This window comes from Streptomyces sp. XY006 (assembly GCF_002237655.1).
GTDB lineage: Bacteria > Actinomycetota > Actinomycetes > Streptomycetales > Streptomycetaceae > Streptomyces > Streptomyces levis.
In genome coordinates this window covers 114,050-170,876 of record NZ_NOKT01000008.1, presented here as the reverse complement: position 1 = coordinate 170,876, position 56,827 = coordinate 114,050, and the positions used below count along the sequence as shown (strand labels likewise).

The following is a 56,827-nucleotide window of genomic DNA, read 5'->3' as shown; positions in this document are numbered from 1 at the left end:
TGGAGGAGCTCGGCGGGTCCGTCGACGGAACCGTCGTGGTCGTGTGCGGGGACACCCCCCTGCTGACCGGCGCCACCCTGCGGGCCCTCGCCGAGACGCACGCGGCGGACGGCAACGCGGTCACCGTGCTGACCGCCGAGGTGCCGGACGCGACGGGCTACGGCCGGATCGTGCGGGACGAGGCCACCGGTGCCGTCACCGCGATCGTCGAGCACAAGGACGCCACCGACGCCCAGCGGTCGATCCGTGAGATCAACTCGGGTGTGTTCGCGTTCGACGGCCAGCTGCTCGCCGACGCGCTGAAGAAGGTGCGGACGGACAACAGCCAGGGCGAGGAGTACCTGACCGACGTGCTGGGGATCCTGCGGGAGGCCGGGCACCGGGTGGGTGCCTCGGTGGCCGGGGATCACCGGGAGATCGCCGGGATCAACAACCGGGTGCAGTTGTCGCAGGCCCGCCGGATCCTGAACGACCGGCTGCTGAACGCGGCGATGCTCGCCGGTGTGACCGTCGTCGATCCGGCCACGACCTGGGTCGACGTCACCGTGACGTTCGAGCAGGACGCCGTCGTGCACCCGGGTACGCAGCTGCACGGCGCGACGCATCTGGCCGAGGGCGCGGAGGTCGGTCCGAACGCGCGGCTGACGGACACCCGCGTCGGTGCCGGCGCCCGGGTGGACAACACGGTGGCCGACGGTGCCGAGGTGGGTCCGGGGGCGACGGTCGGGCCGTACGCGTATCTGCGTCCGGGGACCCGTCTGGGTGCGAAGGGCAAGATCGGTACGTACGTGGAGACGAAGAACGCCTCCATCGGTGAGGGGACGAAGGTGCCTCACCTGTCGTACGTGGGCGACGCGACGATCGGTGAGTACACGAACATCGGTGCCGCGAGCGTGTTCGTGAACTACGACGGCCAGGAGAAGCACCACACGACGGTCGGGTCGCATTGCCGCACGGGTTCGGACAACATGTTTGTGGCGCCTGTCACGGTCGGGGACGGTGCGTACACCGCCGCCGGGTCCGTGATCACGAAGGACGTGCCGCCCGGTTCGCTGGCCGTGGCCCGTGGTCAGCAGCGGAATATCGAGGGTTGGGTGGCTCGTAAGCGTCCGGGGAGCGCTGCCGCGAAGGCGGCGGAGGCGGCGTCCCGGGAGCCGTCCGGCGAGGGCTGACCGGAAACCGCTGCCTCAAACACGGCGTACGGTGATAAGTGCACACCCGCACCCCACCAGCTGAGACGGCCTCCGGCAAGCCGGCTGCGAGGTCTCTCGACACCCAGCTGCGACACCTCTGAGGAGACAGTGCTGTGACCGGGATCAAGACGACCGGCGAGAAGAAGATGATGTTCTTCTCCGGCCGCGCCCACCCCGAGCTTGCGGAGGAGGTCGCCCAACAGCTGGGTGTCGGGGTCGTCCCGACGAAGGCCTTCGACTTCGCCAACGGTGAGATCTATGTGCGTTATCAGGAGTCGGCGCGGGGTGCCGACTGCTTCCTGATCCAGAGCCACACGGCTCCGATCAACAAGTGGATCATGGAGCAGCTGATCATGATCGACGCGCTGAAGCGTGCGTCGGCCCGCTCCATCACGGTCATCGTGCCGTTCTACGGTTACGCGCGGCAGGACAAGAAGCACCGCGGGCGTGAACCGATCTCGGCGCGTCTGATCGCGGACATGATGAAGACGGCGGGTGCGGACCGGATCCTGACCGTGGATCTGCACACGGACCAGATCCAGGGCTTCTTCGACGGTCCGGTGGACCACCTGTTCGCGCTGCCGCTGCTGGCGGACTACGTGGGCCGGAAGGTGGACCGGGAGAAGCTGACGGTCGTCTCTCCGGACGCGGGCCGGGTGCGGGTCGCGGACCGCTGGTGCGACCGGCTGGGTGCGCCGCTGGCGATCGTGCACAAGCGGCGGGACAAGGACGTCGCGAACCAGGTCACCGTCCACGAGGTCGTGGGTGAGGTGAAGGGTCGCGTGTGTGTCCTGGTGGACGACATGATCGACACGGGTGGGACGATCTGTGCCGCGGCGGACGCGCTGTTCGCGCACGGCGCGGAGGACGTGATCGTGACGGCGACGCACGGTGTGCTGTCGGGTCCGGCGGCGGACCGGCTGAAGAACTCGCGGGTGAGTGAGTTCGTGTTCACGAACACGCTGCCGACGCCGTCGGAGCTGGGCCGGGACCTGGACAAGATCTCGGTGCTGTCGATCGCGCCGACGATCGCGAGTGCGGTGCGTGAGGTGTTCGAGGACGGTTCGGTGACGAGCCTCTTCGACGAGCAGTAGGGATCGCCGCAGGGCTCCTGCAGAGATCGTTTTGGGTGCGGCCTCCGGGTCCGAGTAGACTGCTGCAGTTGCTCGGCGAGGGAGGCCGTTCCCGTTGGTTCAGCGGGATGCGGCGGTCCGTTATCGACGCGCTCTTCGTAGCAGGCCGTTCGTGGCCGGGTGACCACGTCCGTTTCTGACTTCGAGGAGTGACTATGTCCGAGGTGAAGATCTCCGCCGCGACGCGCACCGAGTTCGGCAAGGGTGCCGCGCGCCGTATCCGTCGTGAGGACAAGGTTCCGGGTGTCCTGTACGGGCACGGTTCCGACCCGATCCACCTGACCCTGCCGGGTCATGAGCTGCTGCTGGCGCTGCGTACGCCGAACGTGCTGATCGCGCTGGACATCGACGGCAAGACCAACGAGCTGGCGATTCCGAAGTCGGTGCAGCGTGACCCGCTGAAGGGCTTCCTGGAGCACGTGGACCTGCAGCTGGTCCAGCGTGGCGAGAAGGTCACGGTCGAGATCCCGGTGCAGACCGAGGGTGAGCTGGCTCCCGGCGGCAACCTGCTGGAGCACGTGCTGAACGCGCTGCCGGTCGAGGCCGAGGCGACGCACATCCCCGAGTCGGTGACGGTGTCGGTGGAGGGTCTGGAGGCCGGTGCCTCGATCCTGGCCAAGGACATCACGCTGCCGAAGGGCACGACGCTGGCCGTCGAGGAGGACGCCGTCGTCCTGCAGGTGCTGGCCGCGCAGGCCGAGGAGGCCCCGGAGGGCGAGGAGGCCGCTGAGGACGAGGCCGCCGAGGCCTGATCCTCTTCGTCGTCGTTTCGTCGGCCGCTGTTCCCGTGCGGGGCAGCGGCCGACGCGTATGAAGGAGACATGGACGTGACGACCGATGCCGCCGCTCCCTGGCTGATCGTGGGGCTGGGCAATCCGGGGCCGGAGTACGCGGGCAACCGGCACAACGTGGGCTTCATGGTGGCCGATCTGCTGGCGGAGCGGGTCGGGGGGAGGTTCAAGCGGGCCGGGCGGGCGCAGGCGCAGGTGGTCGAGGGCCGGATCGGGCCGCCGGGGCCGCTGAACCGGCGGGTGATCGTGGCGAAGCCGATGTCGTACATGAACCTGTCGGGCGGGCCGGTGAACGCGCTGCGGGATTTCTACAAGGTGCCGGTGGCTCATGTGGTGGCGGTGCACGACGAGTTGGACATCGACTACGGGACGCTGCGGCTGAAGCTGGGCGGCGGGGACAACGGGCACAACGGTCTGAAGTCGATGACGAAGGCGTTCGGGGCGGATTACCACCGGGTGCGGTTCGGGATCGGGCGGCCTCCGGGGCGGATGCCGGTGGCGGACTTCGTGCTGAAGGACTTCTCGTCGGCGGAGCGCAAGGAGCTGGACTACTTCGTGGACCGGGCGGCGGACGCGGTGGAGTGTCTGGTGATCGAGGGGCTGGAGCGGGCGCAAAGCACGTACAACTCCTGACTTGTCACCCGGCGAGGTTGACGGGCCGTTGAGGCATGGCCAATGATCCCGGCCATGCCCGCCCATGCCCTTTCTTCTCGTCCGGCCTCGGCCGCCGTGCTGCGGTTCGGGCGGTTCGTGGTGATGGGCGCTGTCGCGGTGCTGATCCTGGTCGCGGGGGTGTGGGCGTCGTGGGGTACGGCGCAGCACGTGATGCTGACGAAGGGCCGGGAGCGGGGCACGGTCGATGTGACGCGGTGCGGTGCCGACACGTGCTGGGGCCGGTTCGCGCCGGTGTCGGCGGGGTCGCAGCCGCGGTCGAAGGTGGTGCTGGAGCGGTCGGTCGCGGTGGAGCGGGGCCGGACGTACACGGTGGTGCTGAAGCCGGGCGGTGCCGAGGCGGTGCGTTCGGGTCCGGCGGGTGTGCTGTACGCGTGGGTTCCGCTGGGTGGTGCGTTGTTGCTGGCGTCGGTCGTGGTGGCGGGTGGGCTGCTGCGGACGCGGGCGGCGTGGGTGCTGGGGTTGTCGGGTGTGGCGTTGCTGACGGCCGCTTTCGTGACGGTCTGAGGGGTCGGGGCGTTCTCCGGTTCTGTGGAGGGGCCCGAGTGTTGTGTGTTCGTGATTGACGTGCTGCCGGGCCGGGCTGGAAGCTGAGCCGCCCCCTCCACATCTTCCCGTCACTTCTCGAAGATGGATTACCTCGCGATGCGCATCCTCTCCCCCCTCGGCGCTGTCTGCGCCACCGCCTCCGCGGCCCTCCTGTTCGCTCCCGCCGCGCACGCCACCCCGCCCGGTGACAACGGCACGGTCAAGATCCATGACGCCGCGACGGGCGAGGAGCTGCGTCGCAACGAGCCGCATGTGTGCACCTTCTACCTGGACGCCTTCGGTTTCGACGGTGGTCAGCAGGTCGACTGGCACATCGACGCCATCCCCCCGAGTGAGAACAAGGGGGAGACGGTGAAGTCGGGTGCGCTGACGCTGGACGGCGAGGGTCACGGCCGGAGCGGGGATCTGTCGCTGCCGGACGGGCATTACAAGCTGTTCTGGAACTTCGACGGTGAGAAGGGCGCGGCGAAGCACAAGGTGTTCTGGACGGACTGCGAGGACGAGGCGCCCGGTGGTGGGACGCCGTCCGGGCCGGCGTCCGCGTCGCCGTCGTCCGGGGCGTCCGGGGCTCCGTCGGGCGAGCCGGGTGAGCCGGGTGAGCCCGGCGCGTCGGGGTCTCCGGGGGCGTCGGCCGGCGCGGGTGCGTCGCCGTCGGCGCAGGGCGTCGCGGGCGGTGATCTGGCCGAGACGGGCAGCGGTGCTCCGGTGGGGCTGCTGTCGGGTGTGGGGGCGGTGCTGCTCGCGGCCGGCGGGTTCCTGGTGTTCCGGCGCCGGCAGGCGGGTCGCGGCTGACGTGTGACATGAGCGGTGCCCCCGGGCCTGTGCGGCTCGGGGGCACCGTTCGTGTGCGGGGAGGGGTCAGCCGGTGTTGCGCAGGCCGGCCGCCACGCCGTTGACGGTGAGGAGCAGGGCGCGGGCGAGCAGCGGGTCGGGGGTCTCGCCCGCGGCGGCCGCGTCGCGCTGCCGCTTGAGCAGGGCGACCTGGAGGTAGGAGATGGGGTCGAGGTAGGCGTCGCGGATGGCGAAGGTCTGCTTGAGGACGGGTGCGGCGTCCAGCAGTTCGTTCTCGCCGGTGACGCGGAGGACCTCGGCGACGGTCAGTTCGTGTTCGGCCTTGATGGTGTCGAAGACGTGCTTGAGCTCGTCGGGGACGAGGGTGTCGACGTAGTGCTGGGCGATGCGCAGGTCGGTCTTGGCGAGGGTCATCTCGACGTTGGAGATGAAGTTGCGGAAGAAGTGCCACTGCTCGTGCATCTCGTCCAGGACGGTGTCGAGCCCGGCCTCGCGCAGGGCCTTGAGGCCGGAGCCGACGCCGAACCAGCCGGGGACGATCTGCCGGGACTGGGTCCAGCCGAACACCCAGGGGATGGCGCGCAGGCCGTCGAGCGAGACGCCGGAGCCGGGGCGGCGGGAGGGCCGGGAGCCCAGGTGCAGGTCGGCGAGCTGGTCCACCGGTGTCGACGCGAGGAAGTACGTCGGCAGGTCGGGGTCCTCGACGAGGCGGCGGTAGGCGGCGTGGGCGGCGTCGGAGACGACGTCCATGGCGGCGTCCCAGCGGGCGAGGGCCTCGGTGGACTGGCGGGGCGCGGTGTGCAGGGCGGAGGCCTGGAGGGTGGCCGCCACGGTGAGTTCCAGGTTCTCCCGGGCCAGGGAGGGGATGAGGTACTTGTCGGAGATGACCTCGCCCTGCTCGGTGACCTTGATCTCGCCTTCGAGGGTGCCCCAGGGCTGGGCGAGGATGGCGTCGTGGGTGGGGCCGCCGCCGCGGCCGACGGTGCCGCCGCGGCCGTGGAAGAGGCGCAGGCGGACGCCGTAGCGGTGGGCGACGTCGCGCAGGCGGCGCTGGGCGCGGTGGATCTCCCACTGGCTGGTGGTGATGCCGCCGAACTTGGAGGAGTCGGAGTAGCCGAGCATGACCTCCTGGACGTCTCCGCGCAGCGCGACCAGGCGCCGGTAGGAGGGGTCGGAGAGCATGTCCTCCAGGATGGTGTCGGCGGCCTTGAGCTCGTCGGTGGTCTCCAGCAGGGGGACGATGCCGATCTTGGCCCAGCCGGCGTGCAGGTCGATGAGGCCGGCCTCGCGGGCGAGGACGGCGGCGGCGAAGACGTCGTCGGCGCCCTGGCACATGGAGATGATGTAGGACTCGATGACCTCGGGTCCGAAGACCTCCAGGGCCTTCTTCACGGTCTGGAAGACGCCGAGGGTCTTCTCGCCGGGCGCGTCGACGGGTGCCGGGGTGGGGGCGAGGGGCCGGCGGGACCTGAGTTCCTTGGCGAGGAGCTTGGCGCGGTAGTCGCGGGGCATGTCGGCGTAGCGCCAGGATTCCTCGCCGAGGCGGTCGAAGAGCTGGCCGAGGGCGTGGTGGTGGGCGTCGGCGTGTTCGCGGACGTCCATGGTGGCGAGCTGGAGGCCGAAGGCGGCGAGGGTGCGGATGGTGCGGGCGAGGCGGCCGTCGGCGAAGAGCCCGCCGCGGTGCTCGCGCAGGGAGGCCTGGATGATGCGCAGGTCGGCGAGGAGTTCGCCGGTGCCGAGGTAGTCGCGGCCGTCGACGTGCGGGGTGCCCTCGGCGAGGCGCTTCTTGGTGTTCTCCAGCTTCTGCCGGATGCAGGTGGCCTTGAGCCGGTAGGGCTCCTCGGCGTTGAGGCGCTTGTAGCGGGGGCTGATCTCGGGGAGGTTCTCCAGGTCGGTCTGGAGGGAGGTCAGCAGTTCCTCGGTGGCGCCGGCGTAGCGGATGGAGTTGGACAGGAAGCCGCGGAGTTCGTCGATGGTCTCCAGGGCGTCGTTGATGCCGTGCTCGTGCTGGAGGATGAGGACGTCCCAGGTCACCTGGGGGGTGACGTTGGGGTTGCCGTCGCGGTCGCCGCCGATCCAGGTGCCGAAGGTGAGGGGGCGGGTGTCGTCGGGGAGCTTGACGCCGGCCCGCTCCAGTTCGGCGGTGAGGTCCTCCAGGACGTCGCCGACGGCGCCGGCGTGGAGTTCGTCGAGGTAGTAGATGGCGTTGCGGGCCTCGTCGGCGGGCTCGGGGCGTACGACGCGCAGTTCGTCGGTCTGCCAGACGAGGTCGATGTTCTCGGCCAGCCGGATGTCGAGGCGGCGGCGGTCGGACTCGATGACCGGGGTCTCCAGGAGCGCGGCGATGCGCCGGAGCTTGTTGAGGACCGAGCGGCGTGCGGCCTCGGTGGGGTGGGCCGTGAAGACGGGGCGGACGTTGAGGTTGCGGACCGTCTCGCGCAGGTGTTCGGGGTCGGCGTCCTTGAGGCGGTCGGCCGTGCGGGCGAGGAGTCCGCCCTCGGCGGCGCGGCGGGCGCGCAGCTCGCGGCCGCGGTGGACCTGCTCGGTGACGTTGGCCAGGTGGAAGTAGGTGGAGAAGGCGCGGACCAGCTTGGCCGCGGTGTCGAGTTCGGTGCCGCGCAGCAGCTCGGCGGCGGCCTCGCCGTCCTCTCGGGTGAGGCGGCGGACCTTCTCGACGAGGTCCAGGAGCTCGGGGCCCTCCTGCCGGACGAGGGTCTCTCCGAGGAGGTCGCCCAGGCGGCGGATGTCGGCACGCAGCTCACTGCTCGTCGTCGTGGTCTGGTCGTCGGCACTGCTCACAGGTGCGGCTCCTTGCAGTGTTGAAGCTCGTCTGGGAGGGGAACCCGGACGGCGTCTCGCGCGGCGGGCGCCGCTTACGGGGCCGGACGTCCGGGAAGAAATCAGAGCGGACCGCGCTGTCCGACCGACTCAAGGATAGGTGTCGGCCGGGACGCGCAGGCTGTCGGGCTCTTGCCGCGGAGCGACGCACTGCCATACTTACGATGCCGTAGGTTACGGAACCGTAGGAAGCACTGCACGGATTCCCGTGGCCGGGCTACTCCTTCTCCATCCACATACCCCCCAGGGGACGCGTATGACCAGTAGTTCCGACGTGATCGAGGACGCCCCGCAGGCGCCCGGTCAGCCCATCGACGCCGCGGCGGCCTCCGCCACGCTGGGCGGCGAGAAGAAGCGGTCCATCGAGCAGATCGCCCTCCTCATCTTCATCATCGTCCCGTTCCTCGCGCTGCTGGCGGCCGTGCCGCTGGCGTGGGGATGGGGAGTGAGCTGGCTGGACCTCGGCCTGCTGGTCTTCTTCTACTACCTGGGGTGCCACGGCATCACGATCGGGTTCCACCGCCACTTCACGCACGGGTCCTTCAAGGCGAAGCGGCCCCTGAAGATCGCGCTGGCGATCGCGGGGTCGATGGCGGTGGAGGGGCCGCTGGTGCGCTGGGTGGCCGATCACCGCAAGCACCACAAGTTCTCCGACGCGGAGGGCGACCCGCACTCGCCGTGGCGGTTCGGCGAGACCCTGCCGGCCCTGATGAAGGGCCTGTGGTGGGCGCACATCGGATGGATGTTCGACGAGGAGCAGACGCCGCAGGAGAAGTACGCCCCGGACCTGATCAAGGACAAGACGCTGCGGGCCATCTCCCGCCAGTTCGTGCTGTGGACGGTGGTGTCGCTGGCGCTGCCGCCGCTGATCGGCGGTCTGGTCACGATGTCCTGGTGGGGCGCGTTCACGGGCTTCTTCTGGGGTTCGCTCGTCCGGGTGGCCCTGCTGCACCACGTGACCTGGTCCATCAACTCGATCTGCCACGCGGTGGGCAAGCGCCCCTTCAAGTCGCGTGACCGTTCGGGCAACGTGTGGTGGCTGGCGGTCCTGTCCTGCGGCGAGTCCTGGCACAACCTGCACCATGCCGACCCGACCTCCGCGCGGCACGGTGTGATGCGTGGCCAGCTGGACTCCTCGGCGCGGCTGATCCGCTGGTTCGAGATGGCCGGCTGGGCGTACGACGTGCGCTGGCCGTCACGCTCGCGTATCGATTCGCGGCGTACCACCGGGGAAGGCGGCTCCCGGCGCGGGAAGGAGCCCGTCGAGGCGGCATGATGGTCGCTGTGGCGACCGACTCGAGCAGCACCCCGAGCAATGACAAGCCGCGGCGAGCGCGTCGCACCCGTATGACCGGTGCCGAGCGCCGCCAGCAGCTGCTGGAGATCGGTCGCACGCTCTTCGCCGCCAAGGGGTTCGAGGGCACGTCGGTCGAGGAGATCGCGGCGAAGGCCGGGGTCTCCAAGCCGGTGGTCTACGAGCACTTCGGCGGCAAGGAAGGGCTGTACGCGGTCGTGGTGGACCGCGAGATGCGCCGCCTGCTGGACATGGTGACCGGCTCTCTCACCGCCGGTCACCCGCGCGAACTGTGCGAGCAGGCGGCTTTCGCGCTGCTGGACTACATCGAGGAGTACACGGACGGCTTCCGCATCCTGGTCCGTGACTCGCCCATCCCCCAGTCCACCGGGTCGTTCGCCTCGCTGATCTCGGACATCGCCACCCAGGTGGAGGACATCCTGGGCCGGGAGTTCAAGAGCCGCGGCTTCGACCCCAAGCTGGCGCCGCTGTACGCCCAGGCCCTGGTCGGGATGGTCGCCCTGACCGGCCAGTGGTGGCTGGACGTGCGCAAGCCGAAGAAGGCCGAGGTGGCCGCGCACCTGGTGAACCTGGCGTGGCACGGCCTGGACGGCCTGGAGGCCAGGCCTCATCTGATAGGGCGCCGCAAGGCCTAGCGGCTTCCTCCCGGGAGTCCTCCTCGATCCCCGGGTGCAGGTGCACGGAGCCGTTGCCCGCCGCCGGGCCGGGCGGCGAGGCGGGCGGCGGGGGGCCGGCGGCCGGCCGGACATGCGCGCCCGCCGTGGCGTCAGGCCTCCTTGCGCGCCACGGCGAAGACCCGGCGGAACGGGAACGGCGTGCCGTGCGGTCCGGCCGGATAGGCCTCCCGCAGGGCCTGCCGGTACGCGGCGAGGAAGTCCTCCCGGGCCTCGGGATCGTCGGCGAGCGCGGTGAGCACGGGCCGCAGGCCGGTCCCCTTCACCCAGTCGAGCACGGGGTCCTCGCCCCGCAGGACGTGCAGATACGTCGTCTCCCACACGTCGGCCGCGCAGCCGAGGGCCGCGAGCCGTTCGTGGTAGGCCTCGGGGCCGAGTACGGCGTCGGCGTGGCGCAGGGTGCCGGCGAGCCGGTCGCGCCAGGGCGGTGACTCGGCGAGGGCGCGCATCAGCCGGTGGCTGGGGGCGTCGAAGTTGCCGGGCACCTGGAAGGCGAGGACCCCGCCGGGCCTCAGCCCTTCGACCCAGTCGGCGAAGCGTTCCGCGTGCCCGGGCACCCACTGCAGGGTGGCGTTGCTGACGATCAGGTCGTACGGCTCGCCTGGTGTCCAGGTGCGGGCGTCGGCGGGGGCGAAGTCGAGGCGCCCGCCGCCGGGGGTCGGGCCCTCGTGGTCGGCGCGGGCCCGGGCGAGCATCTCGGGGGCGTTGTCGTAGCCGGTGATCCGGGCGGTGGGCCACCGGTCGGCGATCAGCGCGGTGACGTTGCCGGGGCCGCAGCCGAGGTCGGCGACGCGGGGCGGCTCGCCGGGCAGGCCGGGGACGCGGGCGAGGAGGTCGGCGAAGGGCCGGGCGCGGTGGCCCGCGTGGCGCAGGTACTGGGCGGGGTCCCAGGTGAGGGCGGGCATGGGTCCTCCTGGTGTCCTTCGAGGTGACCGTACGACGGCGCGGACGAGACGCGCACCCAGCGTGACGCCGCAGGTCTCTCGATGTCAAGATAATGGACGTCAAGAGACTCTACGTCGACACAACCACTACACTGATCGTCATGGAGGACGAGGTCGACCGGCTGGTCGCAGCATGGCGCCGGGAGCGCCCGGACCTCGACGTGGAACCGCTCGAGGTGCTCAGCCGCGTGAGCAGACTGGCCCGGCACCTGGACCGGGCCCGCCGCCTGGCCTTCTCGGAGCACGGTCTGGAGCCGTGGGAGTTCGACGTGCTGACGGCCCTGCGCCGCGCGGGCACGCCGTATCAGCTCTCGCCCGGACAGCTCCTCACCCAGACGCTGGTCACCTCGGGCACGATGACGAACCGCATCGACCGCCTGGCGAAGAAGGGCCTGGTGGAGCGCCTGCCCGATCCCAGCGACCGCCGGGGCGTCCTCGTCCGGCTCACGGACGTGGGCCGGGACCGCGCGGACCAGGCCCTGGCGGGCCTGCTGGACCAGGAGCGCGCGATCCTCGCGGAGCTGACCCGGGCCCAGCGCGGCGAACTGGCGGGGCTGCTACGCCAGCTGACCGCCCCGTTCGACAACATCCCCGGCTAGGTCGACGGGCCCCACTCCGGCCCGCCGGGCGAGCGCGACGGCGGCGAGCGTGGAATGCACCCCCAGCTTGCCCAGGACGTTCTGCATATGGGTCCGCACGGTGTGCGGCGACAGATACAGGCGCTCGGCGACGGCCTTGCGCCCCAGCCCCGCCACCATGCACCGCAGCACTTCCCGCTCACGCGGAGTGAGGGACTCCACGAGCCGCTCGCTCTCGGTGCGGTGCTTGCGGGCGGCGGTCAGCTCGCGCAGGACGCCCGTGAGCAGGGCGGGCGGCAGATGCGTCTCGTCGCGCAGCACGCCCCGGATGACGGTGAGCAGCCGGGACAGCGAGCAGTCCTTCGCGACCCACCCGGAGGCGCCGGCCTGCAGGGCGAGCGCGGCCCGCCGCGGGTCGTCCTTCTCGGCGAGCACGACGATCCGTACGTTCGGCTGCGCGGAGCGCACGCCCGTGACCAGGGATATCCCGTCCACGAGCCCGTCCTCGTTGCCCTCCTGCACGGGTACGGCCGGGCGCGCGCCCGGCACCTTGCCGCCCAGATCGGCGTCGACGAGCAGCACGTCGAACCGGCGCCCCTCGGCGACCGCGCGCTCCAGGCTGCGCAGCGCGGCGGGACCGCTGCCGGCGGCGGAGACGTCGACGTCGGGCTCGGCGGCCAGGGCCGCGGCGAGTGACTCGGCGAAGATGCGATGGTCGTCGACGACCAGGACTCGGATGCGAACCACGAAACCCCCTTACCCGAGCTCTTGAAGAGCAGGGGATACCCCATCGTCGGGAGACGACACCGCGGGTACGACCCCGGAGTGTGCGTCCGCTGCGCCTGTCCGTCCTCGCCGCAGCATGACCGGGTCGCCGCAGCCGCACGGCCGCCGCCGTGAAGGAACCGCTACCCCCACTCCGGGTGTCGTACCCGGCTGTCTCGCCCCCTGAGCGGCACCGGCCCCCACCGGTGCTGTTCATCAGGGTACGGGCGGGGGCCCGGAGCGGAAGGTTATTTGCAGAACTGACTGTCCGGCGCGTTTATGGTGTGCCGCATGTTCCGTCTTGAGACAGAAGTCGACAAGGCTCGACGTGATCTGCTCCGTACACGCCTGCGGGAGGCGAACACAGCCGCCTCTCCGGTCCTGCGCGCCCTGCGCGGAACACCGGACGAACGGGACGTCCCGTTGCACGTGTGGGCTGTGAACGACGCCGACGGGAACCTGGCCGGCGGTCTGGTCGGCCACACGTGGGCGACCTGGCTGCACGTGACGTACCTGTGGGTGGACGAACGCCACCGGGGCCGGGGCCTGGGCGCCGGGCTGCTCGCGCGGGCGGAACACATCGCCGTGACGGAACGCGCCTGCCGCATGTCCCGCCTGGAGACCTGGGACTTCCAGGCCCCGCGCTTCTACCGGAAGCACGGGTACGAGGTGGTGTGCGTGGTGCCGGACTATCCGCCGGGGATCACGGAGTACACGCTGGTGAAGAGACTGACGCCGGGACGGCATCCTCGGTGACTGCGCAGGTGGGGGCAGCGATAGCGTGGGTTCGCACCTGTAATTCCCCCCACCGACGGGAGACTTGAGTGAACCGCCCTGCCCGGCTCGTGACAGCCGTGCTCACCGCCTCCGCGGCCCTGCTGCTGACCGCTTGCGGCTCGGGGGGAGGTGACGGGTCGCCGTCGGACAAGATCGCCGGAGCGGATGCCGCTGAAACGCCGTCGGCCTCGCCCTCGGGGTCCACTACGGCGGACGGCATCGACCGGCCGGAGATCGAGCTGCCGTCGGACATGAAGCTGGTCTTCGAGGGACGGCAGACCGGGGACGCTACGAAGGACGCGATCCTGGCGGACAACCAACGGGCTGTCAGCACCGTGTGGCAGGCCGTGGCGTACGGCGACCTGAAGAAGTCGGGCATGGCGTTCTACTACACGGACTCCGCGCTGAGGGGCGTCTACAACTACGCCAAGGACAACAACGCCAGGAAAACCAGTTGGGCGGGCACCCTGCGCTACTTCGACCGCCAGGTGACGGTGTTCGACAAGGCGTCGGGCGCGCTGACGTACTGCGTGGACGAGAGCAAGGCGAACGTCAAGGACTTGAAGACGGACAAGGTGAAGGTGACCGCGACCTCGCCTGACAGCTACGTGTACTACAACGCCGCCGTGAAGAAGGACAAGCAGGGCGTCTGGCAGATCTGGAGTCTGCACGAGGACCGCGGTTCCCAGAGGTGCCAGCCGTGACCCAGCGCTGCGCACTCGCGGCTCTGACAGCTGCCCTTCTTCTCCTCGGCGTAGACACGGCCGTCGCCGGTGGGATCGGCAGCAATGGAGCCCAGACGGAGGAGGCGTCCGGCAATGCCTCGGGGCCCGTGCTTGATTCGCGTGTCAGCTTCCACGTGAAGGGCCAAGCCCCCGTGAAGGACAGCGGTCCGGTCACGTCCGCCGCGGTCGACTGGGAGCCACCGGCTTGCTGGTACGAGCCCTACTGGAAGGCGGAGGACTTCAAGACCTACACCGAGGCCAACTGGTCGATCTACGAATCCATGGGCGGCGCGCCCGCGGGTATCGCGGACGACAAGGCCCGCTACAAGGAGGGCCACCCCTACAAGGACTTCAACGTCGCCAAGAACGACGAGGGCATGTGGTGGGTGGCCGTGAAGAATCCGAAGATGAAAGACGACCCTGACGCGGGCACCTGCGGACGCAAGCCCTTCTGGGTCGACAACGGTCAGAATCCGGACGTTCCCCAGGCCATCGACACCGAGACTCTTGCCGGGCTCGCGCATCAGCGGACCGTCGTGCCGCCGACCAGGATCTCCATGGCGCCGGACGGCAGGTCCACTGTGAACGCCCCCACCTGGATCTGGCTGGACAAGGGCGCCTTCAAGCCCGTGTCCGTGACGGCGAGTCTGCCCGGCACGGGGCTGTGGGCGACGACGACCGCCAAGCCGGTGAGCCTGCACATCGACGCGGGCACGGAGGACGCGGAAACGCTTCCCGCGGCCGGCGAGTGCCGGATCAACGAGGACGGCTCGATCGGAGAGCCGTACGCCAGGGGCAAGGCGGAGCTGACGCCTCCGTGCGGGGTGCGGTACCTGCGGTCGTCCGGGGACGGCACCTACGCCCTCCAGGCGACTCTCACCTGGGAGATCACCTGGGAGGGCGCGGGCGGCTCGGGCGGTGACCTGCCCGACGGGACGTTCGCCACGACCACCGAGGTGCCGGTCCAGGAGATCCAGGCCGTCAATCGCTGACGAGGGGGTCGGTCGTGGTCGGGGGTCAGGTGAGGCGGTGGGCTCCCGGGGACGGGGTTGCTTCGAAGACTCTGGGGGTTGGGAAGTTCGCCGTGGCGAAGGCTTCCGTGATCGCCTTGGTGATCGCGTCCACGTCCGCCTCCTCCGCCAGGACGATCGCCGAGCCGCCGAAGCCGCCGCCGGTCATCCGCGCGCCCAGGGCGCCGGCCGTCAGGGCCGTGTCGACGACCAGGTCCAGCTCCGGGCAGGAGATGCGGAAGTCGTCGCGCAGGGAGGCGTGGCCCTCGACCAGGACCGGACCGATCGCGCGGGTCTGGCCGGATTCGAGGAGGGAGACGACCCGTTCGACGCGTTCGTCCTCCGTGACGACGTGGCGGACCAGGCGGCGGACCTCCTCCTCGTCGCCGAGGCGGGCCAGGGCCTCGTCCAGCCCGGCGTAGGGGATGTCGCGCAGCGCGTCCACGCCGAGCAGGGCCGCGCCCTTCTCGCAGCCCGCGCGGCGCTTGCCGTACTCGCCCTCGCTGTGGGCGTGCTTGACCTGCGTGTCGACGACCAGCAGCCGCATGCCCTCGGCCGCCAGGTCGAAGGGGATCTGCTTCTGGGACAGGTCGCGGGTGTCGAGGAACAGCGCGTGGCCGGCCTCGCAGCACGCCGACGCCGTCTGGTCCATGATGCCGACCGGGGCGCCGACGTAGACGTTCTCCGCGCGCTGGCACAGGCGGGCCAGCTGCCAGCCGCGCAGGCCGAGGGAGAACAGGTCGTTCAGGGCCAGGGCGACCACGATCTCCAGGGCCGCCGAGGACGACAGGCCCGCGCCCGAGGGGACGGTGGAGGCGAGGTGGACGTCCGCGCCCGTCACCGCGTGGCCGGCCTCGCGCAACGCCCAGACCACGCCCGCCGGGTACGCCGTCCAGCCCTTGTCCGACTCGGGGGCGAGGTCGTCGAGGCGGAGTTCGCTCACGCCGCCCTCGACGTCCGCCGAGTGCAGGCGCAGGACGCCGTCCGCGCGGCGGGACACCGCGGCCACCGCCTGGTGGGGCAGGGCGAACGGCATGACGAAGCCGTCGTTGTAGTCGGTGTGCTCGCCGATGAGGTTGACGCGGCCCGGCGCCGCCCACACCCCGTCCGGCTCGGCGCCGTACAGCTCGCTGAACCGGGAGGCGACCGTCTGCGCCACAGCCTCGCTCATGCCTGACCCCTGACCCTTTCCGTACCTTCTAGTTGCCGTGCCGCTGCGCGAAGTCCCACGCGTCCGCGACGATTCCCGCGAGATCCGCGCGGGACGGGTTCCAGCCCAGCTTCTCGCGGGCCGTGGCGGCCGACGCCACCAGGACCGCCGGATCGCCGCCCCGGCGGGGGGCCACGACCTCGGGGATCGGGTGGCCGGTCACGCGGCGGACCGTCTCGATGACCTCGCGGACGGAGAAGCCGTTGCCGTTGCCGAGGTTGCAGATCAGGTGCTCGCCGGGGGTGGCGGCCCGCAGGGCCAGCAGGTGGGCCTCGGCCAGGTCGGCGACGTGGATGTAGTCGCGCACGCAGGTGCCGTCCGGCGTCGGGTAGTCGTCGCCGTAGACGGAGATCGCGTCGCGCCGGCCCTGCGCGACCTGCAGCACCAGCGGGATGAGGTGGGACTCGGGGTCGTGGCGCTCGCCGTGGGCGCCGTAGGCCCCGGCCACGTTGAAGTAACGCAGGGAGACCGCGCCCAGGCCGTGCGCCGCCGCCTCGCCCGTGATCATGTGGTCGACGGCGAGCTTGGAGGCGCCGTAGGGGTTGGTGGGCTTCGTCGGGGCCGACTCGACGATCGGGACCTCTTCCGGTTCGCCGTAGGTGGCCGCCGTGGAGGAGAAGACCAGCCTGCGCACGCCCGCCTCGCGCATCGCGGCCAGCAGGGCCATCGTGCCGCCGACGTTGTTGTCCCAGTACTTCTCCGGCTTCACGACGGACTCGCCGACCTGGGAGAACGCCGCGAAGTGCAGGACGCCGTCGAAGGAGGAGTCCAGCCATTTGGCGGCGTCGCGGATGTCGCCCTCGACGAAGGAGGCACCGGCCGGGACGCCCTCGCGGAAGCCGGTGGAGAGGTTGTCGAGGACGACGACGTCGTGACCGGCCTCCAGCAGATGCTGGGCGACCACACCGCCGACGTATCCCGCGCCGCCCGTCACCAGGTACTTCCCGCTCATGAACTCGCTACCTCTCGCAGTCGCTCGGCCGCGCGCTCCGGCGGCACGTCGTTGATGAACACGTTCATGCCGGACTCGGAACCCGCGAGAAACTTCAGCTTGCCGGAAGTGCGGCGGATGGTGAAAAGCTCGAGGTGGAGCGCGAAGTCCTCGCGCACGACGCCGTCGAACTCCTCCAGCGCGCCGAACGGGGCCTGGTGCCAGGCCGCGATGTAGGGCGTCGGAGGCTCGTTCTCACCGAAGATCCGGTCGAAGCGCCTCAAGAGTTCCAGATAGACCTTGGGGAACTCTGTGCGCGCGGCCTCGTCCAGCCCGAGCAGGTCGGGCACGCGGCGCCTGGGGTACAGGTGGACCTCGTACGGCCAGTGCGCCGCGTACGGCACGAACGCCACCCAGTGCTCGCCCTCCAGGACCACCCGCTCGTCGGCGAGCTCGCGTTCCAGGACGGCGTCGAAGAGGTTCTCACCGCCCGTCATCTCCTTGTGGGCGGCGACGGAGCGGAGCATCAGGGCGGTGCGCGGGGTGGTGAAGGGGTAGGCGTAGATCTGCCCGTGCGGATGCTGGAGGGTCACACCGATCTCGGCGCCCCGGTTCTCGAAGCAGAACACCTGCTCGACGGAGGGGAGATGGGACAGCTCCGCCGTACGGTCCGTCCACGCCTCCAGCACCAGGCCCGCCTGCTCCTCGGAGAGTCGGGCGAAGGACGCGTCGTGGTCGGAGGTGAAGCAGACGACCTCGCAGCGGCCGGAGTCGCCGGCGAGCGAGGGGAAGCGGTTCTCGAAGACCACGACGTCGTAGGAAGAGTCGGGGATCTCGCTCAGCCGGTCGCCCTCGGAGGGGCACAGGGGGCACTCGTCGGCCGGGGGGTGGTAGGTGCGGCCCTGGCGGTGGGAGGCGATCGCGACGCTGTCGCCGAGCAGGGGGTCGCGGCGGATCTCGGAGGTGGTGACAGTCCGGTCCAGGGGACGGCGGTCGGCCGCGCCGCGCACGGTGTCGTCCCGCAGGTCGTAGTAGATGAGCTCGCGACCGTCGGCCAGCCGGGTCGAGGTCTTCTTCACGCCGGACTCCTCATTCTTCAAACATAACCGAACATATCAAAACACCATTCCCCTCAATCGTCAACATCACAATCCAACAAAGAGCATCACCAGAAGTGTTCAATGGCTGAACGCGGACACGTAGATTCCGCGAGGTATCGGTTCGCGCGACAAAGCGAGGGCTCATGCAAACCCCCACATTTCTGGCAGCCGAGCTACGGCTCCCCACCAACTGGCTCGACTACACCCTCCTCGGGATCTACTTCGTCGTCGTCCTCGGCATCGGTTTCGCCGCGAGACGTTCGGTGAAGACCAGCCTCGACTTCTTCCTCTCCGGCCGCTCCCTGCCCGCCTGGGTCACCGGTCTGGCGTTCATCGCCGCCAACCTGGGCGCGACGGAGATCCTGGGCATGGCCGCCAACAGCGCCCAGTACGGCGTCTACACGACGCACTGGTACTGGATCGGCGCCATCCCGGCCATGGTCTTCCTGGGCCTGGTCATGATGCCCTTCTACTACGGCTCCAAGGTCCGCTCGGTCCCCGAGTTCCTGCTGCTGCGCTTCGACAGGGCGGCGCACCTGCTCAGTTCGGTCCTCTTCGCCTTCGCCGCCATCCTCATCGCCGGCGTCAACCTCTACGCGCTGGCCATCGTCGTCGAGGCGCTGCTGGGCTGGCCCGAGTGGGTGGCGATCGTGGTCGCCGGCTTCTTCGTCCTCGCGTACATCACCCTCGGCGGCCTCTCCTCGGCCATCTACAACGAGGTGCTGCAGTTCTTCGTGATCCTCGCCGCGCTCATCCCCATCACGGTGCTCGGCCTGAAGAGCGTCGGCGGCTGGGACGGGCTGTCGGACTCCCTCACCGAGTCCCGGGGCGCCGACTTCATGACCGCCTGGGGCGGCACGGGCATCGGCAGCGACAACCCGCTGGGCGCCAACTGGCTGACCATCGTCCTCGGCCTCGGCTTCGTGCTCTCGTTCGGCTACTGGACGACGAACTTCGCCGAGGTGCAGCGCGCCCTGTCCGCGAAGAACCTCTCGGCGGCCCAGCGCACGCCGCTGATCGCCGCGTTCCCGAAGATCTTCATCGTGTTCCTCGTGATGATCCCGGGTCTGGTCGCCGCCGTCCTGGTGCCGAAGATCGGTACGCCGGAGTCCGACCTCCAGTACAACGACGCGATCCCCTACCTGATGGAACAGCTGCTGCCCAACGGCGTGCTCGGCATCGCCGTCACCGGTCTGCTCGCGGCGTTCATGGCGGGCATGGCGGCCAACGTGTCGTCGTTCAACACGGTGTTCACGACGGACATCTGGGCCAAGTACGTCGTCCGGGACCGCGAGGACGAGTACTACGTGCGCTTCGGCCGGATCATCACCGCGATCGGCGTCCTGGCCTCGATCGGCACGGCGTTCCTGGCGTCGTCCTTCTCGAACATCATGAGCTACCTCCAGACGCTGTTCTCCTTCTTCAACGTGCCGATGTTCGTGGTCTTCATCATCGGCATGTTCTGGAAGCGGGCGTCGATGAAGTCCGGCTTCTGGGGACTGCTCGCGGGCACCACGGCAGCGATGGTCAACTACTTCGTCCTCTACAAGCAGGACATCATCGACATCCCCTCCGACCAGGGGGCCAACTTCGTCTCGGCGATCGCGGGATTCGTCGCGGGCGCGGTCGTCATGGTGGCGGTGTCGCTGTTCACCGCGCCGAAGCCGACGGAGGAGCTGCAGGGGCTGGTCTACGGCACGACCTCGCCCGGTATGGCGGAGCCGCCGGCGCCGGGGGACGAGGCCTGGTACCGCAAGCCGGCGCTGCTCGGCTGGGGCGCCATCGTGCTGGCCGCGGCCTGCTACATCCCGTTCTCGTTCTGACGCAGGGAGGCTGAGGGAACATGTCCGAGTTCTACTCCGAGAAGGACGTGCAGCGGGAAGTCTCCGAGCTGCAGGGCAAGTCGGCGACCGCCGCGCGGCTGTTCGACATCCGGCGGATCATCGGCGGGCTGTTCGTGCTGTACGGCGTGATCGTGACGATCGCGGGGCTGACGGCGTCCGATGCCGACATCGACAAGGCCGAGGGGGTGAACATCAACCTGTGGACCGGTCTGGGCATGCTCGCGCTGGGGGTGTTCTTCCTGGTGTGGCTGAAGCTGAGGCCGACGGCTCCGCCGCCGCCGTCGGTCGAGCCGGAGGGTGACGAGCGGGTGGAGTAGCTCCCCGCGTGTGGCTGCCGGGGCCGGGTGGGTGCGCAACTCGGCGCAACGAGGTACCGCTGCACCCACCCTCCCCCAAGCTCTCGGCTCCGCTCGAGCAGGGGGGACCCCCATCGCCCCAGCGGCACACATGCCCGCAGCCAGGGCGGCCCGCACCCGCGTACGGCGAGAAGGGGACGTGTCGGGGGGTGTCCGCCCGCAGCGGTTGGCGCGTCAACGGACAGCGAGTCGGTTTGCAACCCCATCGCGCCGTTCCGAGGACGGACACCCCCCGGCGCGGCGCCGACCCACCACCCACCGTCAGGCGAAGGCGAGGACGCGCGGCTCACTGCTCCCTGTGTAGTGGGCCCGCCCTGTCCAGCAAGCCCGTCCGGGCCGCCAGGGCCGCTGCCTCCAGGCGGGAGCCGACGCCCAGTTTCATCAGGACCCGCTGGACGTGCGTGCGGGCCGTCGACGGGGCGATGCCCATGCCCGCCGCGATCAGCCGCGTGTCCTCGCCGTCGGCGACGCGGACCAGCACCTCGACCTCCCTCGGCGTGAGCATGGACAGCAGCCGCTGCCCCTCGTCGTCCGGCTGCGCCGCCGGGTTGAGCAGCTCGCCGAACGCCCCCTGCAGCAACTGCGGCGCCACCGCCGCCTCCCCCGCCCGGGCCTTCATGATGGCCCGCTCGACACCCTCTATGCGCTCATCGTGCCGGACATAGCCGGAGGCCCCCGCCGCGAACGCCGCCGCGATGCCCCGCGGACTCGGCACCGGCCCCAGCACCAGCACCGCCACCTGCGGCCGCTCCCGCTTGATCTTCACCACCGGGTCGAAGATCCCCGGCTCGGCCGGCGTGGCCGTCCCCAGCAGGCACACCTCGGGCGCCCGTGTGATCACCAGCTCCGCCGCCCCCGCGGCCGGCGCCGCCGCGGCCAGCACCCGGTGCCCCCGCAGCTTCAGCGCCGAGGCCAGCGCCTCCGCCAGCAGTCGGTGGTCGTCGACCACCATGAGCCGCACTCCCATCGAGCAACCCCCCAGTCACCCCAGCCCCCTGATGGAAGCCCCCCGGCTCCCCCGCCTTCATGCCCCCGGAAGCTACACGCTTGTTCGACGTTGCGCTCCCCCTACCCGCGAGAATCGCCCCGGATCGCCGAAATTCCTCGCATTCGAGGTTGACTGAGCGGAACGCGAACGGCCCCGCCCCTGAGCAGGGACGGGGCCGCATCGGCCATCAGTCGATCAAGGACCGATCACCAGACGATCAACTCGTGCCGAAGCCGACCGCGAGGTACTCCTTGTCCCGCCCGGCGGACCGCTTGCTCGCGTACACCTTGGACATGTAGAGCTGCCCGTCGCCGTAGAGGAACTCGGAGTAGTCCGGCGACATGCTGGTCTCCACGTCCCGCACCTGGTCCGTCGCGGGGTTCTCCAGCAGCGTCGTCTGCTTGAAGCTGCCCCCGTCGATGCTCACGATCTGTCCGCCCTTGTCGTACGGCGGGCGCTTGTAGGCGATGACGTTGCCGCCGTCCATGCGCAGCGGCGAGATCGTGTAGCCGTCACCGGCGTCGGCCCGCTGCCCGGTCTGCTTGCCGGTCGTGAGGTCGAAGGCGACGATCTCGTTGGTCTGGCTGTACTTGCCGGTGCCGTCGTGCTCCTCGGTCGGCAGGTAGAGCCGGTCGTTGCCGACGGCCAGCTGGCTGCAGTACTCGATGCGGGTGATGCCCTCGCAGCGGGCCGCGAACTGCTCGCCCGGCGCGGAGATGCGGGTGCGCAGCTTGCCGGTCTTGTTGTCGATGGAGAAGAAGTCGGAGATGCCGCTGCCGTCGCCCGCGGAGTCGCCGACGTCGGCGGCCACCACCAGCGGGTTGGTCGACACGACGCTCGCGTACTCGATGCCCTCGGCCATCTTGTACTCCGAGATCACCTTCCCGGACTTCGGGTCGATGGTCTGGATGTGCAGCTGGCGCTGCTCGTAGGAGCCGCACTTGCGCACCGCGACCAGCTTCTCGCCTCCGCCGTAGCCGGCGTCGTAGCAGGAGTCGCTCGGCTTCGGGCTCCACAGCAGCTTGCCGGAGACGTCGTAGGCGGCGCCGCCCCGGGTGCTGCCCACGGCGATGGTCTTGCCGCTGATCGTGACGTTGTCGAAGCTGATCGGGTCGCCACCGGCCTCGACCGTCTTCGTCCACAGCTTCTTGCCCGCGTCGAGGTCGACGAGTGCGATCTGGCTGCAGCCGTGCGACGGCTCGGCCTTGGTCGGCATCGCGGGCTGGTGCAGGATCGCCGTCAGGCCGTCGTCGGTGACGTGGCGGCTGGCCTGGCAGACCGGGCCGTCCAGCGGGATCGACCAGAGCTTGGTGCCCTTGGTGCGGTCGTAGCCGAGGAGTTCGGCGATGCCGCTCTTGACGTACGCCTTGTCGGTGAGCCAGGAGCCGTTGACGACGACCGTGCTGTCGTTCTTCACCTCGGGCATCGGGACCTGGAACAGGACCTTGGCGCCGGGGTCGGCGGGCGGCTTCTCCTTGCCGCCGGTCGCGGTGCCGCCCTTGCCGTCGGTCGTGCCGCCGGTGGCGCCGCCGGAGCTGGCCGTGTCGTCCTTCTTGCCGTCGTCCTTGGACGAGGAGTACCAGACGCCGCCGCCGACGATCAGGGCGATCGCCACGACCGCGGCGACGATGATGGCCACCTGGGCGTTGAACTTCCCGCCGCCGCCCGGCTGTCCGGGCTGCGGCTGGAGCGGCACGGTCGCCTGCGGGTAGCCGTAACCGGGCTGCTGCCCGTATCCCGGCTGCCCGTATCCCGGCTGCCCGTATCCCGGCTGCCCGTAGGGCACCGTCGGCGGCTGGCCGTACGGCCCCGGCTGCTGGCCGGGGTGGCCGTAGCCGGGCGGGGCCTGCGGGGGCTGGGCCGGCTGCGGGGCGCCCTGCGGATAGCCGTACCCCGGCTGCGGCGGGGTCGGCGGGGCGGCCGGCGGAGGCGTCTGCGGGGCCTGCGGGTAGCCGTAGCCCGGCTCGGGCGCCTTGCCGAGGTTCGGCCCGCCGGCGGGCGGCGGGGTCTGCGGGGGCTGGGGCTGGTCCTGCGGCGGCCCGAACCCGCCCCCCTGCGGGGGCTGCTGGGGCGGGGGCGGAGGCTGGGTCATGACGTGAGCACCTCGGGGAAGGGGACGGGCGGCGAAGGGCGTGCGGGGAAGGGAAGGATCACTTGCCGTAGGCGAGCATCAACTTCTCCTTCGTGTCGTCGTTCCCGCTCAGCCGGGTCGTGGAGATGTAGAAGCGTCCGTCGACCCAGTCGATGTCCTTGGAGAAGAACCCGTCCTCGATGTCGGCCGCGCCCTGCGGGTTCTGCAGCAGCTTCGCCGGCTTGTGGCTGCCGCCGCCGGTCGGGATGGCGACGACCTGGCCGCCCGCGTCGTACGACGGCTGCACATAGGCGATGAGCTTGCCGCCCTCGGTCTTCATCGGCAGCATCGATTCGTCGGACGGGGACTTCACCCGCCACTTCTCCTTGCCGTTGGCCAGGTTGACCGCGACGATCTCGTTCGCGCCGGTGGTCGCCTCGGTCGGCAGGTAGAGCGTGTCGCCGTCGACGGCGACGCCCTGGCAGCCCTGCAGGTCGCGCTCCAGGATGGCCCAGCCGCACTCGGGGGCGAAGTCCTCGTCGAAGCCGACCTGGGAGCGGAACTTGCCGCCGGAGGTGAAGGTGGAGATGTTCCAGGCCTTCTTGTCCTCGTTGGTGCTGTAGACGACCAGCGGGCTGACCGAGTAGGTGCGCGCGACCCGCCAGCCCTTGTCGAACGGCTGGGTCCACTTGGCCTTGCCGGTCTTCGGGTCGAGCTCCTGCACCTCGTCGTGTTCCTTGTCGGTGCCCGCGCCGCAGGAGGAGACCGCGATCAGCTTCTCGCCGCCGGCGAACGCGGACGGGAAGCAGGAGTCGCCGTAGCGCTTCTTGTCGTAGAGCTTGTCGCCGTTGGTGACGTCGTAGGCGGTGCCGGACTGGGAGCGGCCCACCATCAGCGTGGTGCCGGTGACGGACAGTTCGACCGAGAGCGTGGAGTCGAACAGGGCGCCGTCTGCGACCTTCTCCGTCCAGCCCTTCTCGCCGGTGTCGAGGTCGACCTCCTGCAGCTGGTTGCACTTGGCGCGGTCGCTGCTGCCGCTCATGTAGGCGACGACGATCTTGTCGTCGGCCGTCTTCTGCGGGGTGGTCGCGCAGATCTTCTGCGGGAAGGTGATGGCGTCCCAGGCGGGCTTGCCGTCCCCGACCTTGAAGGCGAGGAGCTGCTTGTACGCCGCCTTCACCGCCGTCTTGTCGGTGATCCACATGCCGGGGGCGTCGGCGCCGGAACCGGGCGCGTCGGGCGCCTCCTTGTACCAGAGGACCTTCGCCTCGCCGGTCTGGCGGCCCTCGTTGAGGTTCTCCGGGTCCTCGCCGCCGTCGCCGTCGCCGTCACCGGGGTTGACCGGGGCGGAGGCGTCGCCCTTGGGGTCGTCGCTCTGCTGCGCGACGGGCTTCTTCCTGCCCTTGCCGCTGTCGCTGTCGGTGACCGCCCAGACGGTGCCGCCGACGACGAGCAGCGCGGCCACGGCCGTACCGATGATCATTGCCGGCTTGCCCTTGAAGGGGTTGCGGGAGCCGCCGCCCGGCGGGGTGCCGGGCGCGCCCGGGAACTGCGGCTGCGGCGGGTAGCCGTAACCGGGCTGGCCGTACGGGCCGGGCTGCTGCGGCTGGCCGTACGGGCCCTGCTGCGGCTGGCCGTAGGGGCCGGGCGCGTACGGTCCGGGCTGGCCGTAGGGGCCGGGCTGCTGCGGGGGCTGCTGCGGGTAGCCGTAGCCGGGCTGCGGCGGGCCCTGGGGTGGCGGCGGGGTCGGTGCCCCGAAGCCACCGCCCTGCGGCGGCGGGTCCTGCGGTGCTCCGAAGCCGCCGTTCGGCGGCTGACTGGGCGGCTGAGTCATCAGTCGCTCCCCCCGTTTCACTCAATTTTCAGCCACGCCCTGAGGCACGCGATGGGCTCAGAGTCGCTTCATAAAGTTCCAAGACGGCTCTTTCTATCACCCCGTTCCAACGGCGGACCGGGCCGTCTCACCCCCTGTTCCCAAGGGAGGACCGGCCCGTGATGCCGCCGTTATGCGCCTTCACGCGTCCTCGGCGAGTTCCAGCCAGCGCAGTTCCAGCTCCTCGCGCTGACCGGCCAACTCCCGCAGTTCGGCGTCCAGTTCGGCCACCTTCGCGAAGTCCGTGGCGTTCTCGGCGATCCGGGCGTGCAGCTTGGTCTCGCGCTCGGAGACCTTGTCGAGCTGCCGCTCGATCTTCTGCAGCTCCTTCTTGGCGGCGCGCTGGTCGGCGGCGCTCCGCTCCGGGGCGGCCGACTGCGGCGCGGCGGCCGCGGCCGAGGCTGCAGCGGCAGAGGCGGCAGCGGCCTCCTCCATGCGCTGCCGCCGCTCCAGGTACTCGTCGATGCCGCGCGGCAGCATCCGCAGGGCACCGTCGCCGAGCAGCGCGAACACCCGGTCGGTGGTGCGCTCGATGAAGAACCGGTCGTGGGAGATGACGATCATCGAGCCGGGCCAGCCGTCGAGGACGTCCTCCAGCTGGGTCAGCGTCTCGATGTCGAGGTCGTTGGTGGGCTCGTCGAGGAAGAGGACGTTGGGCTCGTCCATGAGCAGGCGCAGCAGTTGCAGCCTGCGGCGCTCACCGCCGGAGAGGTCGCCGACGGGCGTCCACTGCTTCTCCTTGGAGAAGCCGAACGTCTCGCACAGCTGCCCGGCGGTCATCTCCCGGCCCTTGCCGAGGTCGACACGCTCGCGCACCTGCTGCACGGCCTCCAGCACCCGGGTGGCCGGGTCGAGTTCGGCGACCTCCTGGGAGAGGTAGGCCAGCTTGACCGTCTTGCCGACGCGGACCCGGCCGCCCGCGGGCTGGGCCTCCCCGTCGGTGCGGGCCGCCTGGGCCATGGCCCGCAGCAGGGACGTCTTGCCCGCGCCGTTGACGCCGACCAGGCCGATCCGGTCACCGGGCCCGAGCTGCCAGGTGACGTGCTCCAGCAGGACCTTGGGGCCCGCCTGGACGGTGACGTCCTCCAGGTCGAACACGGTCTTGCCGAGCCGCGAGGACGCGAACCGCATCAGCTCGCTGCTGTCCCGGGGCGGGGGCACGTCCTTGATGAGTTCGTTGGCGGCCTCGACCCGGAAACGCGGCTTGGACGTACGGGCCGGGGCGCCGCGGCGCAGCCAGGCCAGCTCCTTGCGGACGAGGTTCTGCCGCTTGGCCTCCTCGGTGGCGGCGATGCGCTCGCGCTCGGCCCGGGCGAAGACGTAGTCGGAGTAGCCGCCCTCGTACTCGTAGACGGCGCCGCGCTGGACGTCCCACATGCGGGTGCAGACCTGGTCCAGGAACCAGCGGTCGTGGGTCACGCAGACCAGCGCCGAACGGCGGTTCTGCAGATGCCGGGCGAGCCAGGCGATGCCCTCGACGTCGAGGTGGTTGGTGGGCTCGTCCAGGACGAGCAGCTCCTGCTCCTCGATGAGCAGCTTGGCGAGCGCGATGCGGCGGCGCTCACCGCCGGAGAGCGGGCCGATGACCGTGTCGAGCCCTTTGGGGAAGCCCGGCAGGTCCAGGCCGCCGAACAGGCCGGTGAGCACGTCCCTGACCTTGGCGACGCCGGCCCACTCGTGGTCGGCCATGTCGCCGATGACCTCGTGGCGGACGGTGGCCTCGGGGTCGAGGGAGTCGTGCTGGGTGAGCACGCCGATGCGCAGGCCGCCGGAGTGCGTGACGCGCCCGGTGTCGGCCTCCTCCAGCCGGGCGAGCATCCGGATCAGCGTGGTCTTGCCGTCGCCGTTGCGGCCGACGACGCCGATGCGGTCCCCTTCGGAGACGCCGAGGGAAACGCCGTCGAGCAGGGCACGGGTGCCGTACACCTTGCTGACGTTCTCGACATTGACCAGGTTGACGGCCATTTCGCTCCTGACGAGGGGGATGGATCGACCCTCCAGGGTAGTCGGGCCGGGGGGTGCTCCGGCCGCGGTGTTCAGGAGCCGGCGGCGGCCTCCCGGCGCTGCCGGTACCGGCTGACGTCGAGCAGCCTGTGGTCGAACGGCAGCTCCGGGTCGAGGGGGCCGATCCGGTGCTCGGCCTCCACGCAGCGCGGATCGTCGCGCTGGGCCAGGCCGGAGACGGCACTGATGCGGACGGACTGCCGCTCGTCGTGGGTGAGGGCGGCCAGCGCGTCCCCCACCTCGGGCTCGGGTCCCCGGTGGTGCGCGAGCCGGCGGCACGCCGCCTCGCGTACGCCGGCGTCCTCGTCACGGGCCAGGGCCAGCAGCGCCGCGAGGCCCGCGGGGCGGGCCGGGGCCCCGCCGTCCCAGGTCCGCTCCAGGGCGTCCGGGACGAGGGCGCGCACCCTCGGGTCGGGGTGGGTGAGCAGGGACAGGCCGACGGCCTCGATCTCCGGGGCGGAGTCGTGGGTCATGGCGTCGAGGAGGGCCGCCAGCACCTCCGGGTCCTGCTCCGGCTCGGCCCAGGGCACCAGTTCCCTGCCCCGCTCCGCGAAGGGGTCCTTGCCCTGGAAGGCGTCCCCGAGGATCAGGAACAGCAGGACCTCGGCGGCGAACAGGCGGTGCAGCCGGTCGGGGTGGTTGAGCAGGTCCCTGGTCCACTGCCAGGTCTCCTCGTCGAACCGGCGGCCGAGCGTGAACACCACGTCGGACCAGACGACGTGGTCCCGGTCGGGGTGGGCCAGGGCCCGCGCCACGAGTTCGTCGAAGGGGGCGCGGATGCCGTAGCGGACCTCCAGGGAGGTGAGGACGGCCCGGTGCTCGTCGCGCACCGTCAGGTCGCCGAGGGTGAGCTGCTCGCACCACCAGCCGATCTCGTCGTCCTCGACCCGGGCCCGCTCGACCGGCCCCGTCAGGCCGGTGCGGCGCCGCAGTTCCGCCTCCGCGCCCGTCTCGGTCCAGTGCCGGGCGCGGGCCAGCAGTTCCTCGCGTGCCGGCGCGGGCAGGGGCACCCGGTGGGTGGCGAGCGTGAGGGTCAGCAGATGGGATCCGCCGTCCACCGCCCGCAGCAGCGGGGTGCTGCCGTCGGGCAGGCGGCGCAGCGGATCGGCGCCGCCCTCCAGCAGGGCTTCGGTCACGGCTTCGTCGTAGGCGGCCACCGCCCGGCACAGGACCGGCAGGCCGTCGTCGAGGGTCTCGGGGTCGGCTCCGCCCTCCAGCAGGGCCCGGACCTCGTCCGCGTCTCCCCGTCGCACCGCCGCGACCAGATCCCCCACGCCCGCGCCCTCCCAGGTCCTCCGGAACCCGGGGATGCTAAGCGCGGGCGACGGGCCGCCGCATGTGATTAACGCGCGAACGCCGCCGGCGAAGAACGCCCGGTGGCTGCGGGCCATGGACGTCCGGCCACCGTGTGCGGTGGACGCTCGGTGGCCGCAGGCCATGAACTCCCGCGCCGTACGCGACGCACACCCCGACGGCCACACGCCATGAACGCCCGGCCCGCGCGCCACGAACGCGCGGCCGCGTGCGGCGGAACGCTCGGTCGCCGCCGGCGAAGAACGCCCGGTCGCTGCGGGCCATGGACGTGCGGCCACCGCGTGCGGTGGACGCTCGGTGGCCGCAGGCCATGAACTCCCGCGCCGTACGCGACGCACACCCCGACGGCCACACGCCATGAACACCCGGCCCGCACGCCACGAACGCGCGGCCGCCGCAGGGGATGAACGCCGGTGGTCGCATGCGGTGGACACTCGCGGCCGCGTGCGGCGGGACGCTCGGTCGCCGGCGGCGTCAGTGTTCGGCCACCGTCGCCCCGGGGGCCGGGCCGGATGCTGTGCGGACCGTGCGGCAGGTGCCGGAGGCCATCAGGGCCTGTGCCACCGCCGCCGCCGACTCGGGATCGCGGACGAGGAACGCCGTGGTCGGGCCGGAGCCCGAGACCAGGGCGGCGAGGGCGCCCGCGGCGCGGCCGGTGGCCAGGGTGTCGGCGAGTTCCGGGAAGAGGGAGAGCGCGGCGGGCTGCAGGTCGTTGGAGACGGCCGCGGCGAGCGCGTCCGGGTCGCCCTTGGCGAGCGCGGTGAGGAGTTCCTGCGAGGCGACGGGCTCGGGGATGTCCGTGCCCTCGCCCAGCCGGTCGAACTCCCGGAACACGGCCGGGGTGGACAGGCCCCGCCCGGCCATGGCGAACACCCAGTGGAAGGAGCCGCCGACCTCCAGGGGCGTCAGCCGCTCACCCCGGCCCAGGCCGAGGGCGGCCCCGCCGATCAGGCTGAACGGCACGTCGCTGCCCAGCTCGGCGCAGATCTCCAGGAGTTCCTCGCGGGAGGCGCCGGTGCCCCAGAGGGCGTCGCAGGCGACCAGGGCGCCGGCACCGTCGGCGCTGCCGCCCGCCATGCCGCCGGCGACGGGGATGTCCTTGGCGATGTGGACGTGGACGTCGGGGCTGCGGCCGTACCGATCGGCCAGCGCGATCGCCGCCCGCGCGGCCAGGTTCGTACGGTCCAGGGGGACCTGGTCGGCGTCGGGGCCCTCGCAGGTGACGCGGAGTCCGTCGGCCGGGGTGACGGTGATCTCGTCGTAGAGGCCGACCGCGAGGAAGACGTTGGCCAGGTCGTGGAAGCCGTCGGGGCGGGCGGCGCCCACCGCCAGCTGGACGTTGACCTTGGCCGGGACACGGACCGTGACACTCACGCGGACTCCTCCTGCCGGTTCCGGTTCACCGTGACGCTCACGCGTTCTCCTCCTGCGGGTTCCGGTTCGCCGTGGCGCTCACGCCGTTTCCTCCTGCGGGTTCCGGTTCGCCGTGGCGCTCACGCCGTTTCCTCCTGCGGGTTCCGGTTCGCCGTGGCGCTCACGCCGTTTCCTCCTGCGGGTTCCGGTTCGCCTTGTGCTCGGCGATGCGGGCGAACTCCTCCACCGTCAGGGACTCGCCCCGGGCCTGCGGTGAGACGCCCGCGGCGACGAGGGCCTGCTCGGCGGCGGCCGCGGAGCCGGCCCAGCCGGCGAGGGCGGCCCGCAGCGTCTTGCGGCGCTGGGCGAAGGCCGCGTCGACCACGGCGAACACCTCGGCCTTCGACGCGGTGGTCTTGATCGGCTCGGCCCGGCGGACCAGGGAGACCAGGCCGCTGTCCACGTTCGGCGCGGGCCAGAAGACGTTCCGGCCGATGGCCCCGGCGCGCTTGACCTCGGCGTACCAGTTGGCCTTGACCGACGGGACGCCGTACACCTTCGAGCCGGGTGCGGCGGCGAGGCGGTCGGCGACCTCCGCCTGGACCATCACGAGGGTGCGCTCGATGCTCGGGAAGGTGTCGAGCATGTGCAGCAGGACCGGGACGGCCACGTTGTAGGGCAGGTTGGCGACGAGCGCGGTCGGGGCCGGGCCCGGCAGCTCGGCGACGTGCATCGCGTCGGAGTGGACCAGCGCGAACCGGTCCGCGCGCCCGGGCATGCGGGCCGTGACGGTCGCGGGCAGCGCGGCGGCGAGCACGTCGTCGATCTCCACGGCCGTGACCCGGTCGGCCACCTCCAGCAGTGCGAGGGTGAGCGACCCGAGCCCCGGGCCGACCTCGACGACGACGTCCTCGGGGCGGACCTCGGCGGTGCGGACGATACGGCGGACGGTGTTCGCGTCGATGACGAAGTTCTGTCCGCGCTGTTTGGTGGGGCGTACGCCGAGGGCTGCCGCGAGTTCGCGGATGTCGGCGGGGCCGAGGAGGGCGTCGGGGGCGGGGCTGGTCACGGGGACAAGGGTACGGGGGGTTTCACGGCCGCCTACCCGCGCAGCCGCCCCCCGCAGTGCGGCCAGGGGCCGGCGCCGCGGCGCACGTACAGCTTCTTCGCCCGGTACGTCTGTTCCGCGGCGGGGGCGTCCTGGGGGCGGCCGGTGCCGCCGAGCGCCTGCCAGGTCCGGGTGTCGAACTGGTACAGGCCGCCGTAGGTGCCGGAGGGGTCGACCGCGTCGGGGCGGCCGCCGGACTCGCAGGCCGCCAGGCCCTGCCAGTCGAGGTGGTCGGCGCCCTGGACGGACGCGGGCCGCGGTTTGGTGCCGACCCTGACCAGTTGCGCGCGTGGCTCGCGCACCACCTCGGCTCCGATCCGGCGCGGCTTCTGCCTGACGCCGTTGACCGTGCGCAGGGAGTAGGTGATCCGGCGCAGGCCCGGCTCGCCGGCGCGCTCCACGACCTCCGTGCCGCGGAACAGCTCCGGATCCTCGGTGCGCCGCACCTGGAAGGGGATCGCCTCCTCGCGGACCTCCTTGCCGCCGGTGATGCGCAGCACCGTGACGGTCTGCCCGTCGCGCGGGAAGCTGCCCTGTGGGACGGACGTGGTGTCCTGGCCGCGCAGGGTGATGCCGGCCTCCTCGACGGCCTCCCGCACGGTCGCCGCGTTGGTGCGGACGGTGCGGGCCCGGCCGTCCGCCATGACCGTGACCGTGCGCTCGGTCCGCACGTCCAGCGCGAGCCCCTCGCGCCCGATGCGCCGGGAGCGCGAGGTGGACACGTAGGCGCCCTCCTGGCGCACCCCGAGCTGCCGGAGCGCTCCGGCCACCGTGCGGGCGGTGGTCCACACCTGGCGCCGGTGCCCGTCGAGGGTGAGCCGCACCGGGCGGGCGTAGTGCACGGCGATCTCGTCGCCGCTGGTCAGCTCCGTGCCGGGGCCGGGCGCCACCACGTCGTGGGCGCCGATCTCGACGCCCTCCTCGGCGAGCAGCTCGGTGACGTCGTCGGCGAAGGTGTGCAGGGTGCGCGTCTCGCCGTCGACGTTCAGCTCGACGGCCTTGTCCTTGGCGACGAACGCCGTGGTGCCGCCCGCGAGGAAGGCGACGACCAGGGCCTGCGGGAGCAGCCGCCGCATCGAGCTGTCGGGCCGTTCGGTGGAACGCGCCTTGCGTCGGCGCGCGGCCTTGCGGTGCGAACCGGCGCGCGCCGCGGCGCGGGACTGGGCGGGCTCGTCGGGTCCGCCGGGGTTCTGACGGGGCAGCCCGGGCAGGGTCCGCGTCTCGTAGGCGGGCCGGTAGGTGTCCGCTCGGGCGCCCGGCGCCCCGGGGGTCCCGTTTCCGAGCGTCTCGGCGCTGTGCAGATCGGCGGACGGCGCGTCGAAGCCGCCGTACACGGGGTCCGCGTAGGCCGGGGCGTACGTCTCGTACGGCTCGTACGGATCGCACGGCTCATATGCCTCGTGCGGCTCATACGTCTCGTACGTTTCGTACGTCTCGTACGGGGAGTTGCTCACGCCGACACGCTCCAGGGGCCGAGGGGTCCAGCGGGGTCCGGATCGGGCCCCCAGAACCTAGCGGAGCGTTCGTCACTCTCCAAAGCGACGCGACTACGCACAGTCGTGCGGCCGGGGTGGTGCGGCGGTCGCGGGGGTCAGTATCCGAACGCGCGTGCCGTGTTCGCCCCGAGCGCTTCGGCCAGGGTGTCCTCGTCGACGCCGCGCACGGCGGCCATGGCCCGCACGGTGAGCGGCACGAGGTAGGGGGCGTTGGGCCGCCCGCGGTAGGGCGCCGGGGTGAGGAAGGGCGCGTCCGTCTCCACGAGCAGCAGCTCCAGCGGGGCGACGGCCACCGCGTCCCGCAGGTTCTGGGCGTTCTTGAAGGTGACGTTGCCGGCGAAGGACATGTAGTAGCCCGCGCTCGCGCAGATCCGGGCCATCTCGGCGTCGCCGGAGTAGCAGTGGAAGACGGTCCGCTCGGGGGCGCCCTCCTCCTTCAGCACGCGCAGGACGTCGGCGTGTGCCTCGCGGTCGTGGATGACCAGGGCCTTGCCGTGCCGCTTGGCGATCTCGATGTGGGCGCGGAAGGACCGCTCCTGCGCGTCCTTGCCCTCGGGCCCGGTGCGGAAGTAGTCCAGGCCCGTCTCCCCGACGCCCTTGACCTGCTCCAGCGCGGCCAGCCGGTCGATCTCGGCGAGCGCGTCGTCCAGGGCCGCCTGCCCGCCCGGTGCGCGTGCGCCCTGCCGTGACCAGCCGTCGGGGTCGCCGTGGACGATCCGGGGCGCCTCGTTCGGGTGCAGGGCGACCGTCGCGTGGACGGCGTCGTGCGCGGCGGCCGTCTCGGCCGCCCAGCGGGAGCCCTTCAGATCGCAGCCGACCTGCACGACGGTCGTCACCCCGACCGACGCCGCCTTGGCCAGCGCCTCCTCGACCGTGCCGGACTGCATGTCCAGGTGGGTGTGGGAGTCGGCGACCGGCACCCGCAGGGGTTCCGGCAGCGGGGGCGCGGCGTTCTTGTCGGCGTCGTTCGAAGGCATGCCGTCGATCCTACGAAAGGGCGACGCCCTCCCCCGCGGGGGAGGAGCGGGGAGGGCGTCGACAAGGGGAGCCGGACGGGTCAGCTCGCCTTGCGCTGGAAGGGGTGCAGCAGGTCGGACAGGTGCCAGTGGTGCCGCTCGCGTTCCTCGGCCACGGGGATGGGCGCCTCCACCGGCCCGGCGGGCGGCGGCACGTGGTGGGACCGGTGTGCCGCGTCACGTGCCGAGGCGACCCGGCCGGGCCGCATGATGCGCACGACGTGCCCGTCGCAGTTGTGGCACGCGGGCTTGCTCAGGGGAGAGGGCACGACCTTGCCGTCCGCGACGTAGAGGACGAACTCGTGGCCCGTGGCGTCCGTGTGGTGCTCTATCTCGTACGACTGCTCCCACCCGTGCCCGCACCGCATGCAGGCGAAGGAGTAGGACTCGTTGACGACGGCGGTCGCACCGGCGCGGAGCCCGGTCTGCCCTGCGATCTCACTCATGCCAGCTCCTGTTCCGCTGTGGCGTGGGGACGATTCCGTCCCCACGACCCAGTGGACTCCTCGGCCGGATCGATGGCAGCAGACCTGTCGAGTGTTGGCCCCGTTTTGGGCGTCCCTTGCCCCAGCGCCCCTTGCGCTTTGCCCGCCCATGGGGCGCACGCTCAAACGACATGCGCCCTGCTCAGAGGGGGGCTGAGCGCCCCGTGAGGGGCGCGGGGAACTGCGCGATCAGCCCCTCGCCACGCGCACCCCGCACAGCACCTGGAGCTCCACCCCGGTCCCGGTCACTCCGCCGCGTTCTTCGCGGCGACCACGGCGTCGAACACGACCCGCTTGGGCACCCCGGCCTCGACGGCCACCGCGGCGATCGCCTCCTTGCGCCGCTCCCCCGCCTCCTCGCGCACGCGCACCCGCCGCACCAGCTCCTCGGGGCCGACGTCCTCCGCCCCCGCCTCCGGCGCCCCCTCCACCACGACGGTGATCTCCCCGCGCACGCCCTCCGCGGCCCAGGCGGCCAGCTCGCCGAGCCCGCCGCGCCGCACCTCCTCGTACGTCTTGGTCAGCTCCCGGCACACGGCGGCCCGCCGCTGCGGCCCGAACACCTCGGCCATCGCGGCCAGCGTGTCGTCCAGCCGGTGCGGGGCCTCGAAGTACACGAGCGTGCGCCGCTCCCCGGCGACCTCGCGCAGCCGCCCGAGCCGCTCGCCCGCCTTGCGCGGCAGGAAGCCCTCGAAGCAGAACCGGTCGACGGGCAGCCCCGACAGCGCGAGCGCGGTGAGCACCGCGGACGGCCCGGGCACGGCCGTCACCCGCACGTCCCGCTCGACGGCTGCCGCGACCAGCCGGTAGCCCGGGTCGGACACGGACGGCATGCCCGCGTCCGTGACGAGCAGCACCCGCGCCCCGCCCGCCAGTTCCTCGACCAGCTCCGGCGTCCGGGCGGACTCGTTGCCCTCGAAGTACGACACCACCCGCCCCTTGGGCGTGACGCCGAGCGCCTGGGTCAGCCGGCGCAGCCGCCTGGTGTCCTCGGCGGCGATCACGTCGGCCCCGGCCAGCTCCTCGGCGAGCCGGGGCGGCGCGTCCGCGATGTCGCCGATGGGGGTGCCTGCGAGTACGAGGGTTCCGGTCACGCCCCCATCCTCCCAGGGGTGCCGGGCGCGGACCGCCGGGGTGGGGGGCGGGGCACACCTCCCGGGGGCCCTCCTCCCGGGGGCACTCCTCCCGGGGGCACTCCTCCCGGGGGCCCTCCTCCCGGGGGCCCTCCTCCCGGGGCACTGCTCCCGGGGCACTCCTCCCAGGGGCGGAGGTTGCGGACGCATACCGGCCATGCACGGGACTCACACAGCACGGTTCCCTACGATGGCGCGGTGACCAGTACCGCGTCCTCCACGGACACCCGGCAGGGCCAGGCGCCGCACGAGCAGCGGCCGCCCTGGCAGCAGCGGCTGCGCCGCTTCGGCTACCAGGGGCAGCCCGGCAGCGACGTCCGTGACGTCCGTGACCGCCTGGTGCCGCCGTACACCGAGCCCTCGCCGCGCCTGTGGGCGGCGCTCGGCGTCCCGCACACCCTGGCGGGGCGGCTGGTGCGCTGGTCGGGCTGGATCGGCCCGCTGCTCGTCACGCTGCTGGCGGGGGTGCTGCGGTTCTGGAACCTGGGCAGCCCCAGGGCGGTGATATTCGACGAGACGTACTACGCCAAGGACGCCTGGGCGCTCGTCCACCGCGGCTTCGAGGTCAACTGGGCCAAGAACGCAAACGACCTGGTCCTGTCGTCGGGCGGGAACGTGAAGCTCCCGACCGACGCGGCCTATGTCGTGCACCCGCCGGTCGGCAAGTACGTCATCGGGCTCGGCGAGCTGATGTTCGGGTTCGACCCGTTCGGCTGGCGGTTCATGACGGCCCTGCTCGGCACGTTGTCGGTGCTGCTGTTGTGCCGGATCGGCCGCCGGCTGTTCCGCTCCACGTTCCTGGGGTGCCTGGCGGGCGCGCTGATGGCGCTGGACGGTCTGCACTTCGTGATGAGCCGCACGGCGCTGCTCGACGGCGTGCTGATGTTCTTCGTGCTGGCCGCGTTCGGCTGTCTGCTGGTCGACCGGGACAAGGCCCGGGAGCGACTGGCCGCCGCGCTCCCGGTGGACGCCGACGGCCGGGCCCGTCCCGACCGGCGCGTGGCGGAGTCGACCCGCCTCGGATGGCGCCCCTGGCGCTGGGCGGCGGGTCTGATGCTGGGGCTGGCCATCGGCACGAAGTGGAACGGCCTGTACATCCTGGCCGCGTTCTGCCTGATGGCGGTGTTGTGGGACGTCGCCTCCCGCCGGGTCGCCGGTGCGCGGCACCCGTACACCGCGGTGCTGCGCCGCGACACGGGCCTGGCGTTCCTCGCCACGGTGCCGGTCGCCCTGCTCACCTACCTCGCCTCCTGGACCGGCTGGATCCTCTCCGCGACGAACGGCTCCGGCGGCTACTACCGCGACTGGGCCGCGGGCGACGGCAAGGGCGGCAGCTGGACGTTCCTGCCCGACTGGCTGCGCAGCCTGTGGCACTACGAGAACCAGGTGTACGAGTTCCACGTCGGGCTGTCCTCGCCGCACACCTACCAGTCCAACCCGTGGAGCTGGCTGGTCCTGGGCCGCCCGGTGTCGTACTTCTACGAGTCCCCGGCGCCCGGCAAGGACGGCTGCCCGTCCGACGCCGGCGAGAAGTGCGCCCGCGAGGTGCTGGCCCTCGGCACGCCGCTGCTGTGGTGGGTCGCCTGCTTCGCGGTGCTGTACGTGCTGTGGCGCTGGTTCTTCCGCCGCGACTGGCGCGCGGGCGCCATCGCCTGCGGCATCGCGGCCGGCTACCTGCCCTGGTTCATGTACCAGGAGCGCACGATCTTCTTCTTCTATGCCGTCGTCTTCCTGCCCTTCCTGTGCCTGGCGGTGGCGATGCTCCTCGGCGCGATCGTCGGACCACCCCGCTCCTCGGACACCCGCCGCGTCGCGGGCGCCACGGCCGCGGGCGTCCTGGTCCTGCTGATCGCCTGGAACTTCATCTACTTCTGGCCCCTCTACACCGGCCAGGCCATCCCGATCGACGACTGGCGGTCGCGGATGTGGCTGGATACCTGGGTCTGAATCCGTATTCGGTCAAAATCTCGAATCAGGCGCCCCTTGTGTCGCCCCGTGTGCGTAGAGTGCTCGCGGACCGAGCTTTCTGAACGCGTTCAATCGAGCGTGTGAGGCTCGAACGGGGAGGGGACGGCCCAATGGGCAAGGGGGTCAAGGCCGCCGTCATAGGCGGCGTGTTCGCGGTGATGCTGGGCGGGGCCGGATACGGCACCTACAACATCGTGAGCGCGCTGAGCGGTGACGGGGGCGGCAGCGGGGTGGCGGCGGAGAAGAAGTCGGGGCCGCCCGGCGAGGACGAGGTCGAGGAGACCACCGCCGGGTTCTTCGCCGCCTGGGAGAAGGGCGAGGCCGCGACAGCCGCGTCGTACACGAACAACGACGCGGCCGCCGAGCAGCTGCTGACCGCCTTCGGCGACGAGGCGCACATCACCGACGTGACGATCACGCCGGGGAAGGCGCGGGGCACCACCGTGCCGTACGCGGTGAAGGCGAAGGTGGCCTACGACGGGAAGTCCAAGCCCCTCAGCTACGAGAGCGAACTGACCGTGGTGCGCGGGCTGACCAGCGGTCGGGCCCTGGTCGACTGGCAGCCGTCCGTCGTCCACCCCGAGCTGGAGAAGGACGACACCCTCGTCACCGAGGAGTCGGCCGCCCCGCCCATCGAGGCCGTGGGCCGCGACGGCTCGGAGCTGACGAAGGAGAAGTACCCCTCCCTCGGCCCGGTCCTGGACGCCCTGCGCGAGAAGTACGGCGAGAAGGCCGGCGGCACCCCCGGCATCGAACTGGTCGTCCGGCACACGGCCGGGGACGCTCCCGACACCCCGCTGCTCACCCTCGCCGAGGGCAAGCCGGGCAAGCTCACCACCACGATCAGCCCGAGCGCCCAGGCGGCCGCCGAGAAGGCGGTGCAGCGGTTCGCCCAGTCCTCGGTGGTGGCCGTCAAGCCCAGCACCGGAGAGGTCCTGGCCGTCGCCAACCACCGCACGGACGGCTTCAACGCCGCCTTCCAGGGCCAGGCCGCGCCCGGCTCCACCATGAAGATCGTCACCGCCGCGATGCTCATCGACAACGGCGTGACCACGATGAACGGCCCGGCCCCCTGCCCCGGCACCGCCGTGTGGCAGAGCCAGACGTTCAAGAACCTGACGGGCATGAAGCCCGACGAGGGCGCCACGCTCGCCGACAGCTTCATGCGCTCCTGCAACACCGCCTTCGTCAAGCTCATCGACGAGGAGCCGCTCACCGACGCCTCGCTGGCCCAGGAGGCCGAGCAGCGCTTCGGGCTGGGGCGGGACGACTGGAAGACCGGCATCGCCTCCTTCGACGGCAGCGTCCCGGCGGTCGGCGGCCCGGACCGGGCGGCCGGCGCCATCGGGCAGGGGCAGGTCCAGATGAGCCCGCTGAACATGGCCTCGGTGACCGCCACCGCCATCACCGGCACCTTCCGCCAGCCCTACCTCGTCGCGCCGGAGCTGGACGGCCGGCAGCTGGCCCGGGCCCAGGGGCTGAAGCCGGGCACCGCCGCCCAGCTGAGGCAGATGATGCGGCTCACCGCCACCCAGGGCACCGCGCGGGAGGCCATGCGCGAGCTCACCGGCGACATCGGCGCCAAGACCGGATCGGCCGAGGTCGACGGCAACGCGAAGTCCAACAGCTGGTTCACCGGCTTCCGGGGCGACATCGCCGCGGCGGCCATGACCGAGGAGGGCGGGCACGGCGGCGACGCGGCCGGGCCGATTGTCGCAGCCGTGCTACGAACGGGTGGCTGATCTCACCTCCGCCGGAAGGGACTCTAGGGTGGGGGCCGTCGTTGGGACGGCTGAGGGCGACGGGGACCCCGGGGATCGACGGAGGACAGAACAGCAGTGGGCAACAGAAGGCGCGTCGCCGAGCGACGGAAGACGAGCCCCGCCGTGATCGGCGGGATGATCGCCGTGGTCGTCGTGGGTGCCGGGGCCGGAGCCTACGCGCTGTACGGCGGCGGCGCCGCGGCCGACGACGGGACCCGCGCGTCCTCGGACGGCAAGCCCGAGGTGAAGACCGGGCCGCTGTCGGCCACCGAGGTCACCACCACCGCCCGCACCTTCCTCACCGCCTGGCAGTCGGGGAAGGTCCCGCAGGCCGCCGCGGCCACCGACGACCCGGCCGCGGCCCGGGCCCTGCTCACCGGCTACACCAAGGACGCCCACGTCAAGGACGTCACCCTCACCCCGGGCACGCGCACCGGCGCCAAGGTGCCGTTCGACGTCAAGGGCACGGTCTCCTACAAGGGCACCGAGAAGCCGCTGGCGTACTCCGGGGCGCTCACCGTCGTGCGCCGCGCCAGTGACGGAAAGCCCCTGGTCGACTGGCACGCGGCGGTGGTCCACCCGGACCTGAGGGACGGCGACCGGCTGGTCACCGGCGAGGCGGGCACGCCCCCGGTCAAGGCGCTCGACCGGGACGGCGGCGAGCTGACCAGGAAGAAGTACGCCTCCATCGGACCGATCCTGGACGGCCTGCGCGAGAAGTACGGCAAGCAGGCCGGCGGCAAGGCCGGCATCGAGCTCCGGGTCGTGCGCGGGAAGGCCGCCAAGGCGAAGGACCTGTCCGACAAGACGCTGCTGGAGCTGAGCGAGGGCACGCCGGGCACGGTGAAGACCACGCTGGACCCGGCGCTGCAGACGGCCGCCGAGAAGCAGGTCGCGAAGAAGGCCCGGTCGTCGGTGGCCGTGGTGCGGGTGTCGACCGGCGAGATCCTGGCCGCGGCCAACGCCTCCCCCGGCTTCAACACCGCCTTCCAGGGCTCCCTGGCCCCCGGCTCCACGATGAAGGTCGTCACCTCGTCGCTGCTGATCGAGAAGGGCCTGGCCTCGGCGGACAAGAAGCACCCGTGCCCGAAGTACTTCACGTACGGGCACTGGAAGTTCCAGAACGACGACAAGTTCGAGATCAAGGACGGCACGTTCAAGGCGAGCTTCGCCCGCTCCTGCAACACGGCCTTCATCAGCCAGGCGCCGAAGCTGAAGGACGACGACCTGACCAAGCAGGCCCAGCAGGTGTTCGGCCTGGGGCTGAACAACTGGGCGATCGGGGTGCCGTCCTTCGACGGCGCGGTGCCCGTGCAGTCGGCGGCCCAGATGGGCGCCTCGCTGATCGGTCAGGGCGGGGTGCGGATGAACCCGCTGAACATGGCGTCCGTGTCGGCGACCGTGAAGGGCGGCACCTTCCGCCAGCCCTACCTGGTCTCCCCGGACGTGGACGGACGCACGCTGGCGAAGGCCTCGCGCACGATGTCGGCGGGGACGCTGTCCCAGCTGCGCGAGCTGATGGCGTACACGGCGGCGGCCGGTACGGCGGCCGAGGCGATGGCCGGGGTCGGCGGTGACGCCGGCGCGAAGACCGGCTCCGCCGAGGTCGACGGGCAGAAGAAGCCGAACGGCTGGTTCACGGCCTACCGGGGTGACCTGGCGGCCGCGGGCGTGGTCCAGCAGGGCGGACACGGCGGCTCGACGGCCGGCCCGATCGTGGCGGCCCTGCTCAAGGCGGGCGGCTGAGCACCCGGGACGGCCGAGCACCCGGGACGGCTGAGCACCCGGGACGGCTGAGCACCGGGCCCGGAGCCCCGAGACCGGAGCGCCGGGGTCTGAGCCCCGGGGTCTAGTGCGTGACCGGTTCCGCGGCGGCCGTGTACGTCCGCCGCAGGAACCGCAGCAGCGTCTGCCGCTCGAACTGCACCACCGACACGCCCTGCGCGGAGTGGAACTCCACGATGGCCTGCACCCGGCCGCACGGCCACACCCGCACCTCGCCGCTGCCCACCGGGGCCCGCAGCCCCTCCTCCAGCAGCCGGCGGTCGAAGGTCCACTCCCGTCCGTGCGCCCCGGGCAGCCCGATCCGCACGTGGCGCGGGTCGTGCTCGGGGTCGTACCGCAGGGTGACCGGAATCGCCTCCAGCTCGTCGATCAGCGGGACCGCCGCGTCCGTGACGATGTGGGCTCGCGCGTACTGCTCGACTACGGACATCGGACAGCCCCTTCACCGTGCGCCATCTGTGGAGAGAATGTGCGTCCACCCCTTCTCCAATGTCCCATATTTTCCGGATTGCGCCCGCGGAGACCGCATATATCACGCATGAGATAAAACGAGGAGCACGCTCTTGCATATCGTTCGCATCTAGCCACATCATCGAACGGTGCATGTACCTGACGGCTTCATCAACGCCCCCACCTCCGCGGCCACCGGTGTGATCGCCGCGGGCGCCGTCGCCGTGAGCCTGCGCGGCGCACGGCGTGAGCTCGACGAGCGCACGGCACCGCTGGCCGGCCTCGTCGCGGCGTTCATCTTCGCCGTGCAGATGCTGAACTTCCCCGTCGCGGCGGGGACCAGCGGCCATCTGCTCGGCGGAGCGCTCGCCGCGATCCTCGTGGGGCCGTACACGGGCGTCCTGTGCGTCTCCGTCGTCCTGCTCATGCAGGGCATCCTCTTCGCCGACGGCGGTCTGACGGCGCTCGGCGTCAACATCACCAACATGGGCATCGTCACCGTGGTGGTGGCCTACGCCCTCTTCCGCGGCCTGGTGAAGGTGCTGCCCCGCACCCGCCGCTCGGTCACCGCGGCCTCGTTCGTCGCCGCCCTGGTGTCCGTCCCGGCCGCCGCCCTGGCCTTCACGCTGATGTACGCCGTCGGCGGCACCACCGACGTCTCGATCGGCAAGGTCGCCACCGCCATGGTCGGCGTGCACGTGCTCATCGGCATCGGTGAGGCGGTGATCACCGCGCTGACGGTGGGTGCCGTCATCGCCGTGCGGCCGGATCTCGTGCACGGGGCGCGCGGGCTGGAGCAGAAGCTGAAGCTGCGGGTCAACGGCGAACTCGTCGACGCGCCCGGTGCCGAGCCCGCCCCCGTCGCCGCCCGCACCTCCCGGCGCACGCTGTGGATCACCGGCCTGGTCACCTCGCTCGTCCTCGCCGGATTCGTCAGCTTCTACGCCTCCGCCGACCCGGACGGCCTGGAGAAGGTCGCCTCCGACCACGGCATCGACAAGCAGGCCGAGGAGCACGCCGTGGCGGACTCCCCGCTCGCCGACTACGGCGTCAAGGACGTCGACGACGCGCGCCTGTCCGGAGGGCTGGCCGGGGTCATCGGCGTGGGCGTGACGGTGGTCGCCGGCACGGGCGTGTTCTGGGCGGTGCGCCGCCGCCGTACCGCGGACGCCTCGCCCACCGCCGTGGAGGGGTCCTCGGCGGAGCAGCCCGCCCGGGAGAACGTCTGACATGGGCGCCGGGCACGCGCACAAGCTCTACCGGCACGGGCACTCGCCCGTGCACGGTCTGCCCCCGCACACCAAGCTCGCCGCCGTGTTCGCCTTCGTGGTGGTCGTGGTGTCGACACCGCGGGAGGCGATGTGGGCCTTCGGCCTCTACGCCGTCCTACTGGGGGTCGTCGCGTACGTCGCGCGCGTGCCCGCCGCCTTCCTGCTCAGGCGGCTGCTGATCGAGGTGCCGTTCGTGGCGTTCGCGGTGCTCATGCCGTTCGTGGCGGAGGGCGAGCGGGTCGAGGTTCTCGGGCTGTCCCTCAGCGTGAACGGCCTGTGGGGCGCCTGGAACGTGCTCGCCAAGGGCACCCTCGGCGTGGCCGCGTCCGTGCTGCTCGCCGCCACCACGGAGCTGCGCGAACTCCTCCTCGGCCTGCAGCGGCTCAGGCTGCCGCCGCTCCTGGTGCAGATCGCGTCCTTCATGATCCGCTATGGCGACGTCATCACCGACGAGATGCGGCGCATGCGGATCGCCCGCGAGTCGCGCGGCTTCGAGGCCCGGGGCGTGCGGCACTGGGGGGTGCTCGCGAAGTCGGCGGGCGCGCTGTTCATCCGCTCCTACGAGCGCGGGGAGCGCGTGCACCTGGCCATGCTCAGCCGCGGGTACGCCGGGTCCATGCCGGTCATCGACGAGGTGACCGCGTCCCGGGCGCAGTGGTCGTACGCACTCGCCCTCCCGGGCGCGGCGCTCGCCGTCTGTCTGCTGGGATGGACCCTGTGACTGCTTCTCTGGAGGTCTCCGGCCTCGCCTTCGCCTACCCCGACGGACACCAGGCCCTCTTCGGGGTCGACTTCTCCCTCGCCCGCGGCGAGCGGGTCGCGCTGCTCGGGCCGAACGGCGCCGGCAAGACGACCCTGGTGCTGCACCTCAACGGCATCCTGACCGCCGGCGCCGGCACGGTGACGGTGGCCGGGCTGCCCGTGGACAAGCGGAACATGGCCGAGGTCAGGCGCCGGGTCGGCATCGTCTTCCAGGACCCGGACGACCAGCTGTTCATGCCGACGGTCCGCGAGGACGTGGCGTTCGGGCCGGCGGCGGCCGGGCTGAAGGGCCCGGAGCTGGAGGAGCGCGTGCAGCGGGCGCTGGAGCGGGTCGGCATGGCGGAGTTCAAGGACCGGCCGCCGCACCACCTCTCCTTCGGGCAGCGCCGCCGGGTGGCCGTCGCGACCGTGCTGGCGATGGAGCCGGAGATCCTCGTCCTGGACGAGCCCTCCTCCAACCTCGATCCCGCCTCCCGCCGCGAACTGGCCGACATCCTGCGCTCCCTGGACGTGACCGTGCTGATGGTCACGCACGACCTCCCCTACGCGCTGGAGCTGTGCCCGCGCTCCCTGATCCTCAGCGAGGGCGTGATCGCGGCGGACGGCCCGACCGGTGAGCTGCTCTCCGACGAGGAGCTGATGCGGGCCCACCGCTTGGAGCTGCCGTTCGGTTTCGATCCGCGTTCCGTGCCGGCCGCGCCCGCCCGTCCGTGACAATGGGCGCGTGACGAACGAGGAGAGCGACGCGTCGCTGCTGCTGGACCAGCAGCTGTGCTTCGCGCTGTACGCCGCCCAGCGCGCGGTGACGGCCGCCTACCGTCCCCTCCTCGACGATCTCGGCCTCACATATCCCCAGTACCTCGTGCTGCTCGTGCTGTGGGAGCGCGGCGAGATCCCGGTCAAGGAACTGGCCGCGGCCCTGCGGCTCGACTACGGCACGGTCTCGCCGCTGCTGAAGCGGCTGGAGGCGGCGGGTCTGGTCCGGCGTGAGCGCTCGGCGCGCGACGAGCGGTCGGTGCGCGTGGCGGTGACCGGGCGCGGGGAGGAACTGCGCGAGCGCGCGGCCCGGGTGCCCGGGGCGCTGCTGGCGGCGACGGGTCTGGACACGGCCGAGGTCGCCCGGCTGCGCGCGGAGCTGGGAGTGCTGGCGCAGCGGGCGGGCGCGGCGGCGGACCGGGCCCGCTGAGCCGGTTACCCCGGGTTGCCGACCCCTGCTGACCACCGGCGTGTTACCGGTCAGTACCTTGTGCACGATCTACTTGTGCGCACCTGTTCCTGGGGAAGGCCCACCATGACCGAAGCCACCGCCGCCGTCGCCGGAGACACCCGGCCCACGAAGATCATGTACGTCGCCGAGGCCACCGCCCACGGCGGCCGCGAGGGCTATGTCACCAGCCAGGACGGGCAGCTCGACCTCAAGGTCGCGATGCCCCCGCAGCTCGGCGGCGACGGCAACGGCACCAACCCCGAGCAGCTCTTCGCGGCCGGCTACAGCTCCTGCTTCCACAACGCCCTGATCCTCGTCGGCAACCGCGAGGGCTACGACCTCACCGGCTCCACGGTCGCCGCGAAGGTCGGCATCGGCCCCAACAAGCAGCGCGGCTACGGCCTCGCCGTGGCCCTCAGCGTCTCCCTGCCGGTCCTCGACCCCGACCTCGCGACGCGGCTGGTGGACGCGGCCCACGAGGTCTGCCCGTACTCGAACGCGACCCGCGGGAACATCGACGTGACCATCCTGCTTGGGTGAAGGGGAGCGAACCGGCGCGACGAGGAGGAGTACGGACGTGGACGTGCACGGCACAGTGGCCGAGGGCTTCGAGCCGGTCAGGGAAGCGTTCGTGCGCAACTTCGAGGCCCTCGGGGAACGGGGCGCGGCCGTCTCCGTCCTCCGGCACGGGCGCCCGGTCGTCGGACTGTGGGCCGGCACGAGGGACGTCGACGGCACCGCCCCCTGGGAGCGGGGCACCGCCCAGGTGGTGCGCTCGGCGACGAAGGGCGTCGCGGCGGCCGTCCTGCTGCTGCTGCGCCAGCGCGGACTGCTCGACCTGGACGCGCCGGTGGGCCACTACTGGCCCGAGTTCAAGGCCCAGGGCAAGGAACGGGTGCTGGTCCGGCACGTGCTGAACCACCGGGCCGGGATCCCGGTCCTGGACCGGCCCCTCACCCCCGAGGAGGCCCTCGACCCGCTGTGCGGTCCGCAGGCCGTCGCCGCGCAGGCGCCGGTCTGGGAGCCGGGCACCGACCACGGCTACCACGCGCTGACGTACGGCTGGCTGGTCGACGAGCTGGTGCGGCGCGTCACCGGGCAGGGCACCGGCGAGTGGCTGGCCGCGCAGATCACCGGCCCGCTCGGGCTGGACCTGTGGCTCGGCCTGCCGGAGTCGGAAGCCGGACGGGTCGGCCGCGTGGGCCGGGTGGAGGGCCCCGAGCCGGCCGGCGGGCTGCGCGCCCGCCCCAAGCGCTCGGTCACCGAGGCCTACCGGGATGCCGACTCCCTCACGCGCCGCGCCTTCGCCGCCATCACCCCGTTCCCGGAGCAGAACGACCTCGCCTACCTCGCGGCGGCCCTGCCCGCGACCAACGCCGTGGCGACGGCGGACGGACTGGCCCGCTTCTACGCGGCACTGATCGGCGACACGGCCGGCACCCCCCGCCTGTTCACGCCGGAGACGGTGGAACTGGCCCGGGCCGAGGAGTCGGCGGGCCCCGACCGGGTCCTGGTGGTCGGCACCCGCTTCGGCCTCGGCTACATGCTGCACGGCACCGCCTCCCCCTTCCTCGCCCCGGGTTCCTTCGGCCACCCGGGCCGCGGCGGCGCCCTCGGCTTCGCCGACCCGGAGTCGGGGATCGCCTTCGGCTACGTCACCAACGGCTTCCGCAAGACGGTCACGGCGGATCCGCGGGCCCAGGGCCTGGTGCGGGCGGTGCGCGACGTACTGAACCGGCAGCCCCGGTAAGAGCCTCTGGCGCGCCCTAGACGTGGATCGGGTGGGAGGTCCGCCCGGACGCCTGGTCGATCTCCTCGTGCGCCTTGGTCAGCAACTGCATGGCGAGTTCGTTGAGCGCCCGGGCCCCGGCGATCTCCTCCCCGACCCGGGGCTGATTCGCGTCGGACCGGTGCCGGTTGGCGTGCCCGTGCGCCCGTACCTCGGTGCCGTCGGGCAACCGGACCATCGCGGCGGCGCGCGTGTGCTGGTCGTCCTCCATGAACTCCAGCTCCACGTGCCATCCCGTCGTGGTGTGCATCATGTGGATCACCTCCGGAACGTCTAGTTCCAGGGTGCTCCTCCCACCCGCCGCACGCACCCGTCCTCCCGGGGCCTATCCGGCGTGCAGCATCAGCCCGATCCCGACGACGAGCAGCCCCGCCGCCGCGATCCTCGGCGCCCCGAACCGCTCCTTGAAGAACACGGCCCCGATCGCCGCGCCCACGATGATGGACGACTCCCGCAGGGCCGCGATGGGGGCCAGGGCGGCGCGGGTCTGGGCCCACAGGACGAGCGCGTAGGCGGCGACGGACAGCGCCGCGCCGACCAGCCCGAGCACGGCGAAGGGCCGCAGCACCGCCACGGTCCGCCCGCGCCACCGCCACACGGCGTACGCCGGGAGCACCACCCCCTGCACCGCCATCAGCCAGGCGATGTACCCCAGCGACGAGCCGGAGGCGCGCACGCCGAGACCGTCGACGACGGTGTACGCGGCGATGGTCAGCCCGGTCGCCAGGGCCGCCCCGATCGCCGCCCAGTCGGGCCGGCGCCCACGCAGTCCCCACAGGGCGACGCCGGTCAGGCCCGCGCAGGACAGGGCGATGCCGGCGGCGGCCCAGCCGTCGGGCACCTCGTCGGCGACCAGGGCGGCGAGCACGGTCACGACCAGGGGCGCGGTGCCGCGCGCGATGGGGTAGGCCTGGCCGAAGTCGCCCAGCCGGAAGGACTTCATCAGCAGCGCGTAGTAGGCGATGTGGATGACGGCGGAGCACAGCAGGTACGGCCAGGCCGCGGCGGCCGGGAACGCGGCGAACGGCGTCAGGGCCAGCCCGATCACCAGTCCGCCGCCGGAGATCAGCGCGAAGCCGGCGAGCTTGTCGGTGATCCGGTGGGCGAGGGCGTTCCAGCCGGCGTGGGTCACGGCGGCGAGCAGGACGGCGGCGGTGACCAGGGGCGTCACGAGGTGCGCTCGCGCACGTCCACGAGTGTGCCGCCGGCGTGGGTGACGAGGTCGCGCGGCGCCATGGGGAAGACGGTGTGCGGGGTCCCGGCGGCGGCCCAGACGATGTCGTGGGCGAGCAGGGAGCGGTCGGCGAGGACCCGGGTCCTGGTGCGGTGCCCGAAGGGCGGCACGCCGCCGATGGCGTATCCGGTGGCCTCCCGCACGGCCTCGGCCCCGGCCCGGGTGACCTGCCGTGCCCCGAGCTCCTCGCGTACGCGCTCGACGTCCACCCGGGAGGCCCCGTCCATCAGCACCAGGACGGGCACACCGTCCGCGGCGAAGATCAGCGACTTGCAGATCCGGCTCAGCTCGCATCCGAGTGCGGCGGCGGCCTCGGCGGCGGTGCGGGTGGCCTCGGGGAAGCGCCGGACCTGCCCCACCAGGTCATCGAGTCCGGCCTCGCGCAGGGCCTGGACGAACAGGGGGTGTGCTCCGGAGCCCGAGGCGTCAGTGGCGGCTGTCGTCGTCATGCGGGCACGCTAGCGGTGCGTGTAGAGGGCACGCGAGCCGGTTTCAGGCAGCGCCGTCCTCCGTGGGGACGTCCGCGAACTCCCACCACGCCAGGGGCAGCCAGTCGCCGTCGACGAATCCGTCGACCGATCCTCCGGTGCCGCGGATGGCCACGCGGGTCCCCACGGGATAGGTCTGACCGGACAGGCCGGAGACCGCTACGAGCAGTGTGCCGATACGTCGTGACAAGGCCATAGATCCTTTCTCCTCTTGGTGCAAATCGTCTCATCATGTACCAGCCTGGTATATGAGCTACGGCACAGATGGAGGTGCTTGCGATGAGGGCTGTCGTCTACAAGGGCCCCTTCGAGGTAGCGATCGAGCAAGTGGAGGATCCACGGATTCAGCACCCCAACGATGTGATCGTCCGGGTCACCTCGACCGCGATCTGCGGCTCGGACCTGCACATGTACGAGGGCCGGACGGCCGCGGAGCCGGGGATCGTGTTCGGCCACGAGAACCTCGGCGTCGTGGAGGAGACAGGAGAGGGGGTCACCTCGCTCAGCCGCGGTGACCGGGTGGTCATGCCGTTCAACGTGGCCTGCGGCTTCTGCAAGAACTGTACGGCGGGGTTCACGGGCTTCTGCCTGACCGTGAACCCGGGCTTCGCCGGCGGCGCCTACGGTTATGTCGCGATGGGCCCCTATACGGGAGGGCAGGCGGAGTACGTGCGCGTTCCGTACGCCGACTTCAACTGCCTCAAGCTTCCCGAGGGCACCGAGAAGGAGACCGACTTCGTCCTCCTCGCCGACATCTTCCCGACCGGCTACCACGGCAACGAACTGGCCGACGTGCGTCCCGGCGAGAGCGTCGCCGTGTACGGCGGCGGCCCGGTCGGGCTCATGGCCGCCTACTCCGCGATGCTGCGCGGCGCGAGCAAGGTGTTCGTCGTCGACCGGGTGGCGGAACGGCTGCAGAAGGCGGAGGAGATCGGGGCGGTGCCGATCGACTTCACACAGGGCAACCCGGCGGAGCAGATCAAGGAGCACACCGACGGCCAGGGCACGGACAAGGGCGTCGACGCCGTCGGCTACCAGGCCCAGGCGCAGGGCGAGGACCGCGAGGAACCGGCGATCGTGCTGAACTCGCTCGTCGAGACGGTCCGGCCCACCGGTGCCCTCGGCGTCCCCGGCCTGTACGTCCCGAGCGACCCGGGCGGGCCGGACGACCAGGCCAAGAAGGGCATGCTGATGGTCTCCATCGGGCGCCTCTTCGAGAAGGGGCTGCGGATGGGCACCGGCCAGTGCAACGTCAAGCGGTACAACCGGCACCTGCGGGACATGATCATCGAGGGCCGTGCGACCCCGAGCTTCGTCGTCTCGCACGAGCTGCCGCTGGACCAGGCCCCAACGGCGTACGAGAAGTTCGACAAGCGGGTCGAGGGCTACACCAAGGTCGTCCTCCATCCGCACGCGGCGTAAAAACCCGGGTCAGGCCGGCTGTCACTCGGTGACGTACGCGAGGAACGACTCCCACGCGGCGGGGACCACCGTCACGTGGGGAGTCCCCGGGGCCTTGGAGTCGCGGACGTGGATCACGGCGGGGGTGTGGGCGACCTCGACGCAGTCGCCGGGCTCGCTGCTGCTGCTGTAGCTGCTCTTGAACCAGTGCAGTTCCGGCGTGCTCATAGTCTCTCCAGGACTTGCTCGATAAAGGTCTGCGACTCCCGCGGCGTGAGAGCCTGCGCCCGGATCATGCCATAGCGCAGTTCAAGGACCCGTAGGTCACGAGGGCTTGAGACCGGACGGCCGTTGAACGCACCCTCGGAACGCCCGATGGCCGTGCCGTCGGCGAACTTCAGCACCTCGATCAGGCCCTGCGTACCCGCGTGCTCTTCCCGGTCTGTCGGCATGACTTGGAGCGACACATTTCGCAACTTGGCCATCTCCAGCAGGTGTTCGAGTTGGCGGCGCAACACCATCTTGCCCCCGAGGGGGCGTTCGAGCGTCACCTGTTCCTGGACAAAACTGAGATCCGGCACGGGGTTCCGCTCGAAGACGGACTTTCGAGCCATGCGTGCGGCGCTCTCCCGCTCGATCACGTCGGCAGAGAGGGCGGGCTGTCGCATCTCGAACAACGCCCTCGCATACTCCGGCGTCTGCAGCAGCCCGTGGATGTTGTGATTGCTGTAGAGCAGCATCTCCACCGCCCGCCCCTCCAGCTCCGCCAGTTCCCGCACCTTCTTCGGATACCGGGCCCGCTCCATGTCCTTCGTGAACGCCCTCAGATGCCCCTGGGCGTTCAGCACCCGGTCCGCCCTGTCCAGGTACTCCGGCCGGGGAATCCGGGCCCCCCGTTCCATCTTGCGGATCATGTCCTCGCCGTAGCCGAGCATGTCGCCCAGCTCGGCGACCCGCAGACCCGCCGCCTCCCGGCACACCTTCAGCAGCTTGCCCACCGCCTGGACCAGCGGCTCGATCTCGTCGCCCGGCTCGACATCCCAGCCGGCCTCGTCGACAGCCTCGTTCATGCCCACCTCCATCGCGCAGCCGTACCCGTACAACGACCGGGACAGCCGGGACAGCACGAGACAAGCTCGGGACAACTGCGGTACGCCCACCCGCAGTCGCCGGTCACGGCGCGCGGACTCGGCCACGCTGAGTCACATGGACCAGGAGACCACCATCCGCAACCTCAGCCTTCTGCTCTCCCCGACGCCCCGGGGCGCGCGGCTCGCCCGGCTCCTCGCCGTGGAGCAACTGCGCTCGTGGGACGTGCCGTCGGACCCTGCCGAGCAGATCGTCGCCGAGCTCGCGGCCAATGCCGCCACCCATGGCCGCGTGCCCGGCCGGGACTTCCGGCTGACGCTCTACGTCGTCGGCGGCACCCTCCGCATCGAGGTCACGGACCCGCGCGGCGACCTGCTTCCCCACGCCACCCGGCCGGCCCCGGACGCCACCACGGGCCGGGGCCTCCTCGTCGTGGCCGCCCTCGCAGGCCGCTGGGGCGTGACACCGGGGCCGCACCCGCGCAAGACGGTGTGGGCCGAAGTCGAGGTGCCCGGGTGAAAGGCCGGTGAGGACGCACCGTCCCACAGTGCGCCCTCACCGGCAGGTTTCTGACGATCCGTCAGACTCGGACCAGTTGCCTGTCACCGTCGTCGTCGCCGGAGGCGGTGCGCAGGCCCTCGCCCTCGACGTCCACGTTCGGCAGGGTCCGGTCGAGCCACCTGGGCAGCCACCAGGCCTTGCGGCCGAGGAGGGCCAGGACGGCCGGCACGATGGCCATGCGGACGATGAACGCGTCGAAGAACACCGCGATCGCGAGGCCGAAGCCGATCATCTTGACCATCGACTCGGAGGAGCCGATGAACCCGGCGAACACGGCGATCATGATGACCGCGGCGGCGCTGACGACCCGGGCGCCGTGCCGGAAGCCCGTCACCACGGCCTGGGCCGGCTTCTCGCCGTGGACGTAGGCCTCCCGCATCCGGGTCACGAGGAACACCTCGTAGTCCATGGCCAGGCCGAAGACCACGCCGACCATGAAGATCGGCATCATCGACATGACGGGCCCGGTCTGCTCGACGCCCATGAGGCCGGACAGCCAGCCCCACTGGAAGACCGCGACGACCGCGCCGAGCGCCGCCATCACCGACAGCAGGAAGCCGAGGGCCGCCTTCAGCGGGACGAGGATCGAGCGGAACACCACGATCAGGAGCAGGAAGGCGAGGCCGACGACCAGCACCAGATAGGGCACGAGCGCGTCGTTGAGCTTCTGGCTGACGTCGATGTTCATGGCCGTGCTGCCGGTGACCAGGACGTTCGCGCCGGTGTCGGCCTTGACGTCCGTGCCCGCGTCCCGGATGCCGTGCACCAGGTCCTCGGTGGTGACGGAGGACGGCTTGGAACCGGGGATCACGGTGATGGTGGCGGTGTCACCGGCCTTGTTGGGCGCGGGCGGCGTCACCGTGACGACGTCCTTCAGGCCCTTGATCTCGTCGCCGACCGCGGTGAAGGCGGCCTTCGGGTCGTCGCTGCCCTTGGCGTCGACCACGACCATCAGCGGGCCGTTGAAGCCCGGCCCGAAGCCCTCGGAGAGCAGGTCGTAGGCGCGGCGCTGGGTGGTGGAGGTGGGCTGGGAGCCGTCGTCGGGCAGGCCCAGTTCCAGGCTCGCGGCCGGGACGGCGGCCGCGCCGAGGCCGACGACGCCGAGCAGCAGGACCGCGATCGGGCGGCGGACCACGAAGCTCGCCCAGCGGCTGCCCAGGTTCGGCCTGGCCGGCCCGTCCTGCGCCTTGGCCCGGCCGAACAGCCGGCCCTTCTCCCCCGCCGGCCTGACCTTGCGGCCGGCGTATCCGAGCAGCGCCGGGATCATGGTGAGGGCGATCAGCACCGCGATGGCCACGGTGCCGGCCGCAGCGATGCCCATCTTCGTCAGCATCGGGATGTCGACCACCGACAGGCCCACCAGGGCGATCACGACGGTCAGGCCCGCGAAGACCACGGCGGAGCCCGCCGTGCCGACGGCCCGGCCGGCCGCCTCCTCGCGCTCGCGGCCCTCGGCCAGTTCGGCGCGGTAGCGGGAGACGATGAACAGCGCGTAGTCGATGCCGACCGCGAGGCCGATCATCATGGCGAGGGTGGAGGTGGTGGAGCCCAGGTCCAGGGTGCTCGCCAGCGCCGTGATGCCGGAGACGCCGATGCCCACGCCGATGAGCGCCGTCAGCAGCGGCAGCCCGGCCGCGACCAGCGAGCCGAAGGTGATGACGAGGACGACCGCGGCGACCGCGATGCCGATGATCTCGCTGGAGCCGGTGTGCGGCACGGCCTGCAGCGCGTCACCGCCGATCTCGACGGTCAGCCCGGCCTTCCGCGCGTCCTGCGCGGAGTCCTCCAGGGCGTCCTTGGAGGCGTCGTCGAGCTCCATGCCGGAGACCTTGTAGGACACCTGCGCGTAGGCGATCGTGCCGTCCTTGCTGACGGCCCTGGCCTGGTACGGGTCGGTGACGCGGGCGACCTCGGAGCCGTCGGACAGCTCCTTGACGGTCTCCCGCACCGTCGCCTTGTTGCCCGGGTCGGTCATCTTCTCGCCGCTCGGCGCCTTGAAGACCACGCGGGCGGTGGCGCCGTCGGCGCTGGTGCCGGGGAAGCGCTGCTCCAGCAGGTCGAAGGCCTTCTGCGCCTCCGTGCCGGGGATGGAGAACGAGCTGTTGCCCGCGGCGGGTGCGCCGGCCGCGCCGACCCCGGCGAGGGCCAGCAGGGCCACCCAGATCAGGGCGACGAGATGCCGCCGCCGGAACGAGAGCCGGCCGAGTTTGTAGAGGAATGTGGCCACGAGGGCGTACTCCCGGTCAGTCGTGAGGTCTTCAGGGCAGGGGTGATCAGCCCGACGACGATGGGGGCGCCCCCATGCCCTTGAGGCAATGGGGGAGGTGACGTCAGGTGGAGGGCTAGCTGGGGGACTAGTCGGTGGTGGGGACGCCGAGGGCGGGGAGGACCACGGCGTCGATGTACGAGGTGAGGAAGGCCGCCGTCGGGGGCTTGTCCTCCAGGACCGCGCAGGTGACGAACGCGCCGAGCATCATGTGCACCACGAACTCCAGCGCGGGACAGTCCGGACGGACCTCGCCGCGGTCGACGGCGCGCTGGAGCAGGCGGCGCGAGTCCGCGATCTCCGGCTCGATGATCTGGCTCTTGAACTCGCGGTGGAGGTCGGCGTTGGCGTGCATCGCCGTGGCCAGTCCGCGCATGAGCGCGCCGTTCTGTTCCATCTCGGCGTCGTCCGCACGGGCCAGCAGGGCGTGGAAGTCGCCGCGCAGGGAGCCGGTGTCGATCTCGTCGAAGTTCTGCACCGGCTTGGTGTGCCGGAGCGCCTTGACGACGAGCTGGGCCTTGCCGCCCCACTGGCGGTAGAGCGTGGCCTTGCTGGACCGGGTGCGAGCGGCCACGGCGTCCATGGTGAGGGCGTCGTAGCCGACTTCGCGGAGCAGGTCGAGCACGGCCGCGTACAGCTCGGCCTCGCGCTCGGGGGTGATCCGACTGCGACGCGCGGTGGCGACCTCAGCCATCTCTCTCACCTTCCTGCTCCGAACGACACGGTTTCGTACGTCTTCAAGGTAGCGCAGCCCTGATAGAAACGAAACCGTTTCGTACGTGTGCTGCGTCACGGCGGCCCCTTTGTCATAACTTGCTGTGCTTCCCGCCCGGGCAAAGCATGGTCGGGTGACCTATCTGCGCCTGCCGCATCTCCATGACGACCTGCTGTGCTTCGTCGCCGAGGACGACCTCTGGCTCGCCCCGCTCGACGGTCCGGGCCGCGCCTGGCGGCTCACCGTCGACCGCACCAAGGTGGGCCACCCGCGCTTCTCGCCCGACGGCCGCCACCTCGCCTGCACGAGCTGGCGCAGTCTGGTGCCGGAGGTCCATCTGGTCCCGGTGGACGGCGGCCCGGGCCGGCAGGTGAGCCACTGGGGCAGCGCCGACACCCGGGTCTGCGGCTGGACCCCGGACGGCGAGATCCTGGCCGTGGCCTCGCACGGCGAGCCGTTCTCCTACTTCACCTGGGCCTACAAGGTCTCCCCCGACGGCGACCCGGGCCGCAAGCTGCCCTGGGGGCCGGTCTCCGACATCCAGGTGGCCGACCTGGACGGGGAGCGCAGGACGCTGCTGCTCACCGGCACGCCCCCGCACGAACCGGCCGCCTGGAAGCGCTACCGGGGCGGCGCCACGGGCCGGCTGTGGCTGCACGGCGAACGGCTGCTCGAAGGCCTCGGCGGCCATCTGCACTCCCCCATGTTCGTCGGCGACCGGATCGCCTTCCTCTCCGACCACGAGGGCGTCGGCAACCTCTACTCCTGCGCCCACGACGGCTCCGACCTGCGCCGCCACACCGACCACGACGCCTTCTACGCCCGGCACGCCGCCAGCGACGGCACGCGGGTGGTGTACCAGTGCGCGGGCGATCTGTGGCTGGTCGACGACCTGTCCCCGGACTCCGGACCACGCCGGCTGGAGGTACGGCTGGACGGGCCGCGCGCGGGGCGGCGCCCGTACCAGGTGGCGGCCGCCCGGCACGTCGACGGGATCTCGGTCGACGAGACCGGCCGGGCCAGCGCGGTCGTCGTGCGCGGCAGCCTGTACTGGCTCACCCACCGCGACGGACCCGCCCGCACCCTCACCGACACCCCCGGCGTCCGGGTGCGGATGCCGGAGATGCTCGGCGGGAGCGGGCGGGTGGCGTACGTGACGGACGCGGAGGGCGAGGACGCCATCGAGATCGCCTTCCTGCCCCGGGCGAGCGGCGACCGCACGCCACGGCGGCTGTCGGCGGGCGCCCTGGGCCGGGTGCGCGAGCTGGTCTCCGACCCCGACGGCGAGCGCCTGGCGGTCGCCTCGCACGACGGGCGGCTCCTCCTGGTCGACGTCTCGGAGGAGTCCGGCGGCGAGGTCACCGAGCTCATCCGGTCCCTCAACGGGCCCGTGCGCGACCTCGCGTTCTCCCCGGACGGGGCGTGGCTGACCTGGTCGCACCCCGGCATCGGGCGGACGCTGCGCCAGATCAAGCTGGCCCGCATCGCGGACCGGTTCGTCGTGGACGTCACCAACGGCCGCTTCGAGGACGAGAACCCGGTCTTCACGCGCGACGGCCGCTACCTGGCCTTCCTGTCCTGGCGCGGCTTCGACCCGGTCTACGACGTGCACACCGGCGACCTGTCCTTCCCGCTGGGCTGCCGCCCGTACCTCGTGCCGCTGTCCTCGGCGACGCCCTCCCCGTTCGCGGTGAACCCCGAGGGCCGTCCGGCCGCCGGGGGCCTGGACCCGGTGGAGGACGACGAGAGCGCGGAGAGCGGGGCCGTCACCGTCGAGGTGGAAGGGCTGGAGAGCCGGGTCACGCCCTTCCCGGTGGCCGCCTCCAAGTACTCGGCGCTGCACCCGGTGGCGGGCGGCGGACTGGTGTGGCTGCGCTGGCCGATCTCGGGCGCGCTGGGCGAGACGTTCGCCAACCCGGACGACACCAGCGGCCGGCCGACCCTGGAGCACTTCGGCATCACCAAGGCCAAGAAGTCGGAACTCGCCCAGCACCTGGACTGGTTCGCCGTCAGCGGCGACGGCAGCCGGCTGGTGATCGTCGACGAGGGCGAACTGCGCGCGGTGCCCGCCAACGAGCCGGGCGACTCGGACTCCACGGTGTGGATCGACGCGCGCCGCATCCTGCACACGGTCGACCCGGCGGCGGAGTGGCGGCAGGCGTACGACGAGGCCGGGCGGCTGATCCGGGCCTACTTCTGGGACCCGGGCATGTGCGGCATCGACTGGGACGGGGTTCTGGACCAGTACCGTCCCCTGGTCGAACGGGTCGCGTCCCCGGACGAGTTCGCCGACCTGCTGCGCGAGGTGCTCGGCGAACTGGGCACCTCCCACGCCTATGTCACCGCCGCCCGGCGCAACGAGGGCCCGCCGCACTACCAGCGCCGCCAGGGCCTGCTGGGCGCCAACTTCGTACGCCGGGACGGCGGCTGGACGGTCCGGCGGATCCTGCCCGGCGACTCCTCCGACTCCAAGGCCCGTTCCCCGCTGGCCGGTACGGGCATCCGGGAGGGCGCCGTCCTCACCCATGTGGACGGCCGCCCGGTGGATCCCGACGCGGGCCCGTACCCGCTGCTGGCCGGTGCGGGCGGGACGACGGTGGAGCTGACCTTCTCGCCCGCCGAGGGCACGGGTCCGCCCCGGCGGGTCGCCGTGGTGCCCCTGGTCGACGAGCGGCCGCTGCGCTACCAGGACTGGGTGGCCAAACGCCGGGCGGTGGTGCGGGAGCTGAGCGGGGGCCGCTGCGGCTATCTGCACATCCCGGACATGGGCGGCTCGGGCTGGGCGCAGTTCAACCGCGACCTGCGCATGGAGGTGTCCCGGCCCGCGCTGATCGTGGACGTGCGCGGCAACGCCGGCGGGCACATCAGCGAGCTGGTCATCGAGACCCTGAGCCGCACGATCCTCGGCTGGGACCTGACCCGTGACGCCCAGCCCGTCTCGTACACCTCGAACGCGCCGCGGGGCCCGGTGGTGGCCCTGGCCGACGAGGCGACCTCCTCCGACGGCGACATGATCACCGCCGCGTTCAAACTGCTGAGG

The 56,827-nt window shown here is 71.6% G+C and carries 52 protein-coding genes (2 of these 52 cut by a window edge); 26 read left to right on the top strand and 26 right to left on the bottom strand.

All coding sequences use genetic code 11. The annotated features are described in order from the left end of the window. The 6 genes from glmU to CHR28_RS11815 form a co-directional block, all read left to right on the top strand. Positions 1-1,172, top strand: partial view of a bifunctional UDP-N-acetylglucosamine diphosphorylase/glucosamine-1-phosphate N-acetyltransferase GlmU gene (gene glmU / locus CHR28_RS11840; RefSeq protein ID WP_094053510.1) — the 3' portion only. It extends 277 nt beyond the left edge of the window; only the last 1,172 of its 1,449 coding nucleotides appear in the window; its start codon lies beyond the left edge, outside the window; its stop codon occupies positions 1,170-1,172. Between the two features lie 134 nt (positions 1,173-1,306). After that, positions 1,307-2,287, top strand: coding sequence for a ribose-phosphate diphosphokinase (locus tag CHR28_RS11835; RefSeq protein ID WP_094053509.1), 981 nt, complete (start codon positions 1,307-1,309; stop codon positions 2,285-2,287). 194 nt (positions 2,288-2,481) lie between these two features. Beyond that, on the top strand, positions 2,482-3,078 hold the full coding sequence (locus tag CHR28_RS11830) for a 50S ribosomal protein L25/general stress protein Ctc (protein WP_094053508.1): 597 nt from the start codon (positions 2,482-2,484) through the stop codon (positions 3,076-3,078). A 69-nt stretch (positions 3,079-3,147) separates the two neighbouring features. After that, positions 3,148-3,750 carry an aminoacyl-tRNA hydrolase gene (gene pth / locus CHR28_RS11825; RefSeq protein WP_094053507.1) on the top strand — a complete coding sequence of 201 codons (603 nt, stop codon included), beginning with the start codon at positions 3,148-3,150 and terminating at the stop codon, positions 3,748-3,750. A gap of 54 nt (positions 3,751-3,804) precedes the next feature. Then, positions 3,805-4,296: a hypothetical protein gene (locus tag CHR28_RS11820; RefSeq protein ID WP_179272403.1), complete on the top strand. Its 492-nt coding sequence runs from the start codon at positions 3,805-3,807 to the stop codon at positions 4,294-4,296. Positions 4,297-4,434: 138 nt separating this feature from the next. After that, positions 4,435-5,130 (top strand): LPXTG cell wall anchor domain-containing protein, encoded by a 696-nt coding sequence (locus CHR28_RS11815; protein WP_094053505.1) that lies wholly within the window; start codon positions 4,435-4,437, stop codon positions 5,128-5,130. 66 nt (positions 5,131-5,196) lie between these two features. Here CHR28_RS11815 and ppc read toward each other — a convergent pair whose 3' ends face one another. Next, entirely contained in the window at positions 5,197-7,929 is a 2,733-nt protein-coding gene (gene ppc / locus CHR28_RS11810) for a phosphoenolpyruvate carboxylase (protein WP_094053504.1), read from the bottom strand. Between the two features lie 295 nt (positions 7,930-8,224). On the opposite strand from ppc, the gene CHR28_RS11805 reads away from it, so the two are divergent. Further along, positions 8,225-9,244 (top strand): acyl-CoA desaturase, encoded by a 1,020-nt coding sequence (locus tag CHR28_RS11805; protein WP_094053503.1) that lies wholly within the window; start codon positions 8,225-8,227, stop codon positions 9,242-9,244. Beyond that, positions 9,241-9,918 (top strand): TetR/AcrR family transcriptional regulator, encoded by a 678-nt coding sequence (locus tag CHR28_RS11800; protein ID WP_094053502.1) that lies wholly within the window; start codon positions 9,241-9,243, stop codon positions 9,916-9,918. The genes CHR28_RS11805 and CHR28_RS11800 overlap by 4 nt, the downstream gene beginning before the upstream one ends. 131 nt (positions 9,919-10,049) lie before the next feature. Here the strand turns inward: CHR28_RS11800 and CHR28_RS11795 are convergent, their stop codons facing one another. Next, positions 10,050-10,862, bottom strand: coding sequence for a trans-aconitate 2-methyltransferase (locus CHR28_RS11795; RefSeq protein WP_094053501.1), 813 nt, complete (start codon positions 10,860-10,862; stop codon positions 10,050-10,052). A 140-nt stretch (positions 10,863-11,002) separates the two neighbouring features. Here CHR28_RS11795 and tamR point away from each other — a divergent pair, with 140 nt between their 5' ends. Then, positions 11,003-11,500: a MarR family transcriptional regulator TamR gene (tamR, locus tag CHR28_RS11790; protein WP_094053595.1), complete on the top strand. Its 498-nt coding sequence runs from the start codon at positions 11,003-11,005 to the stop codon at positions 11,498-11,500. Here tamR and CHR28_RS11785 read toward each other — a convergent pair. Continuing rightward, positions 11,459-12,226 carry a LuxR C-terminal-related transcriptional regulator gene (locus tag CHR28_RS11785; protein ID WP_031117914.1) on the bottom strand — a complete coding sequence of 256 codons (768 nt, stop codon included), beginning with the start codon at positions 12,224-12,226 and terminating at the stop codon, positions 11,459-11,461. The two genes, tamR and CHR28_RS11785, sit on opposite strands and share 42 nt — an antisense overlap. 297 nt (positions 12,227-12,523) lie before the next feature. On the opposite strand from CHR28_RS11785, the gene CHR28_RS11780 reads away from it, so the two are divergent. The 3 genes from CHR28_RS11780 (at position 12,524) to CHR28_RS11770 (ending at position 14,738) form a co-directional block, all read left to right on the top strand. Next, positions 12,524-13,000: a GNAT family N-acetyltransferase gene (locus CHR28_RS11780; RefSeq protein WP_094053500.1), complete on the top strand. Its 477-nt coding sequence runs from the start codon at positions 12,524-12,526 to the stop codon at positions 12,998-13,000. A gap of 68 nt (positions 13,001-13,068) precedes the next feature. Then, positions 13,069-13,725, top strand: a complete 657-nt coding sequence (locus tag CHR28_RS11775) for a hypothetical protein (protein ID WP_094053499.1) — start codon at positions 13,069-13,071, stop codon at positions 13,723-13,725. Between the two features lie 173 nt (positions 13,726-13,898). Then, positions 13,899-14,738, top strand: coding sequence for a hypothetical protein (locus CHR28_RS11770; protein ID WP_256984223.1), 840 nt, complete (start codon positions 13,899-13,901; stop codon positions 14,736-14,738). A 25-nt stretch (positions 14,739-14,763) separates the two neighbouring features. Here CHR28_RS11770 and galK read toward each other — a convergent pair whose 3' ends face one another. The 3 genes from galK to galT are packed head-to-tail and all read right to left on the bottom strand — an operon-like array spanning position 14,764 to position 17,976. After that, the gene (gene galK, locus CHR28_RS11765) at positions 14,764-15,927 is read right to left on the bottom strand and encodes a galactokinase (protein WP_094053497.1); all 1,164 of its coding nucleotides are present in this window, start codon (positions 15,925-15,927) and stop codon (positions 14,764-14,766) included. Between the two features lie 28 nt (positions 15,928-15,955). Beyond that, positions 15,956-16,918 carry a UDP-glucose 4-epimerase GalE gene (galE, locus tag CHR28_RS11760; protein WP_094053496.1) on the bottom strand — a complete coding sequence of 321 codons (963 nt, stop codon included), beginning with the start codon at positions 16,916-16,918 and terminating at the stop codon, positions 15,956-15,958. Continuing rightward, entirely contained in the window at positions 16,915-17,976 is a 1,062-nt protein-coding gene (galT, locus tag CHR28_RS11755; protein WP_094053495.1) for a galactose-1-phosphate uridylyltransferase, read from the bottom strand. Before galT ends, galE begins: the two co-directional genes overlap by 4 nt. Before the next feature lie 164 nt (positions 17,977-18,140). Between galT and CHR28_RS11750 the strand changes: the two genes are divergently transcribed. Together CHR28_RS11750 and CHR28_RS11745 are read left to right on the top strand one after the other, a co-directional pair. Further along, complete coding sequence (locus CHR28_RS11750; RefSeq protein ID WP_094053494.1) at positions 18,141-19,820, top strand: sodium:solute symporter family protein; 1,680 nt, start codon at positions 18,141-18,143, stop codon at positions 19,818-19,820. 20 nt (positions 19,821-19,840) lie between these two features. Next, positions 19,841-20,158: a hypothetical protein gene (locus CHR28_RS11745; RefSeq protein WP_094053493.1), complete on the top strand. Its 318-nt coding sequence runs from the start codon at positions 19,841-19,843 to the stop codon at positions 20,156-20,158. Positions 20,159-20,483: 325 nt separating this feature from the next. Here the strand turns inward: CHR28_RS11745 and CHR28_RS11740 are convergent, their stop codons facing one another. The 11 genes from CHR28_RS11740 to rsmI form a co-directional block, all read right to left on the bottom strand. Further along, entirely contained in the window at positions 20,484-21,164 is a 681-nt protein-coding gene (locus CHR28_RS11740) for a helix-turn-helix transcriptional regulator (RefSeq protein ID WP_094053492.1), read from the bottom strand. Positions 21,165-21,402: 238 nt separating this feature from the next. Beyond that, a complete protein-coding gene (locus CHR28_RS11735; protein ID WP_094053491.1) occupies positions 21,403-23,277 on the bottom strand; it encodes an outer membrane protein assembly factor BamB family protein in 1,875 nt (624 codons plus the stop codon). A gap of 58 nt (positions 23,278-23,335) precedes the next feature. Then, positions 23,336-25,090, bottom strand: coding sequence for an outer membrane protein assembly factor BamB family protein (locus CHR28_RS11730; protein WP_094053490.1), 1,755 nt, complete (start codon positions 25,088-25,090; stop codon positions 23,336-23,338). 180 nt (positions 25,091-25,270) lie between these two features. Next, positions 25,271-27,094, bottom strand: a complete 1,824-nt coding sequence (locus tag CHR28_RS11725; protein ID WP_094053489.1) for an ABC-F family ATP-binding cassette domain-containing protein — start codon at positions 27,092-27,094, stop codon at positions 25,271-25,273. A gap of 71 nt (positions 27,095-27,165) precedes the next feature. Next, complete coding sequence (locus tag CHR28_RS11720) at positions 27,166-28,407, bottom strand: HEAT repeat domain-containing protein (RefSeq protein WP_094053488.1); 1,242 nt, start codon at positions 28,405-28,407, stop codon at positions 27,166-27,168. 514 nt (positions 28,408-28,921) lie between these two features. Then, positions 28,922-29,821 carry a 4-(cytidine 5'-diphospho)-2-C-methyl-D-erythritol kinase gene (locus tag CHR28_RS11715; protein ID WP_094053487.1) on the bottom strand — a complete coding sequence of 300 codons (900 nt, stop codon included), beginning with the start codon at positions 29,819-29,821 and terminating at the stop codon, positions 28,922-28,924. A 160-nt stretch (positions 29,822-29,981) separates the two neighbouring features. Further along, positions 29,982-30,869, bottom strand: coding sequence for a 16S rRNA (adenine(1518)-N(6)/adenine(1519)-N(6))-dimethyltransferase RsmA (gene rsmA / locus CHR28_RS11710; protein ID WP_094053486.1), 888 nt, complete (start codon positions 30,867-30,869; stop codon positions 29,982-29,984). Positions 30,870-30,901: 32 nt separating this feature from the next. Beyond that, positions 30,902-32,362 (bottom strand): resuscitation-promoting factor, encoded by a 1,461-nt coding sequence (locus tag CHR28_RS11705; protein ID WP_094053485.1) that lies wholly within the window; start codon positions 32,360-32,362, stop codon positions 30,902-30,904. A 137-nt stretch (positions 32,363-32,499) separates the two neighbouring features. Next, on the bottom strand, positions 32,500-33,381 hold the full coding sequence (locus tag CHR28_RS11700; RefSeq protein WP_094053484.1) for a TatD family hydrolase: 882 nt from the start codon (positions 33,379-33,381) through the stop codon (positions 32,500-32,502). Between the two features lie 80 nt (positions 33,382-33,461). After that, a complete protein-coding gene (locus CHR28_RS11695; RefSeq protein ID WP_094053483.1) occupies positions 33,462-33,866 on the bottom strand; it encodes a hypothetical protein in 405 nt (134 codons plus the stop codon). A gap of 284 nt (positions 33,867-34,150) precedes the next feature. Continuing rightward, entirely contained in the window at positions 34,151-34,999 is an 849-nt protein-coding gene (gene rsmI / locus CHR28_RS11690) for a 16S rRNA (cytidine(1402)-2'-O)-methyltransferase (protein WP_094053482.1), read from the bottom strand. A gap of 237 nt (positions 35,000-35,236) precedes the next feature. Here rsmI and CHR28_RS11685 point away from each other — a divergent pair, with 237 nt between their 5' ends. The 3 genes from CHR28_RS11685 to CHR28_RS11675 all read left to right on the top strand — a co-directional run bounded on the left by CHR28_RS11685 (position 35,237) and on the right by CHR28_RS11675 (position 40,515). Beyond that, positions 35,237-36,985 carry a dolichyl-phosphate-mannose--protein mannosyltransferase gene (locus CHR28_RS11685; RefSeq protein WP_179272400.1) on the top strand — a complete coding sequence of 583 codons (1,749 nt, stop codon included), beginning with the start codon at positions 35,237-35,239 and terminating at the stop codon, positions 36,983-36,985. Between the two features lie 131 nt (positions 36,986-37,116). Beyond that, a complete protein-coding gene (locus CHR28_RS11680) occupies positions 37,117-38,748 on the top strand; it encodes a penicillin-binding transpeptidase domain-containing protein (protein ID WP_094053480.1) in 1,632 nt (543 codons plus the stop codon). A gap of 96 nt (positions 38,749-38,844) precedes the next feature. Beyond that, on the top strand, positions 38,845-40,515 hold the full coding sequence (locus CHR28_RS11675; RefSeq protein WP_094053479.1) for a penicillin-binding transpeptidase domain-containing protein: 1,671 nt from the start codon (positions 38,845-38,847) through the stop codon (positions 40,513-40,515). A 103-nt stretch (positions 40,516-40,618) separates the two neighbouring features. On the opposite strand, the gene CHR28_RS11670 is transcribed toward CHR28_RS11675, so the two are convergent. Further along, on the bottom strand, positions 40,619-40,984 hold the full coding sequence (locus CHR28_RS11670) for an SsgA family sporulation/cell division regulator (protein WP_094053478.1): 366 nt from the start codon (positions 40,982-40,984) through the stop codon (positions 40,619-40,621). A 169-nt stretch (positions 40,985-41,153) separates the two neighbouring features. Between CHR28_RS11670 and CHR28_RS11665 the strand changes: the two genes are divergently transcribed. From CHR28_RS11665 to CHR28_RS11640, 6 genes are all read left to right on the top strand, one after another. After that, the gene (locus tag CHR28_RS11665) at positions 41,154-42,233 is read left to right on the top strand and encodes an energy-coupling factor ABC transporter permease (RefSeq protein ID WP_094053477.1); all 1,080 of its coding nucleotides are present in this window, start codon (positions 41,154-41,156) and stop codon (positions 42,231-42,233) included. A 1-nt stretch (position 42,234) separates the two neighbouring features. After that, on the top strand, positions 42,235-42,996 hold the full coding sequence (cbiQ, locus tag CHR28_RS11660) for a cobalt ECF transporter T component CbiQ (RefSeq protein WP_094053476.1): 762 nt from the start codon (positions 42,235-42,237) through the stop codon (positions 42,994-42,996). Continuing rightward, the gene (locus CHR28_RS11655; RefSeq protein WP_094053475.1) at positions 42,984-43,751 is read left to right on the top strand and encodes an energy-coupling factor ABC transporter ATP-binding protein; all 768 of its coding nucleotides are present in this window, start codon (positions 42,984-42,986) and stop codon (positions 43,749-43,751) included. The genes cbiQ and CHR28_RS11655 overlap by 13 nt, the downstream gene beginning before the upstream one ends. A 10-nt stretch (positions 43,752-43,761) precedes the next feature. Then, complete coding sequence (locus CHR28_RS11650; RefSeq protein WP_094053474.1) at positions 43,762-44,223, top strand: MarR family winged helix-turn-helix transcriptional regulator; 462 nt, start codon at positions 43,762-43,764, stop codon at positions 44,221-44,223. Between the two features lie 105 nt (positions 44,224-44,328). Beyond that, complete coding sequence (locus CHR28_RS11645) at positions 44,329-44,784, top strand: organic hydroperoxide resistance protein (RefSeq protein ID WP_094053473.1); 456 nt, start codon at positions 44,329-44,331, stop codon at positions 44,782-44,784. A 37-nt stretch (positions 44,785-44,821) separates the two neighbouring features. Then, complete coding sequence (locus CHR28_RS11640; RefSeq protein ID WP_094053472.1) at positions 44,822-45,994, top strand: serine hydrolase domain-containing protein; 1,173 nt, start codon at positions 44,822-44,824, stop codon at positions 45,992-45,994. 16 nt (positions 45,995-46,010) lie between these two features. Here CHR28_RS11640 and CHR28_RS11635 read toward each other — a convergent pair whose 3' ends face one another. The 4 genes from CHR28_RS11635 to CHR28_RS11620 all read right to left on the bottom strand — a co-directional run bounded on the left by CHR28_RS11635 (position 46,011) and on the right by CHR28_RS11620 (position 47,945). After that, a complete protein-coding gene (locus CHR28_RS11635) occupies positions 46,011-46,286 on the bottom strand; it encodes a DUF1876 domain-containing protein (RefSeq protein WP_094053594.1) in 276 nt (91 codons plus the stop codon). A gap of 72 nt (positions 46,287-46,358) precedes the next feature. Then, a complete protein-coding gene (locus CHR28_RS11630) occupies positions 46,359-47,204 on the bottom strand; it encodes an EamA family transporter (RefSeq protein ID WP_094053471.1) in 846 nt (281 codons plus the stop codon). Beyond that, entirely contained in the window at positions 47,201-47,716 is a 516-nt protein-coding gene (locus CHR28_RS11625; protein WP_094053470.1) for a YbaK/EbsC family protein, read from the bottom strand. Before CHR28_RS11625 ends, CHR28_RS11630 begins: the two co-directional genes overlap by 4 nt. 43 nt (positions 47,717-47,759) lie before the next feature. Further along, positions 47,760-47,945, bottom strand: a complete 186-nt coding sequence (locus tag CHR28_RS11620) for a hypothetical protein (RefSeq protein WP_094053593.1) — start codon at positions 47,943-47,945, stop codon at positions 47,760-47,762. An 89-nt stretch (positions 47,946-48,034) separates the two neighbouring features. Here CHR28_RS11620 and CHR28_RS11615 point away from each other — a divergent pair, with 89 nt between their 5' ends. Next, the gene (locus tag CHR28_RS11615) at positions 48,035-49,177 is read left to right on the top strand and encodes a glutathione-independent formaldehyde dehydrogenase (RefSeq protein WP_094053469.1); all 1,143 of its coding nucleotides are present in this window, start codon (positions 48,035-48,037) and stop codon (positions 49,175-49,177) included. 21 nt (positions 49,178-49,198) lie between these two features. Here CHR28_RS11615 and CHR28_RS11610 read toward each other — a convergent pair whose 3' ends face one another. Further along, entirely contained in the window at positions 49,199-49,384 is a 186-nt protein-coding gene (locus CHR28_RS11610) for a DUF397 domain-containing protein (RefSeq protein ID WP_094053468.1), read from the bottom strand. Continuing rightward, on the bottom strand, positions 49,381-50,226 hold the full coding sequence (locus CHR28_RS11605; protein ID WP_094053592.1) for a helix-turn-helix domain-containing protein: 846 nt from the start codon (positions 50,224-50,226) through the stop codon (positions 49,381-49,383). Before CHR28_RS11605 ends, CHR28_RS11610 begins: the two co-directional genes overlap by 4 nt. Before the next feature lie 136 nt (positions 50,227-50,362). Between CHR28_RS11605 and CHR28_RS11600 the strand changes: the two genes are divergently transcribed. After that, complete coding sequence (locus CHR28_RS11600) at positions 50,363-50,764, top strand: ATP-binding protein (protein WP_094053467.1); 402 nt, start codon at positions 50,363-50,365, stop codon at positions 50,762-50,764. Positions 50,765-50,825: 61 nt separating this feature from the next. Here the strand turns inward: CHR28_RS11600 and CHR28_RS11595 are convergent, their stop codons facing one another. Beyond that, positions 50,826-53,033, bottom strand: a complete 2,208-nt coding sequence (locus CHR28_RS11595) for an MMPL family transporter (RefSeq protein ID WP_094053466.1) — start codon at positions 53,031-53,033, stop codon at positions 50,826-50,828. A gap of 127 nt (positions 53,034-53,160) precedes the next feature. Then, positions 53,161-53,766: a TetR/AcrR family transcriptional regulator gene (locus CHR28_RS11590; RefSeq protein WP_094053465.1), complete on the bottom strand. Its 606-nt coding sequence runs from the start codon at positions 53,764-53,766 to the stop codon at positions 53,161-53,163. A 154-nt stretch (positions 53,767-53,920) separates the two neighbouring features. Here CHR28_RS11590 and CHR28_RS11585 point away from each other — a divergent pair, with 154 nt between their 5' ends. Beyond that, positions 53,921-56,827, top strand: partial view of a S41 family peptidase gene (locus CHR28_RS11585; protein WP_094053464.1) — the 5' portion only. Its footprint extends 324 nt past the window's final position; the window shows 2,907 of its 3,231 coding nt (coding positions 1-2,907); it begins with the start codon at positions 53,921-53,923; the stop codon falls past the right edge of the window.

Coding starts and splice junctions, on each gene's coding strand:
- CHR28_RS11830 (WP_094053508.1), top strand. CDS start 2,482: ATGTCCGAGGTGAAGATCTCCGCCGCGACGCGCACCGAGTTCGGCAAG.
- pth (WP_094053507.1), top strand. CDS start 3,148: ATGGACGTGACGACCGATGCCGCCGCTCCCTGGCTGATCGTGGGGCTG.
- CHR28_RS11820 (WP_179272403.1), top strand. CDS start 3,805: ATGCCCGCCCATGCCCTTTCTTCTCGTCCGGCCTCGGCCGCCGTGCTG.
- CHR28_RS11815 (WP_094053505.1), top strand. CDS start 4,435: ATGCGCATCCTCTCCCCCCTCGGCGCTGTCTGCGCCACCGCCTCCGCG.
- CHR28_RS11805 (WP_094053503.1), top strand. CDS start 8,225: ATGACCAGTAGTTCCGACGTGATCGAGGACGCCCCGCAGGCGCCCGGT.
- CHR28_RS11800 (WP_094053502.1), top strand. CDS start 9,241: ATGATGGTCGCTGTGGCGACCGACTCGAGCAGCACCCCGAGCAATGAC.
- CHR28_RS11795 (WP_094053501.1), bottom strand. CDS start 10,862: ATGCCCGCCCTCACCTGGGACCCCGCCCAGTACCTGCGCCACGCGGGC.
- tamR (WP_094053595.1), top strand. CDS start 11,003: ATGGAGGACGAGGTCGACCGGCTGGTCGCAGCATGGCGCCGGGAGCGC.
- CHR28_RS11780 (WP_094053500.1), top strand. CDS start 12,524: ATGGTGTGCCGCATGTTCCGTCTTGAGACAGAAGTCGACAAGGCTCGA.
- galK (WP_094053497.1), bottom strand. CDS start 15,927: ATGAGCGAGGCTGTGGCGCAGACGGTCGCCTCCCGGTTCAGCGAGCTG.
- galE (WP_094053496.1), bottom strand. CDS start 16,918: ATGAGCGGGAAGTACCTGGTGACGGGCGGCGCGGGATACGTCGGCGGT.
- CHR28_RS11750 (WP_094053494.1), top strand. CDS start 18,141: ATGCAAACCCCCACATTTCTGGCAGCCGAGCTACGGCTCCCCACCAAC.
- CHR28_RS11745 (WP_094053493.1), top strand. CDS start 19,841: ATGTCCGAGTTCTACTCCGAGAAGGACGTGCAGCGGGAAGTCTCCGAG.
- CHR28_RS11740 (WP_094053492.1), bottom strand. CDS start 21,164: ATGGGAGTGCGGCTCATGGTGGTCGACGACCACCGACTGCTGGCGGAG.
- CHR28_RS11735 (WP_094053491.1), bottom strand. CDS start 23,277: ATGACCCAGCCTCCGCCCCCGCCCCAGCAGCCCCCGCAGGGGGGCGGG.
- CHR28_RS11730 (WP_094053490.1), bottom strand. CDS start 25,090: ATGACTCAGCCGCCCAGTCAGCCGCCGAACGGCGGCTTCGGAGCACCG.
- CHR28_RS11725 (WP_094053489.1), bottom strand. CDS start 27,094: ATGGCCGTCAACCTGGTCAATGTCGAGAACGTCAGCAAGGTGTACGGC.
- CHR28_RS11700 (WP_094053484.1), bottom strand. CDS start 33,381: ATGCCTTCGAACGACGCCGACAAGAACGCCGCGCCCCCGCTGCCGGAA.
- CHR28_RS11695 (WP_094053483.1), bottom strand. CDS start 33,866: ATGAGTGAGATCGCAGGGCAGACCGGGCTCCGCGCCGGTGCGACCGCC.
- CHR28_RS11680 (WP_094053480.1), top strand. CDS start 37,117: ATGGGCAAGGGGGTCAAGGCCGCCGTCATAGGCGGCGTGTTCGCGGTG.
- CHR28_RS11670 (WP_094053478.1), bottom strand. CDS start 40,984: ATGTCCGTAGTCGAGCAGTACGCGCGAGCCCACATCGTCACGGACGCG.
- cbiQ (WP_094053476.1), top strand. CDS start 42,235: ATGGGCGCCGGGCACGCGCACAAGCTCTACCGGCACGGGCACTCGCCC.
- CHR28_RS11655 (WP_094053475.1), top strand. CDS start 42,984: ATGGACCCTGTGACTGCTTCTCTGGAGGTCTCCGGCCTCGCCTTCGCC.
- CHR28_RS11645 (WP_094053473.1), top strand. CDS start 44,329: ATGACCGAAGCCACCGCCGCCGTCGCCGGAGACACCCGGCCCACGAAG.
- CHR28_RS11635 (WP_094053594.1), bottom strand. CDS start 46,286: ATGATGCACACCACGACGGGATGGCACGTGGAGCTGGAGTTCATGGAG.
- CHR28_RS11625 (WP_094053470.1), bottom strand. CDS start 47,716: ATGACGACGACAGCCGCCACTGACGCCTCGGGCTCCGGAGCACACCCC.
- CHR28_RS11615 (WP_094053469.1), top strand. CDS start 48,035: ATGAGGGCTGTCGTCTACAAGGGCCCCTTCGAGGTAGCGATCGAGCAA.
- CHR28_RS11610 (WP_094053468.1), bottom strand. CDS start 49,384: ATGAGCACGCCGGAACTGCACTGGTTCAAGAGCAGCTACAGCAGCAGC.
- CHR28_RS11605 (WP_094053592.1), bottom strand. CDS start 50,226: ATGAACGAGGCTGTCGACGAGGCCGGCTGGGATGTCGAGCCGGGCGAC.
- CHR28_RS11600 (WP_094053467.1), top strand. CDS start 50,363: ATGGACCAGGAGACCACCATCCGCAACCTCAGCCTTCTGCTCTCCCCG.
- CHR28_RS11590 (WP_094053465.1), bottom strand. CDS start 53,766: ATGGCTGAGGTCGCCACCGCGCGTCGCAGTCGGATCACCCCCGAGCGC.